We start from the raw sequence: 57,671 nt of genomic DNA, 5'->3' as shown, positions 1-57,671 counted from the left end.
TAGCCCTATCCCAATATTATCAACAAACTCAATTTTAAACGGAGGCGTCATTAGCCAGCCAACCGTTCCTTCGTAGTAATGAGGGGAGCCAAGCATACCGACTGTATCTCCGCCAATATCCACTCGCCTAAGACTTGTGTAGATAGTCTGAACTGAACGACCCCAATCAGTTACGTCATAAAACAATTTCGCTTCATTTGACCAATACCAACCTTCAGGCGTTCCGACATCCCCATCATTTGCTTTTCCCCAACCTACCCCTGAGAAATAGTTGAAGGTTGAATTAAACTTCACTTCCCCCCAAGGTTTGTATTTGTGGTAGTTGAAGCCGACTTTAGGTTGTAGACTCGCCGCCCACGCAGACGTATTGACCACTTTGCCATCTAGGAACGGTTGAAATAGTTTTGAATAAGATGATTGAAAATCATAGTCACTGTGCAGATATTGCAGGTGTGCACCTATACCTGTCTCAAATGTCCAGTGTTCAGAGAACTGTATTTCTTGTTCATAGCCCGTAAAAGCTCCCAAAACATATTTGGTATGATTGTCTGGTGCATCTAGGATTTGGTCTTCAATTCTGAGCGCTGAAAACCTAAGTGTTAACCTCTGTTGGAAACTATCATCATCATTTAACGCAAAGGTAAGTGGCAATGCTGAAACGGCAATATTCTTACGTCGATCAAGTGCTTCTTGAGATCCTATTTCGTCGTTATCAATATTGAGCACTGAGCTTGGATCAAAGTCTTTGAACCCTAATGTTAGAGCATCACTGTCTGTGAGAATGATAGCTGCTGCAAAATCTTCTTCAAACAAGTCACGAAATTCAGGCTCAGCCACACTTTGGGAAGATAAAGTTGTCAAACACATCAAAGAAACGAAACGAGCCTTGGACACAGATTTTTACCGAGTGAAGAAATATATTAATAATAGCCCCACAATGAATATTTGTGGGTAACAGTTTGTAATTTAGGAATTTATCTACAGAACTAAATAAAAAAACTCCTCAATAATTGAGGAGTTCAAGTTCATAACGTGCATATTACGCTAGACTCAAGACGTTGTACTAATGATATCGCCTTCAATTTGGGAAACATACCTGTTTCTACCGGTTCGTTTTGCTTGATAAAGCAATTTGTCAGCACTTTCATACAGCTCGTTAATTGTCTCTGTACCCGTAGGAACCAAACTAAACACTCCGAGTGACAACGTAACTCTGTCCGTTGTATTGGAAAACTGATGCGGTATGTTTAATTGAGAAATCCCTTCCCTAACCCTAGCCGCATTCTCTTTCGCTTCATGAATGTCACATTTGCTGAGTACAATAACAAATTCTTCACCGCCATATCGGCCGACATACTCGCCACTGCGAATAAACATCACATCGAGAAACTGAGCTATATTGATTAAACACTGGTCACCTTCGGTATGACCATAATTATCATTGAACGCCTTAAAGTGATCGACGTCCATCAAAATAACCGAGAGCGGTATTTGATGACGACCGTGCCATTGAATAAGCTCAGTGAGTTTTTCATCCATATAACGACGGTTAAATAGTTTAGTCAGTCCATCTTCATTTGCTTGGTGTTGCAGCGCCCTATTAGCCTCTTCTAGTTGCGCACTTGCTTGCTTCAGTTCGCGACGCATATCCGCTATACGTTGCATGGCGACTAGTTTAGATTGCAAGACTATCTTATTAACTGGTTTAACCAAGTAGTCATCACCACCCGCTCTTATAGCCTTTGCAATCATTTCAGGTTCATCATGACTGCTCAGAAAAATAATGGGAATCCAGTCTGCTTGATAGCGTTCTCTTATCTCCGCAGCCACCTGAAAGCCGTCCATTTCCGGCATTGAGATATCAAGGAGAACAAGTTCTGGATCAAATGATGGGTATAAGGCTAGCGCCTCTATTCCGCTCGCGGCAACTTCTACTACATGCCCAAGTTGTTTCAGTCGAATTTGAAGCTGCATCCGTTCTAGTTGCGCATCATCTACGAGAAGAATTCTCATTGAAGAATCCATGGGTGTCATAAGCCTTCCTGTAATTGCATGCCAACCCTAATGAGTCAGATATAACACATATTAGGACAATATTCATCCAGTCCCACTTTAATCGAGGTTTTAACGTATTGATAAGGTTGATTTGTCCAATATCGGGAGGATTTTTGCCGAGACTTCGATTATTATTGACTTTTACATTGCTTCTCCTAGGATAAGCGCAATTTTACACACTGAGATAGTAGTATGTCTGAGACACAAAATAACGAAGCAACCAAAGTTGACCTAGAATTGGTATCCCCAGAATTACGTCAAGTCATCGCGTTTGATGACGTGCCTGAAGAATTGCATAACATGGTGGTCTCTATTCACGAGGTGACTGAAGAAGCGGTGCGTGAAGCTTGGGACACATTACCTGCCAGTGCACAGAATATCCTTGATAACTTTGAGCAGTTCCATGCTTTGATCTCAGTTAGCCAAGCATTCGCGGGCGTAAGCACAATGGAAGAGTTCACAACTATGGACTTCCCTGCTGATATGACTGACGAAGAGAAAGAAGACTATCGAGCTCAACTGCTTGATAAAGTTTTAAGCAATTGTATTCGTGATATGGTTAAGCAGATTAAGAAAGCGCGTCGTGATGCTATTCTGAAGCGCGATTTCAAAGAAGTATTTGAGAAATAAAACACCATGTTCTCATTTAAAGGTCGCTTGTTAGCGACCTTTTCTATATTTGCGGCTCAATCGCCACGTCTTTCTGAGAAACACTGACGCCCTTTATTTGAGCATATACTTTCTGGCCTACTTCTAGTGCCAGATCATCAATCGCCCATTGAGTGACTGTTGCTATCAATTTTTGTTGATTCGTCAGTGAGAGAATGACTTCCACGCTCTGTCTTGACGTACCCTTACCTCCCAGGTGAATAGCTCCCACTGTACAAGATAAAATATTACGGATAGACGTTTTATTTGGCCGTTCTAGCGCGATGGATACATCACTAGCTCTAACTCTTAATCGAACATGTTCACCAATCACACCTTCTGTATGTTGAACCCATAAATAATGCTGTTCTGTTAACGCTACTTTCGTCAGCCCGTAATAATTATTTTGTTCAAGGATCTCTCCCTTAAACAAGGAGCTTCTATCTGAAAATGATTGCCACGACTGCATAATCGATGAACTCCAAACGTTTTCGATGGTATCACTCTCCACAACTTTGCCATCTTCGATGACTACTAGATGCTGAGCAAGACGAAGAATTTCATTCAAACTATGAGTGACATAAAGGATTGGAATATCAATAGAGTGCGATAGTTTCTCTAAAAACGGCATTAGTTCACGTTTGCGTGAAATATCCAATGACGCTAATGGCTCATCCATTAGTAAAATTTGTGGTTTACTTAGGAGTGCTCTTCCGATTGCAACACGCTGTTTCTCTCCCCCTGACAAGCTGCTTGGATAACGATTTAGCAAATCCCCAATAGCTAAAAGTCCAACAATTTCATTAAAATACTCCGAGCTGCCACCTGTGACGCTGTAACGCAAATTGCGATTAACAGTCATATGGGGAAACAATCTTGCATCTTGGAACACGTAACCCACTTGTCTCCTTTCAATCGGTACATCAAGCTTTAGGGTTGAGTCGAACAAAATGCGGTCTTCGACTTTAATCAAGCCAGAGTCCGGCCTTAAAAGCCCGCTGACCAAATTAATCAATGTCGTTTTACCAGCGCCGGAGCGTCCAAATATGGCAGTGATCCCCTTCGATGGTAATTGTGTTTTTAAGTGAAAGCTTCTATCAGAGAAGTTCTTTTTTACGTCGAGACTTATTCTATTCATTTCGCTACACCTAATCGCTTACTCATCCAACGATTTAGTCCTTCTGCAAAATAGAGGGATGCTAGAGAAATAACAATCGAGATAATACATAGCCTCATAGCTGCATCTTCCGCACCTGGGGTCTCTAAGAAGTTGTACATAGCGAGTGGAATGGTTTGTGTTTCCCCAGGGATATTTGACACAAAACTTATTGTTGCGCCGAACTCCCCCAAACTTCGAGCAAATGAGAGCATAGTCCCACTGATTACTCCTGGAATGACGAGAGGCAAAGTGATAGTAAAGAAAACCTTGATTTGCGAAGCACCAAGGGTACGTGCAGCTTGCTCAAGTTTTTGATCGACGCTGTCCATTGAGAGGCGAATAGAGCGAACCATAAGAGGAAGAGATACAATAATACAAGCCACGACGGCTCCTCTCCAACTAAAGCTGAAACTGATGCCTGTAAGATCATAAATGAATTTTCCAATGAACCCTTGTCTGCCCATAGAAATCAGTAATAAATAACCAATAACCACGGGAGGAAGTACCAGAGGAAGATGAATCAAGCTATCGAGAATGCTTTTGCCGTAAAACTCTTTCTTACTTAAGATCCACGCTAAAAAAACTCCTATCGGAATAAGCCAGACTATAGCTACGCCAGCCACTTTGAGGCTTAACTGTAATGCTTGGATTTCGTAGTCTGTTAACATACTTAGTGGTTACCACCCAATGGCGAAAATCCGTATTTGGCCAAGATTTTTTGGCCTGGCTGAGACTTAATAAACTCTACAAATTCTTGGGTCTCGTGGCGTGAATTCAATTTAACTAGTGGGTAAATAATAGGATCGTGGGTCGTATCAGGAAAAGCGCCAATTACCTCAACAGAATCGCTTGCCATCGCATCAGTTTTATAGACGATCCCTAATGGAGCCTCATTTCTCTCAACCAAAGCTAATACTTGTCTAACATTATTAACTGGTGCTAAATGAGAACGTACAGACGCCCAGACATTTAAAGATTCGAGCGATTGTTTGGCATAGATACCAGCCGGTACAGAGGATACTGTCCCTATAGCCAAGCGCTCACCATTTAACCATTCCTCCCAACTCTTCGCAGAATCGAACACAAACGCACTTTTATGTGTTACGGCGTTGTTTTTGATTAACACCAGTCGATTTTGTGCAATATTGGATACATTTTCTGTTTCGACTGTCCCTTTCTTTATTAAATAGTCCACCCATTTAACGTTAGCAGAAATGAACAGATCCGCTGGAGCGCCCTGGTAAATCTGACGTGCTATAGAAGAAGAACCACCATAAACCTTTACTACATCAACATTTGATTGCTGATTAAACTCATTGGCTAATTCATCAACGGCATTCGTCATAGAAGACGCAGCGTATATATTAAGCGTTGCCGCTAACGTCACTGGTGACAGTGTAACTAAAAATGAAATTAATAACTTTTTCATCAGTTTGTGAAACCCAAGTCTGGCCAGAGTTGTTGAAGGTCTAGGTGGTTTTCGAGAGCATCCGCTATCGTATCCAGCGCTTGTTCCTTTTCATCGTTAATCGAATAACTAGAAACAGACTCTCCGTTTACCCAGCGCACCAATAAAGATACAAATTCGGAAGAGTCCAGTATGCCATGAAGGTAGGTTCCAATTACTTGATTATCCTCACTAATTGCACCATCTTTCGTGCCAACACTGAGTTCAATTAGTGCCTGACTTAAAACTGTGCTTTGTCCCGCATGTATTTCATAACCAGAAACAGTAACCATTGTACCTTCAAGAGATAACACACCAGTGACATTGGTCAGCTGTTTCTCTGGGAGTAGTTCAGTGTCGACATCAAGTAAGGCTAAACCCTCACTAGTTCCGATTTTTCCTTCGATACCGAGTGAATCGGTAATGTGCTTGCCTAATATTTGAAATCCACCACAGATTCCCATCACCTTTCCGCCAAATCGTAGATGTCGATAGATATCCTTATCCCACCCCTGCTCTCTCAGATACTTAAGGTCATCTCTAACAGATTTCGTACCCGGCAGAATAATCAAATCAGCATTATCGATTCGCTCTCCCTTACCAACGTATCGAAAGTCTATATCAGGATGCAACCGGAGCGCGTCAAAATCGGTGTGATTACTAATACGAGTGAGTATGGGAACCACGACGCTTAATTTAGTTGTTTCGGCGGTCACATACTCCGCAGTGATGGCGTCTTCTGCTTCGATATTAAGTCCGTGTATAAAAGGGATTACGCCAATTACAGGCTTCCCTGTTTTTTGTTCTAACCATTCAAGCCCTGGCTCTAGCAATGTAATGTCGCCCCGAAAGCGATTAATAACAAAACCAACGACTCGATTCTGTTCGCTCTCAGATAGCAATGCTAATGTGCCGTACAAATGAGCGAATACTCCCCCCCGTTCGATGTCCGCAACAATAATTACAGGTACATCGGCCTCTTCAGCAAAACCCATATTGGCAATATCGTTTTGTCGAAGATTAATCTCTGCAGGGCTTCCAGCTCCTTCGATCATGATGACATCGAAGTGATCGGCTAGTTTAGAAAAAGAGTCTAGAACATAAGGCATGGCCACTTTTTTGTAGTCATGGAACCCTACTGCATCCATATTGGCAAATGCTTTGCCTTGAATAATGATTTGAGCACCAGTATCAGAGTTGGGTTTAATCAGAACCGGGTTCATATCCACCGTCGCATCAACTCCAGCAGCCTGCGCTTGAACAGCCTGCGCCCGACCTATTTCACCGCCATCCTTCGTAACGGCACTGTTCAACGCCATATTTTGTGGCTTGAATGGGGCAACATTGAACCCTTTCCGCGCGAGTACCCGGCATAATCCTGCCACCAAGACGCTTTTTCCTGCGTCTGAAGTTGTTCCTTGAACCATTAGAGCTTGTGAAGTGCGACGCATATATTCTCAAATTGCTATGAAGTCTTTGGTAAGTTTACCTTTTTTACTCCTTAGACCCAACCGACAGCCTAAAAAACCTCAGTGAATGGAATATGAATGCCGCACTCAGCAATGGTTAAGCTTAACTGCGCTTTAATAACAACCGACAACTAAAGAAGCACTCTAAAAGGAACCAAGTTATGAAAAAAACGGTATTGACTCTAGCAGCAGCATTAATTCTTACTCCAACTCTTGTGCTAGCAAAAGATGATGGACATCATGATTCTAAGGCGCCTAGCGTAGTATATACAGGGCCTGTTGAAACAATCTCGGTAACTGAGTTATTAACCGATACCAGTATGTTTACTGAGAAAAACGTTATTGTTGATGGCTATTTAGTTCGTCAAGTTCGAGACGATAAGTTTATCTTCAGTGATGGTGAAGCTGAAATTCAGGTAGATATGGACGATGCACGATTAACAACTCCGATTAATAATGAAACTCAAGTAAGAATTTTCGGAGAGTACGAAGGTGGAAATACGCCAGAAATTGAGGTTGACCACATTCAAATAATGTAAAGAAAAGTTCGACTTAGTCAAAAATGGTCTGTATTTTGCAGACCATTTTTCTATATACTGGACAAACTCATTTTTAGAGACTATGTCGACATCAATTTATCACGGAGTTCTCATGCTAGGTAAAGCAAGCCGTACTGCGCTATTAACATTAGCAGTCGCCGCCCCTTCGTTGGTTTACGCTAACAACTTTAACTACAATGCTTTTCAAATTCGTTTAGGCGCAGATCCTGGCACTATGGGAGCAGAATTTACGACGTACTTTACCGAAAATACACACTTTATAGTGCGAGGTGATAGTCGGTTTGATGGTGATTGGGATGTCGCTGGCGGTATTGGTTTTAACGGTCCAGCAGGACAATTTGCCGACGTATACGGCCAGTTACTAGTGCACAACATCAAACAAAAAAACCACGACACTTGGGATACAGACTTTGCATCTGAGTTCAATATTGGCTCACGTATCTGGTTCCTTCAAAATGTAGAGGGAGACGCACGAATTGGTATGCTTAACGGCAATGACGACACCAAGTTTATATGGAAAGTTGGCGCTAGATTTCACTCTACCGACGCTCTGTCAATAGGCGCAGCCTTATTTGACAACGGCACCTACGGAAACCAAGTAGAAATGTCTGTTGCATTTAACTTCTAAATAAAAAAAAGGCTTTCCGATTGGAAAGCCTTTTTTTATTACTCTTTACTTGGATTATTTACTGCTTGGCTTAGGTTGGACGTATTTACGGCTCACATCTACAAGAGCGACATCTCTAAAGAAACTGCGACCTAACAACACTGGGTATTTAAGATGCGTGCGGTCAGCCAAAGTAAACTCAGTCTTGCTAGTCATATCACCAATCTTAATGACGGATACAATAACTGGGCGTTTATCACTCTCTTCTGAGCTTGACTGTTTTACTTTTACCCAACGCTCAACTGGCATACTCATCTCTTTAGATTCTACACCACTATGTTTTACCTTGAACTTAACCCACTCTTTACCATCACGTTCAAATGGAACGATATCGACAGCACTCAGTGACGATGTAGTTGCTCCTGTGTCAATTCGTGCTTTAGTCGTAACTTTCATATCAACTAAACGAACATACTCTTGCTCACCTAGTATCAATTTACCTTCTTCATTTTTCACGGGTGCAGGTTTAGCAACTGGCTTTTCTGGCTTAGCTTCTGGTTTCTCTGCGGGTTTTGTCTCTTTCTCTGGTTGTGCTTTCTGAGTATCACTCTCTTTTTTTGTGCTCTCAGTTTCCGTTACACTCTTTTCTGTTTCTTTTTCTGATTTTGCAGCTTCAGTGTCTTGCTTAGGCTGTTCAACTTGTGGTGGAGTCACTGGCTCAGTTGGTGTAGTAGAGCAAGCTACCAAGCCACCACTTAACATCAGTGGTAAAATCACTTTCCACGGTTTCATTCATTCACCTTTATTCATTCTATTTCTGTGACGCGCATAAATGCTCATCGATTATTGACTGACAGCAATCAGCGCATTGGCTACATAAGGTAATTGCGACTCTGATAAGCCAGCGATGTTAATTCGCCCATCGTCTACACCGTAAATAGCAAAGTCGTTACGCAAACGCTGCATTTGCTCTGGTGTAAATCCTAGCACAGTAAACATGCCTTTGTGAGACATGATAAAGTCAAATTGATCAGATGAATGAGTATTTTTCAATTCTTTACAAAGGCCATCACGCAACGCAACCAATCGTTGTTGCATTTCAGTCAGTTCCGTTGACCACATGTTGGTTAAATACTCATCGGCCAAGATGGTTTTAACCAATGCTGCACCATGATCCGGTGGCATTGTGTACGTCGCTCGAGCTAATGTAAGTAGTTTACCTTTCGCGTTCGCAGCCTCAGTCGCATTTTTACCAATGACGATCGCCGCTCCAGTACGTTCACGATATAGCCCGAAGTTCTTAGAACATGACGTAGTAAGGAGCATTTCTTCAACATTTTCAGCCATATGTCGAAGACCATATGCATCTTGCTCTAACCCGTCACCGAAGCCTTGATAAGCGACGTCAACAAATGGTACAAAGCCATTTTTCACGCTTAGCTCTGTGATGGTTTTCCAATCTTCTAGCGACATATCCGCGCCAGTTGGATTGTGACAACATCCATGAAGCAATACGACATCGCCTTGCCCTGCTTGAGCAATATCAGATAGCATTAAATCACGGTCAACCTGTTTAGTTGCAGGGTCGAAGTAGCGATAATACTTAACCTGCAGGCCCGCTGCTTCCATTACTGGTTTATGATTTACATAGCTTGGGTTCGAAAGCCAAACCGTTGTCCCTGGCTGAGCGACATTGAGTAAATCTCCCAACATGCGCAAACCACCACTCGCGCCCGGAGTTTGAATGACGGACATGCGATCATAAATAGGTGTTTCACCAAACACAACTTTGGCAATACTTTGGTTAAACTCTTCACACCCAGCAAGACCAACATAAGCTTTAGTCTGTTGTTCAGTAGTGACAATGCGCTGAGCTTCAGCAATGGCTTTCATTATTGGAGTTTGCCCGTCACTGTTACGATAAACACCAATGCCTAAATCAACTTTGTCGGCACGCTCATCATTTCTAAAAGCAACGGATAAGGAAAGAATAGGATCGAGCACTGGCTCGGGTAATTGAGAGAACATGAAAGTCACAACCCTTTGAAATTCAAGTAGTGGCATCACGTTAGCATTAGATTAAAAATATTGAAATAGTTTTGTTATAAACAGGATTAATTCGGAGTGTACATAATAAGGGAGCATTGCGCTCCCTCTTTTATATTAAAACTGTTTGAATCGATGAATCACTTGATTCGAACTGCCCCGCCATTCTAACTCTGGGTCAGCTAACTCTTTTTCGAATTTACCATCGACAAGCACATCCACTAGGTCAATCACTTGTTGCTGCTCAGGTGACAGCTCCTGTAACAAATAACCGCTCCAAAGCCAGATATCTTTATCGGGACACTCACGCCTTACTCTTTCCACCAGCTGTAGTACTCGGCTTACATTAGACGGGTGTAACGGGTCCCCTCCAGATAACGATAAACCTCTCTTCTTAATACGAGTATCGTTTAGGTCCGCAATGATCCGATCTTCCAACTCATCGGTAAAGTTATGCCCTGAATGCAAAGACCATGTCGCTTGGTTATAGCAGCCTCGACATTGGTGAACACAGCCCGAAACAAAGAGAGTACAACGCGTACCAGGTCCATTGACTACGTCGATAGGATGATACTGATGATAATTCATATATTGACTCTCTTGGTTCTTAGTAAATTGATATTAAAGGTGCTTAACGCGACGTTTAACTTCTTCTTGTTTACCAAAGTTAAATGGACGCGCATCTGGACTACCTAAATAACCGCATACACGACGTGTTACTGAGACTCGGGTAGAGTCGTGGTTGCCACATTTAGGGCAAGTGAAGCCTTTGCTAGTACAGTCAAACTCTCCCATGTAGCCACATTCATAACACTCATCAATCGGTGTATTCGTACCATAGTAAGGAACGCGTGTGTAACTGTAGTCCCATACATTCTCTAAAGCTTCAATGTTACGCTGCATGTTTGGGAATTCGCCGTAACAAATGAAACCACCAGAGGAAATTTCTGGGTAAGGCATTTCAAAGTCAATCTTGTCGTATGGATTAACTTTCTTTTGCACGTCGAGGTGGAAGCTATTGGTGTAGTAGCCTTTGTCTGTCACCCCTTCGATGATCCCAAACTCTTTAGTATCAATTTGGCAGAAACGACTACATAAGTTTTCACTTGGTGTACCGTACAAGCTAAATGCGTAGCCGGTTTCTTCAGCCCATTGGTTTACCACTTGCTTCATATGTTTAATAACGTCAAGCGCCATGTCGCGCATAGTATTGTCATCGTACATATGAACGTCATTACCAAATAGAGCCGTAACCATCTCGTGAATACCAATGTAACCAAGAGAAATTGATGCACGACCATTCTTAAAAATCGGTGCGATAGAGTCGTCTGCTTTTAGACGTACACCACATGCGCCTTCCATATAAAGGATTGGGGCAACACGAGCCTTAACTTTCTCTAGACGACTAATACGAGTTTCAAGAGCTTTACGCGCCAGCACTAAACGGTCGTTTAATAACTCATAAAACTTCTCAACACTACCATTGGCTTTGATAGCAATGCGAGGAAGGTTCAAGCTCACAACACCTAGGTTATTGCGTCCTTCATGTTGGAGTTCACCGTTTTCTTCGTAAGTACCAAGGAAACTACGGCAGCCCATCGGAGTTTTAAATGACCCCGTTACTTCAACCACTTTATCGTAGTTTAAAATATCTGGGTACATACGCTTAGACGCACACTCTAACGCTAGCTGCTTAACATCGTAGTTTGGATCCTCAGACTTATGATTTAAGCCATCTTTGATCGCAAACACCAATTTAGGGAAGACTGCTGTCTTGCTGTTTTTACCAAGACCCGCAATTCGATTCTTCAGAATCGACTGTTGGATTAGTTTTGACTCCCAACTCGTACCAAGTCCAAAACCGAAAGTAACAAAGGGTGTTTGACCGTTGGCAGTGTGCAAGGTGTTGACTTCGTACTCTAATGATTGAAATGCGTCATAACATTCTTTCTCCGTACGAGCTTGAGCAAATGCTTCAGGCTGGTGAATGTCCCACTCTTGAGCAATTTGAAGGTGTTTGTCATAGCTTGCTTTTACGTAAGGCGCTAACACTTCATCAATACGGTTAATCGTCGTGCCACCATAAATATGGCTTGCCACTTGAGCGATAATCTGCGCAGTTACAGCTGTAGCAGTTGAAATTGATTTCGGAGTATCAATCTCAGCATTACCCATCTTAAAACCATGCGTTAACATGCCTTTTAAATCAATCAGCATACAGTTAAACATCGGGAAGAAAGGCGCGTAGTCAAGATCGTGATAATGGATGTCGCCCTCGTCGTGCGCTTGCACAACGTCTCTAGGAAGAATTCGAGTCTTCGCATAGTGTTTAGCGACGATACCCGCCAACAAATCACGTTGCGTCGGGATAACCTTGCCATCTTTATTAGCGTTCTCATTAAGAAGATCGGCGTTGCTTTCTTCAATTAGACCTTCGATCTCTTTAGTCAGAGCGCTTTTCTTTTCACGAGCAATATCACGGTCATGGCGATATTCAATGTACGAACGAGCAAGTCCTTTATATGGACCTTGCATTAGTTCATTCTCTACCGCTGTTTGAATTTCTTGAATGTCTACATGTTCGCAATCCTGCAGTTTGAGCTCTACCGCTAAAGCCACATTTTTAGCGTAGATTTCGAGCTCTTTATCTGCATGTTCCGCCGCACTTACCACAGCAGCTTCAATACGATCCTTTGTAAACGGAGCACGAGAGCCGTCTCTCTTGATTACGATTGTTTTCACCCTTTCTCCTTACCCAAAGTATACTCACAGAGTTATCCACAAACACACTATATAGGGTTGTTACTTTTTATTCTGACACAATATATTGTGGTGTATTTAACGAAAAGCACCAAATCAAAGTATTGATTCAGATCAATAAAAATTGGCTACTGAGCAAGAAGAATTCGATCTAGATGAAGTAGATCTCATATGAAAGAAAAACAAAATTTTTCACGAAATTTAACGCATTTTCGGTTGCAATTTTAGTAACGCTTGCGGCACATTGGCTGTGAGGGAATTTTAAAATGGCAAGCACGATGAAAAGAACATTAAGTTATTATAAGTGGTTATTTTCTTTAGTAATGGGAATATCACTTTTTCCTACATTTGTCTCTGCGACAACGCTGACCACATGGAATATTGAATGGTTAACGCTTAATCCCTCATCAAAATTCGAGGCCAGCCAAAGAGATAAGAACGACTTCCTAGCATTAGCACGACAATTTGAAGCACTTTCCCCTTCTGTGTTAGCGTTTCAAGAAGTAGATAGCCAGGAAGCCATCCGTAAAATAGTTGGCAACGATTACGACATTTATTTGTCGGATCGTGCACTGCCATCTAATAAACAACATCAATTCTCCGCGATTAACCAATACACTGGCTTCGCTGTGAAAAAGGGATTGTCCATTAAAGACGCAGCGGACTTCCCTCTTAGTACAGGTAGTAAATTAAGATTTGCTTCTGCAATCAAACTTAACGTGGACAACAAAACAATAAACCTGTTGTCAGTGCACTTAAAAGCCGGTTGCTCGGGAAAATTCGTCAATCAAAACTCATGTCATACTTTAAAAAAGCAAGGAAAAGTCATAAATAGTTGGCTAAAGCATGTCGAACAACAAAATGAGCTATACATTGTGTTAGGTGATTTCAATCACAACCTAGCCTATAACGGCGATTGGTTATGGAAGATAATTACCAATGATCTGGATACTGCGCCGCGCTTAACCTCTCAGCAAACTAAAGCTGCATGTAAAGTCAAATCTCGCAAAAATAACAGCAAAACACACCAATTTCGCTCTCTAATCGATCACATCATCGTCAGTCCAGAGTTAAGAACAACTCCTGCTGTTCAAAGTCTCATGCCAATCGAGGACGTGCTAAAGTACCAAATGAGTGATCACTGCCCTTTATCGATAGAGTTGTATGATTAACTAGAGATGACATTTCCAATTTTGATGTTTACAGTATTTTGGTTATTACTTTAACCCAACCTTCAAGAGTGCTCTTCTTGGTGGGCATAGCGCTGTAATGTCACTTTAGTTGAGGAGTAATCCAATAAATACGGTAAGCCACTACGCTGCTTGTTTTCCGTTTTCTTTCCTCGAGATATTATCGCCAATGAACATACCAACCAACATAGTGACAACAAAACCCAAGACGCTATAACTGCCGTTTGCCATCGATGCAATTGCGGGTCCCGGGCAGATACCTGCAATCCCCCAACCTAAGCCAAACAGAGCGGCACCGCTTAGTAGCTGACCATCAATTTTCTTGTTGTCAGACAAGCCGAATGAATCTGCACATACTGGCTCATTTCTCTTGCGGATGATTAGCCAATAGCTTGGTGCAAATACCAATAATGCTCCACCCATTACAAACGCCAAATCTGGTGACCAATGGCCAGTAACGTCCAGAAAAGCAATGACATTCTTTGGATCACTCATGCCTGAGATGATCATACCTGCGCCAAATAGCAAACCTGCAACAATGGATATCAACCTTTGCATATTCAGAACTCCTAAAGCACGTGTGTCATAACAAATGTGGTTATCATGGCCACCACCATAAAGGTTACAGTCGCCATTACTGATCGAACAGACAATCGACCCATTCCACAAATACCATGACCACTTGTACAGCCATTACCTAATTTAGTACCTATACCCACGAGTAAACCTGAGATAAGAACTAATGGCGTTGACACCACCATAGAAACAGGGCCTAACCCAAACCACTTTGCGGTGGCTACTCCGCCGACAACCATCCCCAATACGAACAATACACGCCAGCTTGTATCGCCAGCTCTTCCTTTATAGATCTTGCTCACTATGCCGCTAATACCTGCTACTTTGCCGTTGAACAATAACAAAATTGTCGCGGAAAGCCCTAGCATCATGCCGCCTAATAACGATGCCCACGGAATTGAAAACTCCATTGTTACCTCACTAAGAGTTAAATCTAAAAATAATGTAAGTGGCGAAACTTAACGAAAATTTCGCAAATTAAACCCACTCCAGAAAAGCCCTATCCATGGCAATATAAACTATGTAATTGGCTTATAAGCCCTGCAACTCTCTGATCTTTTAAAGAGTAATAGACATGTTGAGCTTCTTTTCTTATCTCTACTAACCCTGCTTTCTTTAATACAGACAGATGTTGAGAGAAAGCCGATTGGCTTAGGTTTGAGTTGGACTGAAGCTGGCCTGCGCCTTGTTCGCCATCAACAAGCTGGCATAAAACAAATAGTCTGTCAGGGTGTGATAATGTTTTGAGTACATCCGCTACATCGATGACTCGGTTTTTCATTTCCATTAAGTCCACAACGGTAGTCTCCACGATTCTATCATTTTGCATAGCGCGCATTATCTATCCAACTCATTACTTTAGTCAATACTTAATTAGCATTTTAATATTTAGTTAATTTTACATTAGACATTTCTAATTTTATTGATATAGTAACGACAAATGAACATTGAATGCGCGTTTAGGACATCGCACCTAAACGACACTGACAGAGGTAAAGTATGACTAAGATTTTAATCGTAGGCGGAGTTGCAGGTGGCGCATCTACAGCAGCAAGAGCGCGACGTTTGAGTGAAGAAGCCGAAATTATTATGTTTGAGCGCGGACCTTTCGTTTCATTCGCAAATTGTGGTCTTCCCTATCACATAGGTGGAGATATCACCGACCGTTCAAAGTTATTACTTCAAACTCCAGAGAGTTTCCTCGCTCGTTTTAATGTTGACGTTCGTGTTATGAACGAAGTCATTTCCATCGATAAACAGAACAAATTTGTTACTGTTCGCAATCTCGTTGATGGTAATGAATATTCTGAAAGTTATGACTTTCTATTGCTAAGTCCTGGCGCTGCTCCATTTGTACCGACCATACCTGGCATTGATAACCCATTGACTCATACCCTTCGCAATATCCCTGATATGGATCGAATCATAAAGACGATTCAAATGAATAAGCCTGAGCATGCGACAGTCGTTGGCGGTGGCTTTATCGGGCTAGAAATGATGGAGGCGTTCCAACAGCTAGGAATCAGTACCACCCTAATTGAAATGGCTGATCAGGTGATGACTCCCGTTGATAAAGAAATGGCAGGTTTTGCACATGCAGAGATTAAACAGAGAGGCGTTGATCTCAGGTTGAGTGCAGCACTTGAATCTGTTGAGTATATTCCAAATGAACATATTGCCGATCAAAATGCAGGAGAGTTAAACGAACATCAACATTTGCAAGGCAAGTTACGTTTAGCATTAAACAATGGCGATGCCTTAAACACTGATATGCTTATCATGTCTATTGGTGTCAGACCTGAAAATACCCTAGCCCAAAACGCAGGTCTCGAACTTGGTGCGTTTGGTGGTATCTCGGTCAACGAAAACCTACAAACCAGCGACCCATATATTTATGCAGTAGGCGATGCGGTAGAAGATCCTGATTTCGTTACAGGAAAACCTAGCTTCGTTCCGTTAGCTGGGCCTGCTAATCGTCAAGGTCGGATGGCTGCTGACAACATGCTAGGCCGTAAAGAGAGTTATCAAGGCACACAAGGTACTGCGATTGTTAAGATCTTCGATCTTGCTGTAGCGTCCGTGGGTAAAAACGAAAAGTTGCTGAAACGTGATAATGTTGCGTACGAGAAAGTATACGTACATACCGCTAGTCATGCAGGTTATTACCCAGGTTCGGAAATAGTTTCGTTAAAGCTATTGTTTAGCCCCGAAACTGGCAAAATCCTTGGTGCGCAAGCAGCAGGAAAAGACGGCATTGATAAACGAATCGATGTTTTGGCTGTGGCTCAACGTGCAGGAATGACCGTAGAGCAGCTACAACATCTTGAACTAACTTACGCTCCCCCTTATGGCAGCGCCAAAGATGTCATCAACCAAGCGGCCTTCGTTGCCAATAATATTTTGAAAGGTGATGCAACACCAATACATTTCGATGAAATAGATAATTTGAGCGACAACCAGTTGTTGCTGGATGTACGTAATCCGGGTGAGTTGGAAAACGTTGGTTTCATTGAAGGCGCAATCAATATACCGGTAGATCAGCTGCGCCAACGTATGGATGAGCTTCCAAAAGATAAAGAGATCATCATTTACTGCCAGGTCGGGTTACGTGGTAACGTTGCATATCGTCAATTAGTGAATAACGGCTATAAAGCGAAGAACTTGATTGGTGGTTATCGGACCTTTAAGTTTGCACAAGCATAGGGTTACTGAATTAAACTAAATCAAAAGGAGCACTCAAAGAGTGCTCATTTTTAATGTCCGAATTCGATATCAGTTAACCAAACAGACGCTTCCAAATGCTTGGATTACGCTTGTCATGGTACTCCAATCTCAAGCTGTCCACTTCACGTAATGATTGCTTGGCCGCTTCAAGGTCACCCTGATCCAGTTCCGCATTGACTTCACTTACCGCGCCTGACAGCTTTTTGAAACCTTCCAAATACAATTCTGTTTTCTCTGGTGGATAATCACCTTGCTTTGAGTCGGCAATTAGATTTTCCAAATCAAGTACTGGTTTGCGCATTTCGTCAATGGACTGAGCTTCTGCTGCTTGTTTAAATGCTAACTTCATGGCTTGCATGTTCTTCTTGAGATCCACCTCCTCTGCTAGAGCACTAGTAGAAAATAAAAGAACTGATGTAAGCAGGCTAGCCGTAGTTATTTTTATCATTATTATTCCTTTTGAAGATCAATTAGACCCCAGTTTCCTGAGGTCTGAATACCGAGTTTACTAAATCTCGTTACTACAACGTTAATGAAATTGTTTCTAAACGTTATTTACGCAAATCTTAGAGTTCGGCAAACTCTTCTATCGGTGCGCGTCCTCTCAGCTCTAGGAAATCCAAGAATTGACGAGCGTTGTAAGTAATAATCTTATCCGTCGGCATTTCAACCGTAGTCAGCAATTCACTGGTCAGTTCGAATAAACCAATGGTATCGCAAAAATGTGAGTCACTGCCTGTAGTGATGTACCCACCCGCGCGCTTTACTGCTCGAGCGATGTCATAGCAGCGATCCACACTTCCGACTCGGCTGTGCCCTCTCAGCGTTGAGTTATTGATCTCTATTGCGACATGATTGGCTGCCGCACAGTCCGCTACGCTTTGAAAATCAAAGTCAAAGTTCGGATTTCCCAAATGTCCAAGCGCATCCACATTGCCACTTTCAATTGTATTGATGAGCGCTCGAGTGTGGTCCTCCTTAGTAGAAGGTCTAAACACAGGCTCATGAAAGCTGCCAATAATCCAATCAAGTGCTTTGTATGACGTAGGATGTACATCAATGTCCCCATTCACATTAAGAATATTTGCCTCTACACCGCGAATAATAGCAACGTCAGATAGAAACCTTGGAATCACACGTTGGTTGGAGAAAAACCAAAAGTGAGGGGCACCTGGCATTGAATCAGCATGATCTGTAGTACACAGGACTTTTAATCCATGTTCTTTTGCCGCTTTAGCATTTTCAATAATGGTGCTGTAGGCATGCCCACTTGCATAAGTATGAGTATGCGTATCTACCTCAAATTTCATTGTTATCTCCTCTATTGCTATTAAGCCTCTATTATCAGCGGAAACTGTGGCACTTTAACGACAGCGAATATCGATTGCTCGCATAACGTAAATCGTCTTAGAAAAAATCGATACCGCCACGTCCGCTATTAGGGTCTTTTGATTTAGAGCGCGCTTTATTCGGCTCAGTAGATTTCTTTTTCTGTTTAGCCGATTGCTCTTTCGTCTTTTTTTGCTGCTTGTTCTGCTTTTTTTGTTTTGACGAAGGCGCTGCTACCTCTGGCTGTTTAGATTGCAGTTGTTTTCTTTCCTCAGTTTCAACAGGCGGTTTGTCACATACAACGACATAATATTCTTGGTTAAACTCAAAGAAGTCACCATCATACATTTTGCGTCGTTTTCGCGTTTCTAGCTCGCCATTCACCGCTACATAGCCTTCCGCTATAAAGTGCTTAGCTTCACCGCCGCCTCCAACAAGGTTTGCTACCTTAAATAGTTTGTATAGCTCGATTGGATGGCTTGAAACTTCGATACCAATAGCTTCAATCTCAATGGCATCATCGTCATAGTGTTCGTCGTTGTATTCTTGGCTCATAATGTGATTTGAATCTAATATTTTCTCGCATTGTACTGTGTTGTTGACTAGCAAGCCATTAAAAAGCCCCGTAAAACGGGGCAATTCTTATTTTCCTCTTTTTGTTACCAAGCGAGGTTGCTACTACTCGCTGACACCAGTTTCTGAGCAGGTGGGTTGCCATCATACGTCCAGATTTCTACCAAGAACGCATCGACATGTTCTGCCGCTGAAAAATCGATTTGTGCACTCCCATTATCCAGTGACGTAGAAGCGATTTTACTGTCGTACACTGGAGTGAGTACACCAGAGCCGTCGTCCTCATATTCTGTATATACCGAGGCAAATGCTCTACCAGTTACATCATTACTCGCGTCAATGTCCAATGAATAATCTTCGATCGGCTTATAGTCTAATGTGTCTGGTATAGACAGGTCATCCATTGTTCTTGTTACAGAAACTGTAACCGGAGGTGGTGCGGGAGCAGGCTCAGGGGCTGCCTCGGTAGTATTCCCCGTAGAGCCTCCACCTGAAGAGTCACCGCCACCACCACCGCCTCCACAGGCAGTGAGTGTTCCGAAGGCAATAAGTAAAGCTATATATTTGGTATTCATAATCTTCTCCTAAGGAACGTAACATTTACCGGGGGTAGCATATTGCGATTCAAACCAGTTTTGAGCACTCTCTCCGGATGACTCTGCGTAGGTCGCAAATTGAGGATACGCAACAACTAAATCGATATACTCCAGTGGCCACTCCCACTCATCATTGATTAACAGCGCCCAAGGTAGATTCTCTGCTGTCTTAAAGTACACACCAGTGTTTGAATTGCTAACATCAACGCCTAACCCAGCGAACATATCTGCATCAAATTGTTCAGTTGGTTCGTAGTTAGGTAGGTGAACCTCCCATTTACGTCCTGGTTCAGTATACCCATCTCCATGATACGTATTGTCTGTTGCGAAGATGAAAGGGTCATACGGCATAGCCATTAGCCCCGTTGTAGTGCCGCTATTGTAGTTAACGTGAACAGTAAAGTTGAGTTGTACATCTTCTTGCTCAGCACATGAAGACAAGGTCCTATGGAAATCACAACCATCAACTTTAAATGTTGACGTATCGTTTGTGATGACAATAATCGCTTCATTAGAAATCAGCTCTAATCCACTTGAAGCTAATGTCTCTCCGTTTTGAATTTGACGAGTGGTCGCGCTATCAATATCGTCACGGTTGACACCTTTAAGTCGGATAGCAAAGCCATTATGGTAAGATGCACCCACTGCCCCTAAGTAACCATCGATTTTGGATTTAACTACTTGGTCATTTTTAAGAATCTCCGTGACGCGGTAACGAACAACAACATCGTTCATGTCATAATCGGCGGTATAAGGCCAGTTATCTTCAAAGGCAACGGTGGCATAACCGGTAGCATTTGGATAATAGCGAACTGTGATGCCATCTCCGGTAACCGTGAGAGCATGATCCTCTATTTCACCACTCGTTGAACCACCAAAGTAATTTAGCCCTGTTTGTTGGCTAAAGCGGAAACGACTCCAAGTCGTACCCACCGTTGCATTAATATCAGCAGTAAAGACTAGATCGTTGTTTCCCGCAGACAGCGATTCATCGGTGAAAACCTGCTCCCCAGCATCCGCAAAGTCACCATCTTGGTTCCAATCTATCCATGCAGACAGATATCCAGAGGTGGAAGCATTAACCCTAACAATACTGTCGAGTCCTGGTTCAACCGCAGTGACAAATCCCACACCGTTTTCATCATCAGTGCCTATTTCATCATCCGCTAAATTGTTGTAACGTCCATCTTGTTCACCATCTGGTTCCCCACTTCCTAACCATGTACTACCGTCGAGCTCATGTCGTGGGCCATTGTCAGCAAGCTTTGTTGAGTAACTTTCCGGAGCATCACCAAAATCAATGTTAGAGTCTTCATCTATCACTGGTGCGTTCGCACATCGAGCGCCATCGTTTTGGTTCGAATTTGGACCATCGGCAAATTTGACAGCCGGAACTATGCCCGCAGCTATGTTTGCGGCATTACCTGGTGAAAGGTCAATGCGATAGATCTGACCATCTTGATTTCTCGACACATAATAATAGCCATCTACATCGAAGTACCCTGCACCAAACGTACCCGTTTCGCCAGTATCACCAATATAAGTTTCCTGACCTGTGCTAGCGTTAAACGAATATAAAGCACCCGAGCCGTTATCTACGCCATATAGCTTACCGTCGCTTGGATGGAAGGCGAAGTCAGTGAGACTTACTACCGCACGCGTCGTCACTCGATTAACCGGTAAAACCGCACTACTATCACTCGCAAGCGGTGAAATATCGATAGTAAAAAGTCCTTTTCCTTTTCTATATAGGTAATAAACACTTTCATAGACATCACCAACATAAAAAGTATGGTCAGTTGGTAAACCCGATGTATTTACTACTTCTGCCTGGAAGTCGCTCCCTAAACGAACGATCCGCTTATTGCTAGTGTCATAGCCATAGATATAACGGTTATCAAAGTCAAAGCCCACACCATTAATGTTCACATTCATACCAGTATCGCTTTGCAATAGACTAGTCGAACCCGTGACAAGGTTTACACCATAGACTTGAACTGGATTTGATTGAAAAAGATAGGCTTTGCTTGGACACGTATCAAACGGCGCAGCATTGCTGGTCGCACTGAATAAAGCTCCACTTAGAGCCAAGGATGCCATCAGTCGTTTTGAGCCTTGTGGTAACATCTGTTTTTTCATCTGCTGTTCCCTGCTTATGAATGACTAATCAGATTTCTACAAAACTCATGCCATATATTTAATACCAATATTTCAGGTAGTTAAGGTTACTATTGAATCTATTTTCAATCTGCAATTCAATTTGGCTAACCTGCGAAGGAAGACTTTTCTTTATGAGAAATAATGACCTTTTGGGGCGGAAGCACCGTTGTTATAACACTGGTCATAACAATGAGCATTAAACCTAGTAACTGCGTGTAACTGAAATCAACATCAAACGCAAGGAATTGCCATAAGGCTGTGAAAGCCAGGTTGCTATAGATTAAAGGTGCTAATTGGGAATTGCTATCAGCCGTTGAATAGGCTTTGTGTCGCGAAACCTGCGTGTTGATAATCAGTAGTGCCATAATCGCCAAAGCCAAAAGTACCCCAGTATTTACAGCATTGTCGTTGAAAATACTTTGAGGAGAAGGCCAATGAGAAAACATCACCATCGGTAGTAGAATTAAACTAGCAATACCAAATGTCCACGCATTGGTCTCCAAACCTGACATTTCCGTTTTTGACGCTTTATAAAGGCTCAACTGAGAACCAGCATTAAAGAAACCCGCCAAAAGACCGACCAAGAGTTCAGGCTTGATAACAAACCCACTACCATTATTGGCCAACATTACCACTCCGATAAACGTCATCAACAGCGCTACGATTGTTGAACGATGAAGTTTAATATTGAAGATTACCTTTTCCAAAACTGCGATAAAAATAGGGCCAGTTCCAAATAGAACCACACTTTCTACCAAAGAGAGCTTGTTCAATGCATAGATAAAGCACAATTGGCACGCCCCAATACACAGTGCTCTTACAACGAGTAATTTGGCCATGGCAACATTAGGCCTCCTTATCTTAGTGAAAATCAGTATCGAAAATATGAGAAATGCCGGAAGCGCAAATCGTAAGAACGCCAATGTGGTCACATCGAAACTTTCAGACAGATACTTAGTTAGTAATCCAGTGACAGATAAGCTAAGTGTCGACGATAGCATATAGAAAATGGGAGTATGGGTTAGTGTAGTTTTTGCCATGTATTATGCTCACGAAATGTGTCTTTGGGGCTAGATTATAGTGATCGCGATCACTGAAAAATACTGAGTAATTATTAATGATTATGTAAGTTTTACTTACATAGAGTGATAAATGAATAAATACGTTGCACTGAAGTCCATTTATACATTCGTAGCCGTAGCAGAAACAGGTAGCATGTCCGAAGCGGCACAAAAGCTATTCGTAAGCCACTCAGCTGTGAGTCAGTCAATTAAATCCCTAGAAGCGCAACTCGATACTAAGCTGTTTCATCGAATAGGTCGGCGCATAGAGTTAAATCAACAAGGCCGCCTTTACTACAAAAAAGTTGCGCCTGCTCTAGAGAAAATTGTTGAAGCTAATGAAGTATTGCTTAACAAAACAGTGACAAATAGGCTTACTGTTAATATGGTTAATTCATTAGCTCTTCACTGGTGGATCCCTAGAGTAACCAATCTCCAACATTATGCTCCAAATCTGGATATCCGTATTTCGAATTTAATTGGCAGTTTTAACCTTGAGCGAGAAGGCGTCGATGTCGCCTTGATTCACGGAAAAACAGACGAATGGCAAGATTACTATTGTGAAAAGCTGGGTGACGATGAACTGGTGTTGGTGTGCAGCCCTAACCTACTCGATCAACATACAGTTATATCACTCGACGCTGTGCTGGTGGATTATCCTAGTATTTTGGTCACCAACGATAGAAGGAAACACGATTGGGATACATGGTGTAAAACCAATGCTTTAACACTCCCTAGATACCATAATCACCTGATTTTTAATGCTTCTGTACAGGCTATTCATGCCGCAATCAGAGGCTTAGGCATACTTGTCACTCACCGTTTGTTTATTAAAGATGAAGTGGAACAAGGACTGCTGGTAGAGCTTGGTTCCCCCACGCCAAATCCGTATCAAGCGTTCTATTTTGCGTGTTCTCCAAAGAGCTTGAAATACGAAAGTGTTATTACCCTCAGGCGATGGCTACGTACCGAGTTCGGCAAAAAAGAGTAGACAATAAAGGCGTTTTCTCCACCTACTATTCAAGAACATCACGACAAAAACTTCGCTCACCACTTGAATGCAGGGCTTTACTATCTCGTTGAACCTCCTACAATGTGCACAAATTTCAAAATATAGGTTTTCACTCATGTCTATCCAATGGTTTCCAGGCCACATACATTGAATTCCAACAACATCTAAAACCATCCACTTAATCAATACAATTCAAAGGCTTAACTAAAAACCACAGTCTTAGCACGTCCTATTAAAGCTCACCACTTCTTACTTTTTTTGTACCCCACAATGTACCCCATCACTTTAAACTACTGTATACTCCCCCAAAATTTTTTGAGGGTTTCACATGCCGAAACAGACCGTCAGACTGTCTGACAAAGAAATCAAGAATGCTGAGGTTAGAGGTAAGGAGTATATTCTTGCTGATGGGAATGGGCTCAATATTCGCATCCGTCCAAATGGCACAAAATCATGGCAGTTTAGGTACAGTGACCCTGTAACCAAGACAGTTAAGAAGCTATCTCTTGGTTCTTATCCATCTCTAAAACTAACAGATGCCAGAAAAATCTCTCAAGAACACCGTAATCTCATCGCCAATGGAATCGACCCCAAAGGACATATTGAGAAACTCAAACTAGAGGCCATTCGTCAAGAAACCAATACCTTTTTCGCAGTAGCTGAAGAGTGGTTTCGAAGAAAGAAAAAAACCGTCAGCACTAATCATGCAGAACGTATCTGGAGGACATTAGAGCTATACGCCTTTCCCCACTTTGGTAGAACTCCAATTGCTTCCATCACTCGCTTGAGCGCAGTACAAGCTTTACGCCCACTTGAGGACGACCAAAAGCTATCGACTATTAAGCGAATTTGCCAATCCCTTAACCAAATTATGGAGTACGGCGTTGATAGCGGCATTATCATCGCTAACCCACTGACTCGCATGATTAACGCATTTGAAAAGCATGAAGTAGAGCACATGCCGACGATAAGACCTGAGTTACTGAATAGATTATTAAAGCAACTACAAGATAACGCCAACATTCGCCACAAAACTAAACTGTTGATTCTTTGGCAGCTTCACACAATGACCCGACCAAAAGAAGCCGCTCGGGCACGTTGGAGTGACATAGATCTGAACCAAAAGTGCTGGACTATCCCACCAGCAGAAATGAAGCGTAGAAAAGAACATAGAGTGCCACTAACAGAGGCAGCAATTGAGATTTTATCGCAGATGCGATTGCAGAGTGAAGAGCATGAATACGTGTTCCCAAGTGAGCGTAACCCTACAAGCCACGTAAGCGTTTATACAGCTAATGCTGCTCTAAAGCGAAGCCTTGGCTTCAAAGATGAACTTGTTGCTCACGGTTTACGATCTATTGCCTCTACGGCTTTACACGAACAAGGCTTCGACACTTTGCATATCGAAGCCTGTTTGTCCCACTCAGATCAAAACGAAACCAGAGCAAGCTACAACCGTTCTGATTTCTTTGAACAAAGGAAAGAGATTATGAATTGGTGGAGTGATTTTATCTTAGCAGCAAACTAACATTATTTAGTAAGCAATGGTTCAGGTGGCGTCTGCCAATCAACTATTCCAGCTTCCATCATACCTTTCAACGCCTGATCCAACCACAGGCGTTACTTTACTGAGACAACTGTAATCGACTTTTATCATTTGTTATTCAATACAGTAATCAATCTTCTATAGAAAGGATCACTTGCCGGATTATAGGAGTCTGAACCACCCCAGTAGTAGTTACCAAGCACCGTTTTCACATTGTCATAATGACGGCGCAAATTAATCGAGCGTCTCTTAGGGGTTGTGCCTAGTGAAACCTGAATTTGTGCTTTCCAAGGATGGTTACTACCCATTATGTTCTCATTTCGTGCAATTAGCTTAGTAATGAAATGCTCGCCAACAAGGCGGTCTGATTTCAACAGATTACAATCACCGTGCGCTAACACCAAGTTCCAGATCTCGTCATGATTTAGTACTTGTCTAGGAAGCACATGATCAACATGAATATCCCCGTCCATTTTTTCACCACAGTAAAAACAAGTATTACCCTGATAACCCGATAAAAATGGGATGTTGTTTGTCAACGCTTTACGTTCGTAACCGTCTTTAAGGTAGATTTCTCGAATATCATTCGCTAATTCGAAATCTGTCTGATTGATGCTGAACGCTCCTTCTAATAGACCCCACCTAGCATCAATTTCTTCACCTAAGGTATCCAATTGACTATTGTTCAATCCCAACAACGAATCTTTGAGAATCAACTTCTTCCCCATTTCAATTTCATAGAAGTGATTGGCAACAATACTTTTATCCGTTCCAATAGTTTGAAAACGTGGGACGACATCATCAAATGCAGTATCCCCTACTTTTTGTATTGCCTCAGAACGTTTAAGGACACCCAATTGATGATCCTTAACAATGCGCTCCATCTTGGTCATACGATTAGGGTTCCCTTGCTGGGGCATTGGATTGTTCGTTAGACGCAACATATAAAAGTCAAAGTACAGTTCTGACAACTGCCCCCACTCGATCTCACTTTGCTGATGTCTTGAAGCAGTAAGAAGAGTCTGAGCAAGACCCATTTTATAAGTAGCAGCATTTAGACCAAATAATACGATGCCTTTAAAAAAATCTTCGTCGGTAAAGTTCACTATACGTCCTTGATCAAAATTGCATTGAGCCATTTCTCATCTTCACGTCCCTCGCGCAAATCATATGTCTGCCACGTTTTATGTGTACGTAAAGTAGTACTCGATAGCACGTTATCCAAAAGGGACTCATTCAAGTTAGTAAATAGTCGTCCCTTACGTTCAACCTCAGTTTCGCCATATTTGAAAGAGCAATAAAACACGCCTCCTAAGGCAAGATGTTTTGACAGATTAACAAAAACATCCTCCAGCTCGTTATACGGGACATGAAGAAGAGAAGCGCACGCCCAAATAGCATCAAACTGTTTGTCAGATTTAAAATTCTGAAAAGTAGTGACCTCTACGGGTTGACGAATTGTGGCTTCAGCCAACTTTGCTAGTTCTTCACTGGCATCAATAGGATGGACATTAAAGCCTAATTCCTTAAAAGCTCTAGAATCACGCCCAGAGCCACAACCTGCATCTAAAATAGCGCTTCCGGATTGCAGTAAGGTAATAAACTCCCGATAGAGAGTTTCCATGTCAACATTAATCGTTGCGTTAAAAAACTCTTCGGCATTTTGGTTGTAGTAACTCATACAAGATAATGACCTTTCGATAAATCTTCGTTATAGACGCTAGTTAACAACTGGTTTATTAACAGACGAACCCTATTTAGAATCGGTGTTGTCGCCTAATGAAAGCCCCTAATAAAGGTTTCAGTAAACGCCTTTAGTCGCTCAGATATCCTTGGCAAGATTGTGCGGCGTGTTCTAAAAGTCATCTTCTCAGTTGTGAGCTGGGCGATATCATCCGACTTCAAGCTGTCTACACTCATACCGTTCTCGATGTTCGTCACCATTTCGCTGAACCTATCGGTGTCTAGCTTCTCTTCTTCTGCTATCTGGCTTAGTTCTTTTTGCTTTTGCTCTTCTATGTACTCATCAAATTCAGCACCTTGTACCAAGCCTTGCATACTCTTCTCGATAAAATCTTCAATGAGAGAACGCTTGCTATACAAAGTCGGTTCTGTCGCCAGCAAGTTAGCAATAACTTGGCGTTTTTTCTCTTTCGCTTCATCACAAGACTCTTCGAACATTGTCATTAGCAGATGACGAATGTAGCCAACATTAACTTCATCTCTTTGAAGTAACTCTAGCTCAAAATCAATGTCTGCTATGATAGACTCTTTATCAGCAGGCCCTTTCTTGAATTCACGGGCTAAGTCGCTGTATTTAGAGGCGTAGTCAACGAATTCTTGCTCAGATATGCCAAGGGCTTCAATGTCGAAGTCACTAAAAGTCTCTAGCTGGTTCTTTAAACGCATCAAGATGCGGAACTGCTTAATAAAACCTGCTTGCATGTCCTCGTCAGGCAAGTCATCGACACTTTGCACATCGGGAGCAATCGATTTTAACGCTTCAAGCGCTTTAGCAAAGTCTTCAGTCAGCCCATTAAGATCTGGTACTTCAATAAACTCGATTGGCTGCTTGTTTGAGAACAGCGTAAACGCCTCATCCGCTTGTGGTTTGAGGTTGCGGTAACACATGACATTACCATGTGACTTCACCGTGCCATTTAGGCGGTTAGTACGGGAGAAGGCTTGCACCAAGCCGTGGTACCTAAGGTTTTTATCGACATAGATGGTGTTCAAACCGGGAGCGTCAAACCCCGTGAGGAACATATTAACTACGAGCAAGATATCCACTTCACCGTTCTTGGTGCGGTTCGATAGATCCTTGTAGTAGCTGTAGAAACTGTCTGTATCTTGGGTTGAGTAGCTTGTACCAAACTGTTGGTTGTAGTCTTCGATGTAAGCATCTAGCTTGTCTCGGCTATGCACTTTGGCATTGGCTTCCGCTAAGCCTTTAACGTTGACTTCGCCTTCGAACTCTTCTTCCTCATTTACACCGTAACTGAAAATGGTGCCGATATTGAGCTTATGCTTACCCTCTTCTTTAAGGGCTTTGAAGGTGTCGTAGTAGGTGATGAGGTCAGGCACACTTGCCACACACAGCATGGCGTTAAACTTACGTTTGGTCTTATGACTGTGGATACCAATGATGTGCTCACATACTTGTTTAATACGTTTTGGAGAGCTAAAGAACTCGGCGACATCGATACTACTCACGTCGACATCCATGCCATCGTTTTTATGTTTCAGCTTGCCGTAATACTCAATAGCAAATGGAAGCACGTTGTCATCTTTGATTGCATCAACAATCACATAGCTATGAAGACGTTCACCAAATAGATCCTTTGTGGTTCGCTTCTGAGTCCCTTTACCTTCCACTTTTTTAGTGGTCGCATTGTCAGCAAATATAGGCGTTCCTGTAAAACCAAACAGTTGTGCTTTCTCGAAGAAGTCGACGATGTTTTGGTGCGTTTCGCCAAATTGGCTGCGATGGCATTCATCAAAGATAAAGACAACACGTTCTTGGCGTAAGTGTTCAACCTGCCCCTTGAAACGAGGTTTAGTGATCAGGTTATTAAGTTTTTGGATCGTCGTAATGGTCAGCTTGTTGATGCGATTAACTTTATTACTGTAGATAGGCGCATACTCAGCAACTTGTGGCAGTTCTTCACCATCGTTGGCACTACTATCTTTGGTGTTTAGCGCTTTCTTTGGTATAGGTCGTGAACCGAGGAACTGATTCAGAAGGCTTTTAGTGTCACCTGTGCTGTCGACACTGCCTCTTAAAAACGCATCAAACTCTTTTGCGGTTTGGTAATCGAGATCTTTGCGGTCGACCACAAATACCACTCTATCCACATCTTCAAGCGTAGAGAGGATCTGGGCGGTTTTGAAGCTAGTCAGCGTCTTACCACTGCCTGTGGTGTGCCAAATGTAACCGTGGTTATTGTTGGTCTTAACCTGATTAACGATCGCTTCTACCGCATAGAATTGGTAGGGGCGTAGCACCATCAAAAACTTACCTGACTCGTTCTGTACGATGTAGCGGCTCAACATCTTAGTCAGGTGAGATTGATTTAAGAAAGCATCGGCAAACTGAGGCAGTGCATTAATCTTGTTGTTTTCAACATCCGTCCAATGGAAAGTCTGCTTGAATGAAAGATCACGGTTATTAGAGAAGTATTTGGTGTTAACGCCATTAGAGATAACAAACAACTGTACGTAGTTGAACAGCCCGCCTTGCGCACCATAGGTATGTTTGTCGTAACGCTTAATCTGGTTGAATGCTTCCGCCAGCTCAATGCCTCGGCGTTTGAGTTCAATTTGAATCAGCGGTAAGCCATTCACCAAGATGGTGACGTCGTAGCGGTTCTCGTACGTGCCTTGAATGGTGATTTGGTTGGTCACTTGGAAGTGGTTCTTGCTGGCATCATCAAATAACAGAGTCAGGTAATCGGTGGTGCCGTCTTCACGAGTGACATCCACCTTGCCTTTCAAGCGCTTGGATTTATCGAAGATGCTGCCTTTTTCAAGCTTGATGAGCACACTTTCAAACTCACGCTCGGTTAGCGTTACGCCGTTAACTTTCTCAAGCTGAACTTTGAGGTTCGCCTTTAACGCCTCAGCATTACCAATATCGGCAGGTTTGAAATCGGCAGCGACAAGCTGATCGATTAGCTCTTTTTCAAGTTGTGCTTCTGATTGTGTGCTCATAATTCTTCTATTTATAAATCCAACTGACGATTCCAACTACACGAACATTTGTTGCAATAACCCTTTCTTCCACTCTTTGGCTTTTTCAAGCTCTGAGTTGGCTAGATCGATCTTCTGGTCGATGGCTGAGAGGAAGTTGGCTATCTTGGTTTGTTCATCAATATTAGGCAAATTTACAGCCAGCTTTTTGATGATTTGCCCCGATAAGTTACCTTGCCCACCTTGTAGGTACTTCCTTATAATTTGTCCTTTAAAGTGCTGAAGGACAAAACACAAATATTGTTTGTTTTGGCTAGTCCGAATGCATAGTACTGCTTGGTTTATAGCTCCTTCTAATTTTGAAATTGCCACTTGACCAGATGTTGCTCCATACAAGGCATATAGTAAATCACCTACTTCCACCATTTTTGCAGAAGAAGAGTCAAACCCACTCTGTGTAATCGACTGCGATACCTTAGAATCATTTAGATTTCCTGAACCAATGAAGGGTATAGGTCCACCGTAAAATGCTTTGTTAGTGCTTGATGGGGTTCCTCCAGAAAACATCTTACAAACATCACCCAACTTCTTCTCTTCCCAATCTGGAAACTCGCTACCGTCATCCGCTTTAAAGCGCAGTGTCGGTGGGATAAAGGCTAGCTGTCCATCTTTCTCTTGCCACTTACCACTGAACAACTGCTGCATCACACCTTTTTTGTATGCGGTGAGCGTGCCTTTCTTCTCTGTTAGTAGAGCGATCTTCTCATCGACCTTTGATAAAAAAGAGGCGATTTTTTGTTGTTCTGGGAGTAACGGATACACCGCCGAATACTTATTCAGCTCTCCGATTGATATTTCTTTTAGCGCTGAGCCATTCTTTAGCTGATCAAAGCGCTGTGCAGACTTAGGTGTGTTAAGAACTTGTTCAACAAACTGGGAGCTAAATTTTTGTTGATTAGGCGATATTCGAGCAATGCCTCTAGTTAGGTTGCAGCCTACTAGCTCCTCTGGTACAGCTCGCGTTAAGCCAATAACCCCTCTTAATGCGACCATCAGCTCACCACTTTCAAGGATGGTCTTTTTGTACGACAGACTAATTGACTCAGAGGTTTTTATGAATGTCTCTCTGTCTAAAGAACCAGAGGTGAGATCAACAACCCTTACACATGGAACAGTAAGGTCTTTATCTCCTGTTTGAACAACGCCATAAGAAATGTTCTTAGTGGATACTTGTTTAAGAGTGAACTTCTGCCATTCACCATCAAACTCACCAAACCTCAGCTTAGGCACATTAATTTCTTCTGTCATAACATACTGCCTTAGAACGGTGCCTTGATATTTAGTTGTGAACAAAAATCAGCGATATTGGTATCAACAGCATTCATCTTGATTTCAATCTCGTTGATCTCGGTGGCGATGGTATCCAAGTTCACCTGTTCTTCTTCCTCAAATGTATCCACATAGCGAGGGATGTTGAGGTTGTAGTCGTTCTCTTCAACCTCAGTAATCTTGGCGACGTGGGCAAATTTTTCGACGGATTCACGTTTACTGTAAGCATCAACAATGCGCTCAACGTCTTCATTACGCATAAAGTTTTGCGCTTTGCCTTTCTCGAAGTAATTAGATGCATCGATAAACAGCACATTGTCATCGTTTTTGCGATTCTTTTTGAAGACCAAGATACAAGTCGGGATACTTGTGCCGAAGAAGATACCCGCCGGTAAGCCAATCACTGCATCTAGGTAGTTCTTTTTCTCGATAAGATGTTTACGGATGTGACCTTCTGCCGCACCACGGAATAGGATACCGTGAGGCACAACTACCGCTAGCGTACCCGTTTCATTTAATTGGTGGATCATGTGAAGCACAAAAGCGAAATCAGCTTTCGATTTAGGGGCAAGTTTGCCGTAATCGGCGAAGCGTTCACTGTTTAGGTGAAGCTCGCTAGCACTCCAGTTCGCTGAAAACGGAGGGTTAGCGACTACCGCATCAAAACGTTGCTCTAGGTGCATTGGGTGCTCTAGGGTGTCATCGTTTTTAATGTCGAATTTATCGTAACGCACGCCATGCATCAGCATGTTCATACGAGCTAGGTTATAAGTGCTTGGGTTTTGCTCCTGACCACAAAACTCAAGGTTGTGGCTACCTACTTCACGAGCAACACGCAGTAGTAATGAACCTGAACCACAAGTAGGGTCATATACCGATTTCACATTCCCATCTAGGCTAACGAGCTTAGCGAGGATCTTGCTGACCTGTTGCGGGGTGTAGAACTCTCCCGCCTTTTTACCCGCACCAGAGGCAAATTGACCGATAAGGTATTCATAAGCATCACCAAGTAGATCGATTTCAGAGTTCTCTAGCTGGAAGTCGATGTTATCTAGGTGAACCAACACCTGACTGATTAGCTTATTACGTGCGTCTGGACTTTTACCTAATTTGCTTGAGTTAAGGTCTAACTCTTCAAACAAACCATTGAAGTCATCGGCAGAGTCCGCCGCTGTGGTGGATTGTTCAATATCAGCAAGAGTGCGATCAAGCTCGTCAATAATGAACTCTTGCTGCTTACCACGCCCCGCTAGGCTTGAGAAAAGCTGTTTAGGTGCAATAAAGTAACCAAGGTTCTCGACACACTCTTCACGTAAGTCATTGAGTAGCTCTTTATCATCAACAGCACCAACAAAGGTAATGCCATCTTCGGCAAGTAGCTCGTCACAGTAGCGGTTTAGCTTGTCTGAGAGATACTTGTAGAAGATAAGCCCCAGAATGTAATCACGAAAGTCGTCTGCCGACATATTGCCACGTAGTGTGTTGGCGATGTTCCAGAGCTGTTTTTGAAGTTCTTGTTGGTGTTCACGAACCATTGAAAACCTTACTAATTAATACACAGAAAAAGAGTTGCGCGTATTGTACCAGAAGATTCCAAAATGTGGTTTAACGTATTAATTTGACATAACTAAAATTTTACCTAGCTAGCCTTATTCCAGTGCCTTTTAACTGTAGCGATACCTAGGTTTAACGCTGACGCAACTTTTGACTGAGACAAACCTTCGGCCTTTTTGTCTTGTACCATTCTAGTTGTCAGATGAGCAGCAGGGCGACCTAGCTTTTTTCCTTCAGCTTTTGCTCGCTCAATTCCTTCTTTGGTTCGCTCCCTGATACGATTTCTCTCAAACTCAGCAAAAGCAGAGAACATTTGTAGCATTAGCTTTCCTTCGGCACTTGAAAGATCTGCTACTGGTAGATCTAAACAAACCACCTTAATCCCTTTTTCTGTTAGAAGGTTAATTGTGTTTTGAACGTCAATATTATCTCTACCCAAACGATCTAGCTTTAACACCACCAGCTTGTCACCCTCCTCCATTTGATGAGTGACCAGCGTCTTAAATCGCTGTCGCTTCATAGCCTCTACTGAGCCCGAGACAGTTTCACTAATGATTCTTGAATTGGTAACTTCATACCCTTTCTGTCGAATAGCTAGTATTTGGTTTTCGGTAGTTTGTTCGGATGTCGACACACGACAATAGGCGAATACGCGCATTACTCTTCACTGTCTCAAGATGGTATCAATTATAGGGGTATCATAAATAAATAGTATCATTAAGTAAACCCGGTATTTTTATGATACCACTACTTCGTTGAATCAACTGGTATCAATATACGAATATTTGTTGATACCAGTCTCTCCAGTTTGCAGAAATAAAGGACTATTGGTTAGACATCATTTTTTGAAACGCCATAAATTGTTCAAACTGCTCCTTCATGTCCGACGGTGTATCTGTGCTCGATTTGGCTAACTTCTTTAGCAACTCTGCTTGTCGATAGTCGGCAACCTCGCCATAGCTATAGAAAGTGGTTAAAACCCCCTCATGTCCTAGGTTTTGACTCCACGCTTTAAACTCTTCAGCGTTACTACACAATTTTTCACCTAGTCTCACTAGTGTGTTGCGAAAACTATGCGGGTTGTAATACGGTAGCTCAGCAGCTTTGAATGCCTGTTTAAATATTCGACGAATAGGACCAGCTGTTGTCCAGTGTTCATTTGTTAACCCCATCGTCTCAAACTTGTGACTAGGGCTATTTTTTACCTTTGTTTTAGGAAACAAGGGATCATCAGCCCCAAATGATAGTTCATGTTCCAAATAGCTAACCCATTCCGTCAAAATTTGCAGAGGAAGCTCACCTACTGGAAAAAAGTAGGTTGTAAATGTTTTACTGAACTTCGTTTTCACCTCTCTCGCATCCTGATATAAGCTTTGCTCTGCAATACAGATATGCTTTAGCTTTAACGAAGCTAGCGCTCTATCTCGTGCCCCAGTCAGAAGTGTACAAGCTACAAGAGCTCGATCTCTCTTTTCAATGTGAGTCATACACGGCATAGCAGTAAGAACCTGAGTAATCTGCTCAACCGTTGGCACTGGCTTTTTCCTGCGGGCATTGGCGATGCGAGCATCCTTTTCAGATAAATTGAAATACTCCGTATCACTGTATGTTAATCGAGAACGATAGCCGCTCCGTAGTGCTAACCACTGAAAGAACGCCTTTAGGTGTCTCAACGTTGTGTGTATCGTAGCCTTGCTCAAAGGCTTGTCAGTCACTGCGTTTTTTTGCTCCGTTAAGTACTTCTTAAATCCAACCGCTTGCTGGCGATGAAACTGCTTAAAATCTTTGTATTTGGTGTACTCCTCAAAGCGATTTATCGCCTTCGTTACACCGTCTACAGAGGAATCACTCTGACGTTTCGCTTCTTTCAAAAATTCACAGTAGTAGCGAATTGCTCGAACATTGTTTGAGTTATTTTTCTTCATGTTATTGAGTTCTCATAGTTAGGTACAATTTAGGAGAGGACTAACTCTCATACTTATGTGTTTTTGTGCTTTCGGTACTTTCCAGCAGCAACTCATTGCGAACGGACTCCAATCGCCTCCAACTAAAGAATTTATTCACCTTCGAACCGCACTTGGTGCATGTTCCAAATACTCTCCCTATACCACTAGGTAACTGCACAAACTTCACTGAATCAGGGCTAGGCAATCGTGGTGCTCTGCACCTCAAACAATACAACTCGGAACCATTACATTGCCGTCTGTTTCCCTGACGGTTCTGACGAATAAATAGCCTTAAGTCGGTACCCAATATCAGTAGTGGACGTAGCTCGTTGTATACTGGCAAACCGCTTTTGACCCAGTTTCTCACCGTTCTTTTATGAACATTGAACAACTCGGCGACCTCCTCCACCGTATAGCTACGGTGGATCTTGGCTAAATTTGGATTCAATCGTTTCTTCACTCACTAGCACCCTAAATTCTTACTTTTTGAAATGCACTCTTGCACCCACTGTTCAATGTCCTCTTCCACCCATCCTACTGCACGTTCTCCTAATGAAATGGAGCGAGGAAAATCGCCTTTTGACATGCGTAAGTAGATAGTGCTGCGTGATAAACCAGTCTTTCGGATAACAACTGGTAAACGAATAATCTTATTAGACATAAAAAAACCTCGTGGTTGTTTATAAGACAGCCAAGAGGTTATTGGATTTGTAGGTAGGAAAATCCTAATTAGGAAAAGGAAAATCCTAATTAGGTTTTTACATCCGCTTTCTTTCCATTGCTTCAGCAACTTGACTGGTGATCTTTCTAATCGTGTCGTCGGACATGGAAAGACCTCGAATTTCCATCATTGCTTGTATAGATGTACTGATACCACGCCTGGAAAGGTCTATACCCGCCTCTTCAGCAAACACGCCCATTAAAGCAAGGTAAGAGTTTCTCTCTCTCGGATGCATAGGACTCTCGTCATGATCTGTTTCCGAGTCAACTTCTGATGACTGGAAGAAACGGGTTAGCTCACTTGTCCGAATAACGAACTGATAGCTGATATCTTCCAGCGTTAGGCAATCGTGAGGTTGTGTATCCGAAGTGTTTACCTTAGTTTCATGAGAAAGAGCAAATGCTAGACTAATGGCCGAAAAATCGTCAAACTCACGATCGCTTAAAACATCTAGTGCATAACTGTTGTTTTCTACGTCTTTGAGAGTAAGTCCTCTAGACGCAAGAAGACTTTCCATCTTTGTTTGCAAAGCGGCTTTGTTGTGGTCATTTATCAGAAGCGGTATATGTGATTTAACCTTGAATACCTGTTGACCACGCTTTAAAAAGAAATCGTTGGGTACGGAGAGCTTTGGTTCTTCACTATTAATTTCATTATTGTACAGAACCTGAACCTTATGACGTTCCAAGCCAATCATTGCCAGATCCCAAACTCCATCGATCGCTAAAATTTCTTTATCAAAAATAAGCCACTTGTCTTTCTCGATACTCAGCTCATCGTCTAGACAAATCGAATATGGGCTGTCTAAACGGCCACCTGTTAGCAGGTTTTCATCCACTTGATACTGATTTGATTCTTTGTCAGGTTTTTCTATGCACCGCCCCCCAACAACAAACGCTTGGTTGTTGAGAAGAACAGACAATGTTAGCTTTCCGTTCAGCACGAGATCATAGATATCAGCAACCGTCACTGGCTCTTCCATAAACTTAGAAATGTATCTGGTCGCATCTTCGATAGTCAGGTGTTTCTTTAGCTTTAATAACTTACTCATCTATTCCGTCTTTCCTTATGTCCACCAGCATAAATTACAAGACGAAACGTAACGCAATGAACACTATAGGACTACGTTTTTCATAGAAAGCGTGATTAGTTGAGTAGTAAGTAATCGAAAACTAGGTTTCCATTGTTAAGCCCAGTTCATAACAAGTTTTTTCAGTGTTGATTGTTGCTCTGCTAATTACAGCGCACTAAATAAAGTGTTAAGATCATCACAATAGAGATATTGTTGTTTGCTGGCTTGGCAGAACAATGGACTCAAAGTCCTATTAGGTACCAATTAAAATTTATGTACCCCACACTGTACCCCAAACAACACAAATAAAGACTTTAATCCAAGGTATTCAAATGGTTAACAATACAATTCAATGGTTTCCAGGCCACATGCACAAGGCTCGCAAAGAAATCGAAGAAGTCATCCCACAAATAGATGTCATTATTGAAGTGCTTGACGCACGTATTCCATTTAGTAGTGAAAACCCTATGATTTCTCAACTCCGTGGCGACAAACCTGTCGTCAAAGTGTTGAATAAACGTGATCTGGCGGATCCAGAAAAAACGGAACTTTGGATCGAGCACCTAGAGAAAGAGCAAGGTGTTAAGGCAATGGCCATCACCACATCTAATACTCAAGAAGTGCACAAAATTCTTGAGCTTTGTCGAAAGCTCGCGCCACACCGCGAAGAGATTGGTAAAAACATTCGCACGATGATCATGGGAATCCCAAATGTTGGTAAGTCAACTATCATCAACACTCTTGCAGGTAGAACCATCGCTGTGACCGGCAACCAACCAGCGGTTACTCGTCGTCAACAAAGAATCAACTTGCAAAACGGTATCGTTCTTTCTGATACTCCGGGGATTTTATGGCCAAAAGTAGAAAACCCTCATAGTGGTTTTAGATTAGCGGCTACTGGCGCAGTAAAAGATACCGCTATCGAATACGATGAAGTTGCTTTCTACACCGTGGAGTATATGGCGGCTCAGTATCCAGAACGTCTAAAAGAACGTTATCAGATCGACGAAGAGCTTCCAGAATCTGATTTAGAACTTATGGAGCTAATTGGTCGTAAACGCGGTGCTTTACAATCTGGTGGCCGTGTGAATCTTCACAAAGCCTCTGAAATTCTACTTCACGAATTGCGGAACGGTACTCTAGGTCAGGTCACCCTTGAATTGCCTGAAATGATTACTGAAGAGCTCGTACAAGTTGAAATAGAAGCTACACGAAAAGCGGAAGAGAAAGCAAAACGTAAAGAAGAGCGCCGTAAACGTTATCTAAAGAACAAACGTTAATCCCGCACCTCTTGCGATTAGGGAGAACGAATGTCGCTCGTTCTTCCTAGAAAACAGTCATTTATAAGACACAGTAGTTTCTGCTAGAATAACGGTTTTATCAGATACAGCATTCTATTGTGAGCATTCTTGGTCAACTTCGCCTTCAATGGGCCAATAAAACCTTTAACTACAGTGTGTTAATGCTCATAGCGCTATTAGGCGTTGTGATTCCAGCTTGGTACTTCGAGCAACACACATGGGTTACACCATTAATTCTCGGCGTCATCGCCGCTGCGCTAGCCGAAACTGACGACAATTTCTTCGGGCGCATTAAAGCCATCACCCTTACCCTCATTTGCTTTGCAATTGCCGCATTTTCTATTGAGATTCTATTTAACATACCTTGGTTGTTTGCGATTGGACTTTTTTGTTCAACGTTCCTGTTCATTATTCTCGGTGCCATCGGTCCTCGCTATTCTAGTATCGCATTCGGCTCATTGTTAATCGCCATCTACACCATGCTCGGAGCTCATGAAAGTACGAACATCTGGTTCCAGCCGTTGTTACTACTAGGTGGTGCGAGTTGGTACTACTTAGTCTCTATTATCTGGAATAGTTTCTGGCCAATGCAGCCTGTTCAACAAAGTCTCTCTAACGTGTTCAACGAGTTGAGTTTATACCTAGATGCCAAAAGAAACTTATTCCACCCTACTTTAAACCTTATTCCGCAGCCGCATCGCTTAAAAGAAGCCAGCCTTAATGCATGTACCGTCTTTGCGCTCAACGCTTGCAAGTCAACGTTATTAAACCGCTCTCGACGTGGTCACGTCGATGGGCCAAGTGATCGCTTTTTGCAGGTTTACTTTATCGCGCAAGACATTCATGAGCGCGTAAGTTCAAGTCACTATCGTTATCAAGAACTAGCAACACAATTTTCGCATTCTGATGTCCTGTTTCGTTTTAAGCATGTCTTAGAAATGCAGGCAAAAGCCTGTAAAGAGATCGCCTTTGCACTTAAGCTGGGGAAAAGTACTCTCACAGCAATGACTCCATTAAAGCGTTAGTCGAATTACAAGATTCAATTGAGTATCTAGAACAACAAAACAACCCCGAATGGTCACCTTTGTTAGTTCAGCTCAACTATCTGTTTAATAACTTGGCAACTGTAGAAAAGCTGCTTAGTAACGTCAGCAATCCAGATAGTAACTTTTTGGAAGACGGAATACTGGACGACACCAACCCACACACGTTCACAGCGATGTGGAATCGAATCAAAGCAAGTATGTCGAAGGAGTCGATTCTTTTTCGACATGCCGTTCGCCTATCAATAGCGTTGACCATTGGCTACGGCATCATTCAGGGTTTCGATCTCGATCGAGGGTATTGGATCTTACTAACGACACTATTTGTATGCCAACCAAACTATAGCGCAACACGTCAAAAGCTCTCCGCGCGAATTGCAGGTACCCTTGTAGGGTTATTTGTTGGCGTCCCTTTACTTACTCTGTTCCCTTCTCCAGAGAGCCAATTATTCCTGATTGTTCTTTCTGGTGTCATGTTCTTTGCATTTAGAATCAACAATTACGGATACGCTACTGGCTTTATCACCGTACTTGTACTGCTGTGTTTTCACCAGCTTGGTGAAGGTTATGCCGTAGTATTGCCACGGCTGATGGACACACTTATCGGCTGTGCTCTAGCAGTAAGTGCCGTCTACTTTATTCTCCCGGATTGGGAGTCGAAACGCATGCATAAGATCATGGCGAATTCGCTGAGGACAAATCGAAAGTATCTAATGCAGATCATCGGCCAGTATCGCCTGGGTAAAAAAGACGATTTGAATTATCGCATCGCAAGGCGCGATGCTCATAATGCCGATGCTAATCTTTCTACCGCGATTTCAAATATGTTGGCGGAGCCAGGGCGTTATCAAGTGGATACCGATAAGAGCTTCAGATTCCTAACATTAAGTCATGCGCTTCTCAGTTATGTGTCTGCTTTGGGGGCTCATAGGCAACGACTAGAGGATGAATCAATTCACCTTCTCGTACTAGAGGCACATAGAACCATAAACCATCATATTGAGTTATTGGAAAATCAACTTGAAGGAACGGGGGATGAAAATAACGTTACTACTGTTGATCAGTTTGATATACACCGCAGGTTAATAGAATGGCGCGATGAAGATGATCGTTCGGCTCGCATGGTGTTGCAACAATTGCACTTAATCTATCGAATGTTGCCCGAATTTCATGCGTTGACTGACACTCTAACCCAACCACACAGTGAGAGTTCCAAACAAGTTTAGGTCTCACCGCTCCCCACCATTCAGGTTGCTTCAAATAATTGTAAGCGAAAGCAACCTGACTATTCTAACAGTTCAATTAACTGTTCCTTACAATACTCGGACAAATTCTCATCAGTTCAACGATAGATTAAACATCAACGCCATATTACGATGTGAAGATGAACGGAACTCAGACTGCTTTACTCAACAATTTAAATAAAGGTCATAAAATGTCGACGCAACAGTTTGAACAGCTAAGAGAACAACTAAAATTGCTCTCTCCCCAGCAATTGAAAGCGCTACAAGGTGAGATTTCCAACCAGCTTTCCCCGAGTGCTGCAAGCCTACTTAGTGAAGAAGAAATGAGCGCTCTAACGCAACTATTCCAGTAAATACCAATCGTTGTATTGTTTCAAAGTATTGCATTTTCTCTCAGTAACCCATTGGATTCACGTAGCAAAGTAATAAGATGTCACATAACCGCACTGGAACTCCTTGTATCTGAGTGTTAGGTGGGTAGAATCCCCTTCCAAACTGTTTTACTAAGATCCGCATGCCAAAAGTTAACCTTCACAAACGTGATTACCTCACTAGTATTGATAAAGACCTCACTTTGACTGAGTTCGATGCCAAGTTATCGCCTAAGCAACATACACCTTCTCGAAAAGTGAATCGCAGCCCTTATCTAACTGCTCGTAATGTTGATTACCGTTGGGGAATTCTTGATAACTCAGAAGCTAAATCACAATTACTCGACGTCCATACCGAATCCCAAATGGATAGCTATGCTAAAAATATCGAGTTTTTCATAGGCACTCTAAAAATGCCTATTGGTACAGCGGGTCCTCTACGGGTCAATGGGTTATTTGCACAGGGCGACTACCAAATCCCATTAGCAACAACAGAAGCCGCTCTCGTCGCTTCTTACAACCGAGGTGCCAATCTTATTACTGCTTGCGGTGGTGCTAGCGCTATGTTGCTTAATGAGGGCGTAACGCGCACCCCTGGTTTCGCCTTCAAGTCGTTAATTGAAGCCGGAAAGTTTGTGGCTTGGTTAGTAACACAGTTCGACCACTTTAAACAATTAGCTGAATCTACAACATCACACGGAAAGTTAAGCGATATCAACGTCAATATCGAAGGTAATCATGTTTATCTGGTATTTGAGTATTTGACAGGAGACGCTTCAGGTCAGAATATGGTGACCATAGCAACCAACGTTGTATTTGATTACATCCTGACGCATACCCCTATCAAGCCTGAATATGCGTTTCTCGACGGTAACTTATCCGGTGATAAAAAAGCTAACTCTCAAACTTTACGTAGCGTTAGAGGCAAGAAAGTCACTGCTGAAGTTCTAATTCCAGCAAGGTTAGTCGAGAAATACCTTCACACCTCCCCAAAGAAAATGGCTCAGTTTGGTCAGATGACCACAGTTGGCGGAGCGCTCAGTGGTACGATAGGTATCAACGCACATTATGCTAATGCGTTAGCAGCACTCTATATCGCTTGTGGGCAAGATGCTGCTTGCGTTGCAGAATCGGCTATTGGTATGACGCGCATGGAGGTCACTGATGCAGGTGAGTTGTATGCAAGCGTCACCCTCCCAAACTTAATGGTAGGTACTGTTGGAGGCGGCACAAGCTTACCGAGTCAAAAAGCCTGCTTAGACTTGCTAGGTTTACATGGAACCGGTAACTCCCAAGCCTTGGCAGAAGTAGCAGCGAGCCTTTGTTTGGCGGGTGAGCTTTCAATTGTTGGCGCATTTTGTGCTGGCCACTTCTCAAATGCTCATCACAAGCTAGCTCGTTAGTTCAATCAAACGATTAAAAGCAGGGAAGCGAATTTCGCTTCCCTTTTTGTTACTTCTCTGCAGCCTGTTGTGGCCCTAGCTGATAGTGATATTTCTTGAAATGTCTGAGTGCTTCGTACAGCGATTTCTCTTTGATCGGTTTCACAATGACAAAATCTGCCCCAGCAGCGAAGAAGGCTTGTCGGGTTGAATCTAAGTTATCCGCGGTACAAGCATAGATAGGTACTTTTTGATTTATCGTCTTTCGAATTCGCTTAGTCACTTCAATACCTGATACAGAAGGCAACTGGTTGTCCATTAAGATCAACTCAAATGACATCGTATTTAGAATCTCTAGCGCTTCCTGTCCATCTTTAGCCCAAATCACATTCATGCCGTACTTTTCACAGAAGGCTTTGGCAATAAAGGCATTGGTATGATTGTCTTCTACCAGTAACACGTTCACTATTTCAGAAAACAAATTAAAATCGATAACGGTTTCTTCAACACTTTGCTCTGCTTGTCCTATTGCCGTTTCTACCGGTAGCCTAACTTCGAATCTAGTCCCGCGACCTACCTCACTACTGACATTGATTTGGCCATCAAAAATAGTTACTAGGTTTTTAACAATCGCTAACCCAAGACCACTACCGCCATACTCACGTGTCAACGTTGCTTCCGATTGAACAAATGGGTCAAAGATCTGCTGAATTTGATCGCTTAGGATACCAATACCAGTGTCTTCAACATGGATGGTTAACCAATTTGTTTTGCTCGATTCGGCTGTTTTAAGCGCAAAGCTCACCTTGACGAAACCTTTGTGGGTAAACTTGATCGCGTTACTAACCAGATTAAACAAAATCTGATTCAATCGGACTTGGTCTGTGTTTAACGCTGTATTTGCACTCAAACTATTTTGGATAACGAGCTCAATATTCTTATGATCGCAAAGCGGCTTATAAATCCCCTCAATCGCAGTAATCACTTCTTTGAACTTGAAGTTATGCTTTTCAAGTTTAAAGCTACCATTTTCAATTTTAGAGAAATCTAAAATATCGTTCAGTACTGCCAGTAGGTGTTCGCCACTGTTACAAAGCACTTCAATCTGCTCTTGATATTGTCCATCATCACCCCCTTGCTTAAGGAGCTGCGAAATACCTAAGATTCCATTCAATGGTGTACGAATTTCGTGACTCATTTTCGCCAAAAAGTCAGTTCTGGCCTTAGCAGACCACTCAGCCTCTTTACGGGCTTTGATACTTTGTTTTTCCGCCTCTACCAATTTGGTAATGTCTTGTCCTTGTGAAAGTACCAGTGTACTGTCATCTCTAGTCTGAATCGCTGATAGACTCCATCGATATACTTTTTCTCCGATAGGGACATCAATACCTGTTAATGTTGCCCCCATACTCGCCTTCATGACAAGTGGGGTCATCTCGTTTACAAATGAAACAAAGCTCTCGCTATTTGACTGATTCAATTCTTCAAACAGCTCTAGTGATTTTTTTGCTGCTGGGTTAATTTGTAGAATCGTAGCTTTCTCAGTCCAAACAATAATTGGAGATAAAGAAAAATTGAATAGATCTTGGAACAGTTTTTCCTGTTCTGACAAGCGTTCAAATGTGTTGCTTAGTGTATTACCAATATGATTGAACTCATGGATACTTGAACCAGCGAACCTCTGAACACGCTCTTTGTTTACAGCAATCTTGGTGTAAACCATCAGCTCAGACAACTCTTGAGTCACCTTTCTATTTAGCCAACGCCTGGTTAAAAAAGATATGGTGGTTATGACGATAAGTGAAAGAAAAATCCAGAACAAATAGCTATTACGCAGTGCCAGAACACTAGGGTTTCGTTGTACTGAAAAGATACTCAAGACGTCTTGTTTCGTCCCTATCGTTAAGTTTGTTTCAGTGATCAATAATCGGTTTAAATCTGTTTCTCCGCTATAAATCAAATCAGAAATTGATTTAAGCGTATAATTGTCATCAGGTGAAATAGTCGACGCAATAAATTTATTACCAAAACGCAGAATAACATCATCGCTATTGCTGCCACGTAACAAGCTCGCTAACAAACCGGCATTGTCATCAAGAACAACCCCAACAAATAGGAACCCAAGGACTTCCCCAGACTCACTCTGGATGATTGGCGTACGTCGAATCAAAGTATGCTTAAGTCCTAACTGGGAATCAGTGACCAATGCGTTCCAATTGCTGTGAATGTCCACTTTATGAAACAACTCAGTTAGACTTGAGGACTCTAAACCATAGAAAAGCGCGTTACCGTCATCCCAAATTACATCACTTAAATGACTGATAAAACGAAAGTCTGGTGAATGGATTGGTTCAAGATTGTCTTCCCGCAGAAAAAAATAGTCTAGCGAGCGAGAATCGTGATTGTTAAAAAAGCTCTCAACCGTATCACTTTTAGCATTGCTGTCTTGCAAAATTTGTAACGAAGCGAGGCGATACTCGAAGAAGTTATGTATTAAGCTACTCGTTTGGCGAAAGGTTCGTTGCACTTCTTCTTGCACAATATCCCGGCTTAAATGCCAACTTTGAATCAACACGCCAACAGTAAAGATCGTCACTACCCATACAACAGTACGGGTAATAAGAGTGGCGAGTGTTTTATGTTTATTGAAGTTCGTTAGTGGCATCAGCTTTTATCAGAATATCTAAATGCTTTCTTTTTTAATTCATCGATCCTTGATTGCGAATCTTCACTGGTAACCAGTTCAAAATCACCGGAATAAACCGTTGGTACTGGTTTTCCTTCAAGATCCCACTTAATGGCTTCCGCCATGGCAACACCGGTATCGTCATTCATTCTCATAACGGTTACATCAAGTTTATTATTAGCGATTGCATCCAGTTCGGCAGATCCCCCTCCCCAGCCATTAATAACGATATCATTTCGTTTAAGTTGCTCTAGGGCATCAACAGCACCTAAAGCTACATCCGTTGAGCAGGCGTAAATAAAGCTAATGTCTGGGTTCTGTTGCAAACTACTTAATGCCGCCTTGTAGCCACTCTCTTTATTCGCTTTAGTGTAATAGGACGAAGCGAGTTGATAGTCCCCTGACTCTTCCATGTCTTGGATAAACGTACCACCGCGTGCATCGCTAACGTAACCTTCTGAAAAATACAAAACAGAATAAGAGTGGCTATTCTGAAATCGCTGTTTAAAGTAACCCGAGAGTAGATGACTGCCGATCACATGGTCAAAGCCAACATAAAGAAATGGAGGGGTTTCATCCCATGCTCTCACTGGTGTAGTGATATTCTGCAGGATGAGTTTTGTATCAGTAGAATGAATAACGTGCTCAATAAACTTACGATGACGTGTCGTATCTAGTGTAAAAATCAAATAACCGGATTTATTTTTCACCGCTTCCATCAACGAAACACTTTGCTGTCGCAAATCTATATTGGGTCGAGTAAAAACTTGGTTTAGCTCATAGTTGATACCAAGTTCTTCCATACGTGTCTCGAACGCTTTAATGTTTCTTACCCAATAATCAGAAACCTGTTGACCGGGATAAACTACTGATATTGTGACAGGTTTATTTTGCTCGACAGAGAGTGGTGTTGGCTGTTGCCTAACCACCTCGGAAAGTTCATTGGTAAGCTGTTCTTGAACAGGATGGGCACGGAGATATTCTTGGTAATCCCAATAGCCCGGCAATATTTCACTCGCTGCCGACTGAGTGGCGAATGGAATGATTATGGAAGCTAGCAAAGTTGAATAGATTCTGTTCATGTGTTGCTTATCATTATTCTGTTATAGAACAAGTGTATACAACATCGATGTGTTCAGCCAGTCATCTTGCTACTGTTATTTTCGCTCGAAACGGACAGCCTGCTTTACTAGACGTTCTTTCTGCGTTTTCTTGAGCTTCTTAATAGCTATTTCTGTTTTTAGAGCTTCACTTTTGTTTATTTCGGATTGACTCCACACCAGCTGTAAAGGTCCTTTACCGCGTAGCGCTTTTGCTCCCTTACCCTCTTGATGTTGTTTAAAGCGCCGCTGCAAATCATTAGTAATCCCGCAATACAGTGCCGATTGAGAAGTTCTAATAAGGTAAACAAACCAGGATGGCTCTTCGTGTTCAACTTCCATAACTTAATTTCTAAATACGCTAAAAAAACAAGGGTAGCGATAATTGCTACCCTTTCTCGCATTACATAAGTGAATTGACCAGCGCCTTTAGCTCACTAAGCTCAGATTTTAAAGATTCAACTTCTTGCTCTAGAGCTTCGATACGTTCGGTCGTCGGAGTGGAGACGGAAACTGGCCCGGCAGATTGCTGCGCAAACTCCTCAATATCGATTTCGCCACTGAATAGGTGCATATATCTCGACTCGCGTTTACCGGCTTCTCTTGGGAGCTTAACGACAAGAGCCCCACCTTCGCGACTGCTCATTGCATCTAAAACAGCTTCTACCTCTTTAACATCCGTGAACTCACATAAACGGTTAGTTCTCGTACGCAATTCACCCGGAGTTTGAGCGCCTCTCAACAGCAAACAACATACGATACCTTTTTCCTGAGCGCTGAGTTTTAGGTCACCAAATTCGGTGTTACAGAACCTGTGTTGAAATTTCGATACACGGCTATTAAAGCCACTTTCATCGCTCACTAAACGGCGAGAAATCAATGCTTGAGCTGCATCTTGAACTTCGGCTTCTGACAAAGATAACACTGGGTCACGATTGCTTTTTTGATTACATGCTGTTGTTAGACTATTCAACGTAAGGGGATAGTGATCGGGCGTTGTCACTTCTTTTTCGATAAGGCATCCGATAACACGAGCCTCGACCAAGGAAAGTTCTATATTCATTGTTATATCCTTTTATTCGCTTTAAACCTTACAGAAGTAAGCATACGTACCTAGTGTTCAGAAAGAAACGGAACCCTAATGAAATTGCCATCTTGGTCGACCATCACAACCTTACTGCGGTTAAGCTCAACTTCCGTCACTTCCAGTCGAGAACGCTCATTGATATAAGCTCCCTTCAGTTTCCTTGACGGCGAAACTTGAGGTTCCTCTTGATTGATCACTATGTCACTTTTGAATTCAGGAAGTGTTTTTGAGTGAGGTAACATGGTTTTCTTTAAATTGACAAACATTGGGTTCGGAAATCATAGCGCTAAGTGAGCTATTAACTCAATTGTTTCTTTCTTGAGTGATGACATTATGAGCAATAGACCGTCAGTATTGATCTAAGGGCTGTTATAACGAGTTTTGTTATGCTTTAATCAAGCTAGATTTTGACAATAATTTAGGAAAGGACTTATGAGTAGCGTATTCGAGATCGTTGCACAAGCACGTCGTAAGAACAAACTAAAACGCGAGCTTCTAGATAACGAGAAAAAAGTTCGTGATAACCGTAAACGTGTAGACTTGCTAGAAAACTTGATGGATTACATCAAGCCTGAAATGACTCACGATGAAATCGTCACCATCATCAAAAATATGAAAGCAGACTACGAAGATCGTGTTGATGACCACATCATCAAGAGCGCCGAGATTTCAAAAGCTCGTCGTGATATCAGCCGTCGCATTCGCGAACTGACTGAAGAAGACAAGCAAATGGTTCAAGGTAAGAAGTAATCGCCTAACCGGATTTATAAGCCCGCTTTTAAAGCGGGCTTTTTTTTAACATTTTACTCAACAAAAACCGTTCTTCGTAACTAAGGTCAGCCAAAAAAACGTTTGCGTAATCGCTAACCCTCTCCGAACACAAAAGTGAGGCTTCCATCACAGAACTCTGGCTGATATAGTGCACCCGAATTAGCAACACCGTTCGAGGCAAGGAGCTTCCTCGTAAATCTCATGATGAGAAGAATAGGTACCAGACTCACTGGCAAGATTTAGAGGAGCACATTATGGACATTAATATGGTTGAGTTATTGGGTTATGCAGCATCAATTATGGTGGCTATCTCATTAACGATGAAGGATATCGTAAAGCTACGAGTGTTGAACTTTATCGGCTGTGCATTATTTACAGCTTATGGGCTGGCTATTGATTCTATGCCAGTTGTTATCACCAACGGCTTTATAGCTTGCGTCAACGTTTACTTTCTAATCAAGATGCAACAAGAAAAGCGTGTTGTAAGCTCTAACGCTTAGTACAAACAGAATTCGAAAAAAGCCTCACTAGATGAGGCTTTTTTTATACGTAATGGTTTCTTGCTTAAAGTCCAAACCAACGGCTGAACCACGTTATTTCACCGTAAGCAACCAGATCAAAAATCGTCAAAAACACAGCAGTAATAATCGCTAATTTCACCAGTTTATAAGCGATGAGCATCATACCAAGTTTACCCTTTGTATTTGAAAGTCTGAAAGATTTTACTTCCTTCTCGATGAATCACAAGTGATGTTGTTTTCACTTAGCTTTTTATGCGGGCCGGCAAGTCCAAGCATTACGTATTAATCCACTTTTCAACAAAGCCTCCGCTTCGAGAGCATTGCAATTAAGCCAATCTGAAACCGATTCAGCCGCAAGCAGCGCTGGCATACGGTGATGATAGCGTAGATACTCCTGTGTCGGTGCAGTGGTGAGTGTGATAACCCGCGTCGACTCAGGATAACCAATAGCTGCCATATACAAAGGCGACTTATCTGCTGCATAAAATAAATACTTGGTTTTGTTTTCAGTGGACGAGGTTCCTTGACTCCATTCATACCAACCAAAGCATGGTACAACGACCCTATGTAAAGCAAAAGCTTGTTGAAAAGTCGGTTTAATAGATACCGTTTCAGCTTGAGCATTAATAATCAACTTACTACTCCAGCTTGTTCGGAGCCCCCAACCAAGTGGAAACTGAAATAATTCTTGTTCGGGAGACGCAACAATGCATTGAAGCCCTTCGCTCGGCCGAATGTCTAGATTGGGAGCGGCATAAAAAGCAATGCCAAGTTGACGTGATACAAATTGGCTAAATGGATCATCGATAATGTTAAGTCGACCGCACATAGTAAAACTAAACCAGTTTTTTTTGATAATTATAGAGGATCACGTGCGATTTCTCTTGACGACGCAAGCCTTGGCTCTTAGTTTTGTTTACGGAACGCCTTTGCTTGCGCGTCTGGAACGGCCGAGATTAAGCAGTTCTCGGCCAACCCCTTTCTTATCAGCATCTAAGATAAAAAATATCAAAAAAAAAGAAGCCAGCTCGTTTGAGCTGGCTAAAGTGCAGTGTGGGCTAAATTGCCCCTCCTGGTATAAAGTAGACTAGTAGCGACCATGCGCCTATCCAACTCAGTACCACAAGCGTATCAATCCAATCTCTGTTCCACATGGTTCCTCCAGTGAATGTGGCGCAATCTGTTTCGATAGACTGCAACCGTCAAGATCAGTTCAATAAAAGCAATTTACGTTCCATTATTTTGGAACCGAGTCTTTGTTTTCTCGGTTTACTCTATTCACAACATACGGTCTATCCGATAAAAGCTTTATAAAACAATCAGCCATAGACCAATTTGTAACGGTACCTGTCCCTTCCATATTTAATATGGCGTCGTAGCCCTCTTTTCCTTTCATGGTGTAAGCGCTTGAACTGCCAGTATATATTTTGTTCAACTCGATGGGCTGGTTAGCAATCTTAATATCTGTAACTCGAGCCCCTTTAGGTTTGTCTTTGTCATAATGAAATTCAAGTTGCGACGTATACGGATAACTGCCTGATCCCGTTCCAACAACACCATTACCTATTGCGTTGTCTATTGCACCTTCGATAATACGTGGAATGAACTTCCCTTTTATCTTGTAGATGCCTATCGGCACGGCAAAAGGCAATAATTTTCCGGCAATGTCTGCAACCGAAATAGCGCCGCGATTAAGTGAATTGCGCACGCCACCGGCATTATGAATAGCAAAGTCAACCTGATGACCAAGCGCTTTCATGGTGTGTAAAAATGACGCAGCGACGAGAGGAGCTATCTCACTACCGCCCTGTTCGTCTGGAAGCCTAATGTGTCGAAGAGTATGATTCAGAGTCGTCACTTTTTGCTCTTGTAATGCCTTTACTCTAGGACGGTACTTATCATTCATTATCTGTTTGATTGACGGATGTTTGCGACAAACTTGGACGTTCGGATGCGATTGAACTCTATCTCGAATCGCTTCATAAGGAATGGATGATACCTCACCGTCTACATCCATAAACACTCGGCGTCCGACTAACAGTTCGTTTTTGCCGTAAAAGCTCACCACTGAACCATCACTATCAAACTCAATTTCACAATGGCCCATCATCATCGCATGGTAACCCGCTTGAACCACATATGTGCCATTCACATTAACGCCATAGTGATCTTTGGAAGCCAATCCTAGCTGAGAAAAGTCACCCTGTAACACATGGCTATGTCCGCCGATAATAAGCCCAACACCTTCCAATTGGCCCGCTATTTCAAGGTCGGTCTCATAGCCCATATGGCTTAAGATAATGATTTTATTGATACCACTTTGTTTAATGGCGGCGATAGTCGCTCGCGCAACCTCTAACGAAGACTCAAAGCTTGTATCACAGTCCGGGTTCGCGATGTCAGCCATTTTGTCGATAGACAAACCAAAGATGGCCACTTGTTCGTTCCCAACACTCTTCACTATCCATTGTGCAGTTTTTTGCTCCACATCATATTGGTATAGATTCGGATGCCCATTTAGCGGAAACTCTTTGTCCCCCTCTCTAGAGAGGTTCCAGTTACCCGCCAATAACGGAAACTCTATTTCTCTAATGAACTTCCCTACAGGTTCATTACCCATATCGAGTTCATGATTACCCAGTGCCATCGCATCTGGTCTAAGTTCATTGAGTAATTCAGCGTTTGCTTCGCCCTTAAATAAAGAGAAGTACAGCGTCCCTTGAAAACAATCACCGGCATGTAGCAGCAAGAATGCTTCATCATCCACCTGTGCTCGTAACTGTTCAACTCGAGTTGCGATACGTGCAAAGCCGCCAGCGCTAACAAATGGTTGATATACAGTTTCGTTATGGACGATGGTTAATGGAAGCGACGTTGGTTCAAAGTAAGAGTGAGTATCATTGATATGAGCAATCGTTAGTTTGAGAGGTTTATTGTTTTTCTTCATAGCGTTTCTCTGTTATCTCCCCTCTGATGTTAGACCGCTTTATGTGACATTCCAATGAAGTTCTTGAAATGCAGAGCACATTATACAGGTCTGTGTTTGATATACATCACATAAATTCTCTAGGGATATTTGAAATTAATATGAGCTTGATTACAGCTCAATCTCGAAAACCCTCTTATAATTGATTGAGATAGTTAGTATTTTCGATTCTACGTACTAACTACAACTTAAGGAGAATTGGATGAAGTTAGAACGCATTGATATATCCGGTTTTCGCGGCATTAAGCGCCTCTCTCTCGCGCTCAATGACCTAACCACGTTGATTGGTGAAAATACTTGGGGTAAGTCTTCTTTACTTGATGCCTTGTGTGTTGTGCTTCCTGCTGACGGGGAACTGTATCAGTTCGAAATGAAAGATTTCCACGTAGATTACGCCGCTTCACATCCCCAAACGAGGCACCTACAGATTATTCTCTCCTTTGTAGCCACTGAAAGAAACGAAACTCACTCAGGCCGCTATCGCAAGCTCAAACCTATTTGGCAGCAAGACAGTAATGGAGTAGAACGTTTCTATTATCGAATCAGTGCTACATTAGAAGGCTATGATGTCACTCAGCATTATGCCTTTCTTGATTTAAATGGCTCTCCTCTACGGTTACACCATTCAGAGAAATTAGCGCAAGAGTTGATGACACTTCACCCTGTCATACGGCTTCGAGACTCTCGTAGATTCTACCATCATGAGATCGCTACTAATGGTCATAACTCACGCTCTGAAAAGCGAATCAACAACACAGTGCGTCGATTAATGGCGATACCTGGCCATGTGAATAAAGGAGAAATGAAAAGTAGTCTCAACTCGATGAAGGTGTTGGTAGAGCACTATTTCTCATTTAAAAGCCATTCACGCGGGCTTTCCAAAAATGGCAATCGCGATGGCGTATTCTTCTCGCGACCTTCGAATGAGCAAAATCTCTCCCAAGTGATCGATGAAACGAAGAACCATCAAACGCGGTTACTTCTATTAGGATTGCTCAATGCTTATTTACAGGCAAAAGGTCCAACTGAACTCAGACGTTGCGCACGTCCAATACTTATCATTGAAGATCCTGAAGGTCGTTTACACCCAACTCACCTCTCCCGCGCGTGGAGCTTATTGCAAATGCTTCCGATGCAAAAGATCCTCACAACGAACAGTAGTGACTTACTCGGCGCAGTCCCACTGGAATCTATCCGTCGACTAGTCAGGCAGTCTGATAAGACTGTTACGACAAGTATTTCTCCTAATAACCTAACTAAAGATGACTTGCGGCGCGTTGGTTTTCATATCCGATTTCATCGCTCCCGCGCACTATTTGCCCGTTGTTGGTTACTGGTTGAAGGCGAGACTGAGGTGTGGCTTTTTAATGAACTCGCTAATCTTTCGGGCTATAACCTATCCGCTGAAGGGGTTCAAATCATTGAATTTGCACAATCAGGTCTTAAGTCTTTGATCAAAGTTGCCCAAGCATTTGGTATAGATTGGCATGTTGTAACGGACGGAGATACTGCTGGAAAGAAATATGCAACAACTGTTATCCATCAATTACACGGCGACCATCCGCGCCACCATTTAACTGAACTACCCGATAGAGATATTGAGCACTATCTGTATACACACGGCTTTGAAGATTTCTTTAGGGATCTCATCAAGATTCCTCATGATCATCCAATCCCTCCAAAAAAGGTAGTTACGCGCGTACTCAAAAAGTTTGCGAAACCCGACCTTGCACTGGCGATTGTCTCTGAATGTGAGGAGAGAGGACCGGACAGTATCCCTTTATTGATAAGATGGATCTTGAAACGAGTTGTGACTATGGCGAACGGTAATACTTGACGAAAAGCCTGATATCAATTGTTTTGATATCAGGCTTTAACTATGAAATTCAGTCTTTTGCTAACTCTTGAGTCGTTTTAACGGAAAGCTGCTGATGTAACCAAAGTCCACTGGCTTTCATTGAATAGCCAAACAATCCACCAAGCACTAAAGACGGTACAACGATTTGCCAGTCACCATTAGCCGCGAAAGTTGCGCAAGCACCGATAAACGTACCTGGAATGTAACCTAACCAATCGCGTTTTGCTTGAAAACACATAAAGAAGGAAACTAAAGCCGTCATTAAATAGCCAACGATCTCTAGATTGACCAGTGAAGAGCCATGAATAATCACTAAAGCCCAAACAACACCAGACATATTAGTTAGTAAGCTTTGTGCTAAACCTTTTATGCCATCTTTCGGTGATGCAAAGTAACTTGTACACCCTAAGAACCCAGCCCACGATAACAAACCTAACGACATCGCTGTCCATCCCCAGATGCCAGAGAGAATACCTGTGGTAATTGAAATAGCGATTAGTGGGCTCATAAAGGGTTAACCTAGCAAAATGATTGATTATGCTAGGTTAACAAATACACTGGATATTGGCGTGACAAATATCACGTTAACATCATTTAAGTTACATAGCGTACATTTATTATGTGACACCGATCACTACAATACCGAAGGGCGACCTTTCATCATTCTTAGCCCCTCTCTCTTTGCACATTCAGCTAAAGGGTTCTCGGCCATATCAGCACGCCAGATGAATGACAGCGTGCGTTCCATTTCTAGTTCGGGCACGTTCAACGCAACCAATTGACCAGCTTCAATAAAGCGCTCTACATCAAGATATGGTAAACAAGTTAGGTACTGGCTATTTGCGACCATGCTACGAAGTACGGGTACGTGCTCGTATTCGCGCCAGACATCTAAGTCTGCAATGAGATGGTGGATGGAGCTATCAAAGATTTTACGGGTACCGGAACCATGTTCGCGCAATACCCAGCGCGCTTGCTCTAGTTGTGCGAGACTCACTCTATCTCTTTTTGCAAAAGGATGATGGGCAGATGCCACGACAGTCAGGTGGTCTCGACACCAAACTTCTTGGTGAACTCGATTATCGTCGCAGCGACCTTCTATAATGCCAAGGTCGTATTTGTAATCCAAAACACCTTCGATAACTGAGTCCGTACTCTGCACTCCCAACGTAATTCTCATCTCAGGGAAATCGTTGTCGATGGCACTAATAAGATCAGGGACTAAGTGTTCTGCTGGTGTTTGACTAGCGCCAAGCTTTAATTCGCCACTCAATAGATGCTGTTCGTAAAATCCCATCTCAATTTGCTGGGCGTCTTGTAACAAGCGTTTCGCTTTTGGACGCAGCCAGACTCCCCAATGGGACAACGCCATCTGCTTACCCTGACGTTCAAATAAAGGGCGGCCAAGCATTTTCTCTAATTGCGCTAACGACATGCTAGTGGCTGATTGGGTTAAAGACAGCTTTTCAGCAGCTTGACTGACACTTCCTGTATCGGCTACTGCATCAAATACTGCTAACTGCTTTAATGAATATCGCATCTGCTTTCCTTCCACTACTAAATCCAAATTGAATGCCGCAATCAATTCTCAGGCGTCGACCGGACATCATCAGTTTCCCTTATGCTGCCCGTCAGGTGGATTTTTGTGATTATTATTTCACCACCAAGAATCTTATTAACCTGCCAATCTCTCACTTAAAAACAGTACGTTATGGACAACAGCCCTTATTCTACCTTGTGCAGATAAGTTATCAATATTTCTGATTTAGATTTTAAAAATTATCAATTTTACCACTAGGTACTCTACCCCTTAATCTAGATTCGAACACGGCAAGGGGCCTTGTTCTCGCACTTTGATTAAGGAGTTATGAAATGCGCGAAACATCCAATATGACAAGAGTAAGGAGTCATTAATGGCATCAGCTAGCTCCGACAATCATCTGCTCTTTTCGCCACTTGAAATGATGGCAGAAGCTGAAAAATTTGCCTTAAGTAAAGCGAAGAAAACCAGTGGGATGACGATGAGTCTGGCCATCATGGCCGGGGCCTTCATTGGGCTTGCATTCCTTTTCTACATCACAGTTACGACTGGAAGTGCAGATGCAGGATGGGGACTAAGCCGATTAGCGGGTGGACTCGCATTCAGCATGGGTCTGATTTTAATTGTTATTTGCGGCGGAGAGCTATTCACCAGCTCCGTTCTCTCGAGCATCTCGTGGGCAAATAAGCAAATCAGTTTCAGAAAAATGCTGTCAATTTGGGGAAAGGTATATGTCGGCAACTTTATTGGCGCAATGTTCTTGCTGTTGATTGTGTCAGCAGCCGGCCTTTACCAAATGGACAACGGTCAATGGGGTCTTAACGCACTGAATATCGCCCAACATAAGCTTCATCATACGTGGATACAAGCTTTTGCATTAGGTGTGCTTTGTAACCTACTTGTTTGCTTGGCGATATGGCTAACCTTTAGTTCAGCGAATGCTATGACGAAAGCCGCAATGACCGTCTTACCTGTCGCTATGTTCGTTAGCAGCGGTTTTGAACACTGCGTAGCAAACATGTTTATGGTGCCACTTGGAATCGTTATTCAAAACTTTGCAGGCAGCGAGTTTTGGGCGGCGACAGGTACAACCGCTGCACAGTTTAGCGACCTAACCCCAATGCACTTTCTCACTAACAACCTAATACCAGTCACGCTAGGTAACATCATCGGTGGCGCGGTTTTGGTAGGACTTGCCAATTGGAGCATCTACCGAAGACCACAACTAAAAGCAGCAAATGTCACTGCAATCACAACAACTACTGCGCTAACGTCAGTAAAGGAGACGCAAATGAACAACAACATCATCGTAAAAGACATCATGAACACTCAACCGGTAACGCTTAGTGTTGAAATGCCTACTGCTGTTGCACTTGATACGCTTTTAGACCACAACTTAACAAGCGCACCAGTCACCGATATTGAAGGACGTTTGGTTGGTTTCTTCTCTGTTCACGACGTAATGGTCGACCTTTGGTGCCAAGACTACATTCCTGAGCAAGGTCAGAAAGTAGTGGACTTAATGAGCCGTGATGTCGTCGCCATCAATGCTACCGAAAAGTTGGTTGATGTGGCTGAGTTTCTTTGCATCGACAAAGAGCAGCTATATCCGGTGAGCTCTATGGGCATCGCTACGAGTTTCTCTACTCTATCACTAGAAGAACGTGCTAAAGCGATGAAGGTCAGTAAGCCACATGTACTACCGGTTCTTGAAAATGGTGTCTTAGTAGGAGTGCTGTCTAGAGCAGAAGTTATGAAAGCAGTTCGCCCAATCTATGGTGAGCGCCTGAATATTGTTGAACGTGAGCTTGAAACTGCATAGTTCGACACAAAAGTTTTTGGCTAGGAAATAAGTCGTTTGGCCGAAAAAAGCCCCGGTGTAAAAACCGGGGCAATCTTATTCGTAAAGACTTGGTTATTATTATTTAAAACGGTACTGAACACCTGCGCCAGCAGATACTTGAGAATTAGAACGCTTACCTGCTGTTTCGTAGTTCACAGTCATTGATGACGACCAGTTTGCGTTAAATTGATATGCACCACCAAGAGCAAGAGCTTGTTTAGAACCCGCTGCACCAATACCTACACCCATTGCAAACTCACCAGCATCTTGAACCATTGGGCGAGCGTTAGTCACTGCGTGAGATGTTGCAACAACACCATCCATGCGGTCTTCTAGGTCGAGCATTTTGTTGCCCATTGCTTTCATATCTTGTTCTAGGTTGTCGATGCGAGCTGAGTTGTTAGCAATACTTGCTTGGTTTCTTGCTATATCAGTTTGGTTATTGACAGTTGCATTGCGGTTTGCATCTCGTTCCGCTTTCTCGACATCAGGCATTGGAATGATATCATTCTCTGGTTGCGGCGGTAACGGTGTAGGCTTCATATCATTGTCGACCACTTTAGCTGATGTATGGTGACCATTTCCATCGGTATAAACTATCTCATCAATGCGACGGTTAATATTGTCACCTTCTCCACCATTTACGATAGTGATCTCCTCGCCTGTGGTTTCGTTGTGAAATACGATGTTGCCATCTACTTCAGACACACTACCGATTTTCTCGATTCTTCCAGTCGCTGTGGAAACATTACCCTTGTCATCGATAGTATAGTTGTCACTAAAATACTTTGCAGCATGTTCTACATCACTCTTACTAACGCTAACTTGGTCAAAGTTTGGTTCTGCAGCAAATGAACCTGCAGAAATTAAAGTAACTAGCGTAAGTGCAATTCTTGTTTTTTTCATTTTTAACTCTTCGTATCAATAAGGAAAATAGGATTTATTATTTGGCGACTATCCCTTCGCCCTATCGAAACATCAGCCACTCACCGTAGACCAATCATTTCGCCAATTACCGAGCCGTTCCGTTGGTAACTGGTGTGCTCATTGCTGAGAACGAGGCGAATGTTAGATACAAAGATTTTTCTAATGTAGTTGAAGAAAATTGG

53 protein-coding genes and 1 pseudogene (1 of these 54 only partly in view) are annotated in these 57,671 nt (G+C 42.5%); 15 read left to right on the top strand and 39 right to left on the bottom strand.

Translation table 11 applies throughout. The features are described 5' to 3' along the window. Together HW45_RS10335 and HW45_RS10330 are read right to left on the bottom strand one after the other, a co-directional pair. Positions 1–894, bottom strand: partial view of a Solitary outer membrane autotransporter beta-barrel domain gene (locus HW45_RS10335; RefSeq protein WP_038226849.1) — the 5' portion only. Its footprint begins 63 nt before the window's first position; the window shows 894 of its 957 coding nt (coding positions 1–894); the start codon lies at positions 892–894; its stop codon lies off the left edge, out of view. A 156-nt stretch (positions 895–1,050) separates the two neighbouring features. Further along, positions 1,051–2,013, bottom strand: a complete 963-nt coding sequence (locus tag HW45_RS10330; RefSeq protein ID WP_152559660.1) for a GGDEF domain-containing protein — start codon at positions 2,011–2,013, stop codon at positions 1,051–1,053. Positions 2,014–2,247: 234 nt separating this feature from the next. Between HW45_RS10330 and HW45_RS10325 the strand changes: the two genes are divergently transcribed. Then, on the top strand, positions 2,248–2,685 hold the full coding sequence (locus tag HW45_RS10325; protein ID WP_038226845.1) for a DUF3069 domain-containing protein: 438 nt from the start codon (positions 2,248–2,250) through the stop codon (positions 2,683–2,685). A 43-nt stretch (positions 2,686–2,728) separates the two neighbouring features. Here the strand turns inward: HW45_RS10325 and modC are convergent, their stop codons facing one another. Genes modC through HW45_RS10305 form a run of 4 tightly spaced genes read right to left on the bottom strand, consistent with a single transcriptional unit; the run spans position 2,729 to position 6,760 of the window. Then, entirely contained in the window at positions 2,729–3,841 is a 1,113-nt protein-coding gene (gene modC / locus HW45_RS10320; RefSeq protein ID WP_038226843.1) for a molybdenum ABC transporter ATP-binding protein ModC, read from the bottom strand. Then, complete coding sequence (modB, locus tag HW45_RS10315) at positions 3,838–4,530, bottom strand: molybdate ABC transporter permease subunit (protein ID WP_038226841.1); 693 nt, start codon at positions 4,528–4,530, stop codon at positions 3,838–3,840. The genes modC and modB overlap by 4 nt, the downstream gene beginning before the upstream one ends. 2 nt (positions 4,531–4,532) lie before the next feature. Then, the gene (gene modA, locus HW45_RS10310) at positions 4,533–5,291 is read right to left on the bottom strand and encodes a molybdate ABC transporter substrate-binding protein (protein WP_038226838.1); all 759 of its coding nucleotides are present in this window, start codon (positions 5,289–5,291) and stop codon (positions 4,533–4,535) included. After that, on the bottom strand, positions 5,291–6,760 hold the full coding sequence (locus HW45_RS10305) for a cobyric acid synthase (RefSeq protein ID WP_038226835.1): 1,470 nt from the start codon (positions 6,758–6,760) through the stop codon (positions 5,291–5,293). The genes modA and HW45_RS10305 overlap by 1 nt, the downstream gene beginning before the upstream one ends. A gap of 179 nt (positions 6,761–6,939) precedes the next feature. Here HW45_RS10305 and HW45_RS10300 point away from each other — a divergent pair, with 179 nt between their 5' ends. Both HW45_RS10300 and HW45_RS10295 read left to right on the top strand, forming a co-directional pair. Further along, complete coding sequence (locus tag HW45_RS10300) at positions 6,940–7,317, top strand: YgiW/YdeI family stress tolerance OB fold protein (RefSeq protein ID WP_038226832.1); 378 nt, start codon at positions 6,940–6,942, stop codon at positions 7,315–7,317. A gap of 112 nt (positions 7,318–7,429) precedes the next feature. Further along, positions 7,430–7,966 (top strand): hypothetical protein, encoded by a 537-nt coding sequence (locus HW45_RS10295; protein ID WP_038226829.1) that lies wholly within the window; start codon positions 7,430–7,432, stop codon positions 7,964–7,966. A gap of 54 nt (positions 7,967–8,020) precedes the next feature. On the opposite strand, the gene HW45_RS10290 is transcribed toward HW45_RS10295, so the two are convergent. The 4 genes from HW45_RS10290 to nrdD form a co-directional block, all read right to left on the bottom strand. Beyond that, complete coding sequence (locus tag HW45_RS10290) at positions 8,021–8,737, bottom strand: ATP-dependent zinc protease family protein (RefSeq protein WP_038226827.1); 717 nt, start codon at positions 8,735–8,737, stop codon at positions 8,021–8,023. A 51-nt stretch (positions 8,738–8,788) separates the two neighbouring features. Further along, entirely contained in the window at positions 8,789–9,973 is a 1,185-nt protein-coding gene (locus tag HW45_RS10285) for an amino acid aminotransferase (RefSeq protein ID WP_038227733.1), read from the bottom strand. A gap of 135 nt (positions 9,974–10,108) precedes the next feature. Beyond that, the gene (gene nrdG, locus HW45_RS10280; RefSeq protein ID WP_038226826.1) at positions 10,109–10,579 is read right to left on the bottom strand and encodes an anaerobic ribonucleoside-triphosphate reductase-activating protein; all 471 of its coding nucleotides are present in this window, start codon (positions 10,577–10,579) and stop codon (positions 10,109–10,111) included. Positions 10,580–10,612: 33 nt separating this feature from the next. Continuing rightward, the gene (gene nrdD / locus HW45_RS10275; RefSeq protein WP_038226824.1) at positions 10,613–12,733 is read right to left on the bottom strand and encodes an anaerobic ribonucleoside-triphosphate reductase; all 2,121 of its coding nucleotides are present in this window, start codon (positions 12,731–12,733) and stop codon (positions 10,613–10,615) included. Between the two features lie 284 nt (positions 12,734–13,017). Here nrdD and HW45_RS10270 point away from each other — a divergent pair, with 284 nt between their 5' ends. Beyond that, positions 13,018–13,923 carry an endonuclease/exonuclease/phosphatase family protein gene (locus HW45_RS10270; RefSeq protein ID WP_051867992.1) on the top strand — a complete coding sequence of 302 codons (906 nt, stop codon included), beginning with the start codon at positions 13,018–13,020 and terminating at the stop codon, positions 13,921–13,923. 141 nt (positions 13,924–14,064) lie between these two features. On the opposite strand, the gene HW45_RS10265 is transcribed toward HW45_RS10270, so the two are convergent. From HW45_RS10265 to HW45_RS10255, 3 genes are all read right to left on the bottom strand, one after another. Further along, positions 14,065–14,499: a YeeE/YedE family protein gene (locus HW45_RS10265; RefSeq protein ID WP_038226823.1), complete on the bottom strand. Its 435-nt coding sequence runs from the start codon at positions 14,497–14,499 to the stop codon at positions 14,065–14,067. Positions 14,500–14,510: 11 nt separating this feature from the next. Beyond that, the gene (locus tag HW45_RS10260) at positions 14,511–14,927 is read right to left on the bottom strand and encodes a YeeE/YedE family protein (RefSeq protein WP_038226821.1); all 417 of its coding nucleotides are present in this window, start codon (positions 14,925–14,927) and stop codon (positions 14,511–14,513) included. An 89-nt stretch (positions 14,928–15,016) separates the two neighbouring features. Continuing rightward, a complete protein-coding gene (locus tag HW45_RS10255; protein WP_081875793.1) occupies positions 15,017–15,355 on the bottom strand; it encodes an ArsR/SmtB family transcription factor in 339 nt (112 codons plus the stop codon). A 161-nt stretch (positions 15,356–15,516) separates the two neighbouring features. Between HW45_RS10255 and HW45_RS10250 the strand changes: the two genes are divergently transcribed. After that, entirely contained in the window at positions 15,517–17,220 is a 1,704-nt protein-coding gene (locus tag HW45_RS10250; RefSeq protein ID WP_038226820.1) for an FAD-dependent oxidoreductase, read from the top strand. A gap of 73 nt (positions 17,221–17,293) precedes the next feature. Here HW45_RS10250 and HW45_RS10245 read toward each other — a convergent pair whose 3' ends face one another. From HW45_RS10245 to HW45_RS10220, 6 genes are all read right to left on the bottom strand, one after another. After that, the gene (locus HW45_RS10245; protein ID WP_006072776.1) at positions 17,294–17,689 is read right to left on the bottom strand and encodes a cytochrome b562; all 396 of its coding nucleotides are present in this window, start codon (positions 17,687–17,689) and stop codon (positions 17,294–17,296) included. Positions 17,690–17,807: 118 nt separating this feature from the next. After that, the gene (locus HW45_RS10240; protein WP_038226819.1) at positions 17,808–18,551 is read right to left on the bottom strand and encodes a phosphatase; all 744 of its coding nucleotides are present in this window, start codon (positions 18,549–18,551) and stop codon (positions 17,808–17,810) included. A 97-nt stretch (positions 18,552–18,648) separates the two neighbouring features. Further along, a complete protein-coding gene (locus HW45_RS10235; protein WP_038226816.1) occupies positions 18,649–19,125 on the bottom strand; it encodes an RNA-binding S4 domain-containing protein in 477 nt (158 codons plus the stop codon). Positions 19,126–19,229: 104 nt separating this feature from the next. Beyond that, positions 19,230–19,718: a hypothetical protein gene (locus HW45_RS10230; RefSeq protein WP_051867989.1), complete on the bottom strand. Its 489-nt coding sequence runs from the start codon at positions 19,716–19,718 to the stop codon at positions 19,230–19,232. Positions 19,719–19,727: 9 nt separating this feature from the next. Next, entirely contained in the window at positions 19,728–21,878 is a 2,151-nt protein-coding gene (locus HW45_RS10225; RefSeq protein WP_081875792.1) for an LruC domain-containing protein, read from the bottom strand. A 125-nt stretch (positions 21,879–22,003) separates the two neighbouring features. Then, complete coding sequence (locus tag HW45_RS10220; RefSeq protein WP_051867986.1) at positions 22,004–22,939, bottom strand: DMT family transporter; 936 nt, start codon at positions 22,937–22,939, stop codon at positions 22,004–22,006. 112 nt (positions 22,940–23,051) lie between these two features. Between HW45_RS10220 and HW45_RS10215 the strand changes: the two genes are divergently transcribed. Beyond that, the gene (locus HW45_RS10215; RefSeq protein ID WP_038226814.1) at positions 23,052–23,951 is read left to right on the top strand and encodes a LysR substrate-binding domain-containing protein; all 900 of its coding nucleotides are present in this window, start codon (positions 23,052–23,054) and stop codon (positions 23,949–23,951) included. A gap of 349 nt (positions 23,952–24,300) precedes the next feature. Next, positions 24,301–25,500: a tyrosine-type recombinase/integrase gene (locus tag HW45_RS10210; RefSeq protein WP_038226813.1), complete on the top strand. Its 1,200-nt coding sequence runs from the start codon at positions 24,301–24,303 to the stop codon at positions 25,498–25,500. A gap of 125 nt (positions 25,501–25,625) precedes the next feature. Here the strand turns inward: HW45_RS10210 and HW45_RS10205 are convergent, their stop codons facing one another. The 10 genes from HW45_RS10205 to HW45_RS10160 form a co-directional block, all read right to left on the bottom strand. Then, the gene (locus HW45_RS10205; RefSeq protein WP_051867984.1) at positions 25,626–26,624 is read right to left on the bottom strand and encodes an HNH endonuclease; all 999 of its coding nucleotides are present in this window, start codon (positions 26,622–26,624) and stop codon (positions 25,626–25,628) included. Then, complete coding sequence (locus HW45_RS10200) at positions 26,624–27,199, bottom strand: class I SAM-dependent methyltransferase (RefSeq protein ID WP_038227726.1); 576 nt, start codon at positions 27,197–27,199, stop codon at positions 26,624–26,626. Before HW45_RS10200 ends, HW45_RS10205 begins: the two co-directional genes overlap by 1 nt. 95 nt (positions 27,200–27,294) lie before the next feature. Further along, a complete protein-coding gene (locus HW45_RS10195) occupies positions 27,295–30,228 on the bottom strand; it encodes a type I restriction endonuclease subunit R (protein ID WP_038226811.1) in 2,934 nt (977 codons plus the stop codon). A 36-nt stretch (positions 30,229–30,264) separates the two neighbouring features. Next, positions 30,265–31,515, bottom strand: coding sequence for a restriction endonuclease subunit S (locus HW45_RS10190; protein WP_038226810.1), 1,251 nt, complete (start codon positions 31,513–31,515; stop codon positions 30,265–30,267). An 11-nt stretch (positions 31,516–31,526) separates the two neighbouring features. Then, complete coding sequence (locus HW45_RS10185) at positions 31,527–33,071, bottom strand: type I restriction-modification system subunit M (RefSeq protein ID WP_038226809.1); 1,545 nt, start codon at positions 33,069–33,071, stop codon at positions 31,527–31,529. 104 nt (positions 33,072–33,175) lie between these two features. After that, positions 33,176–33,748, bottom strand: coding sequence for a recombinase family protein (locus HW45_RS10180; protein WP_038226808.1), 573 nt, complete (start codon positions 33,746–33,748; stop codon positions 33,176–33,178). A 166-nt stretch (positions 33,749–33,914) separates the two neighbouring features. Then, entirely contained in the window at positions 33,915–35,015 is a 1,101-nt protein-coding gene (locus HW45_RS10175; protein WP_038226806.1) for a tyrosine-type recombinase/integrase, read from the bottom strand. A gap of 40 nt (positions 35,016–35,055) precedes the next feature. Continuing rightward, positions 35,056–35,445 carry a helix-turn-helix domain-containing protein gene (locus HW45_RS28780; RefSeq protein WP_268745556.1) on the bottom strand — a complete coding sequence of 130 codons (390 nt, stop codon included), beginning with the start codon at positions 35,443–35,445 and terminating at the stop codon, positions 35,056–35,058. 54 nt (positions 35,446–35,499) lie between these two features. Then, the gene (locus HW45_RS10165) at positions 35,500–35,697 is read right to left on the bottom strand and encodes a helix-turn-helix transcriptional regulator (protein WP_038226802.1); all 198 of its coding nucleotides are present in this window, start codon (positions 35,695–35,697) and stop codon (positions 35,500–35,502) included. 97 nt (positions 35,698–35,794) lie between these two features. Continuing rightward, entirely contained in the window at positions 35,795–36,808 is a 1,014-nt protein-coding gene (locus HW45_RS10160) for a hypothetical protein (RefSeq protein ID WP_038226801.1), read from the bottom strand. A 353-nt stretch (positions 36,809–37,161) separates the two neighbouring features. Here HW45_RS10160 and ylqF point away from each other — a divergent pair, with 353 nt between their 5' ends. From ylqF to HW45_RS10140, 4 genes and pseudogenes are all read left to right on the top strand, one after another. Next, positions 37,162–38,109, top strand: a complete 948-nt coding sequence (gene ylqF, locus HW45_RS10155) for a ribosome biogenesis GTPase YlqF (protein WP_038226799.1) — start codon at positions 37,162–37,164, stop codon at positions 38,107–38,109. A gap of 119 nt (positions 38,110–38,228) precedes the next feature. Further along, positions 38,229–40,399, top strand: a pseudogene (gene yccS / locus HW45_RS10150) (YccS family putative transporter). A gap of 209 nt (positions 40,400–40,608) precedes the next feature. Beyond that, positions 40,609–40,770, top strand: a complete 162-nt coding sequence (locus HW45_RS29730; protein WP_088879041.1) for a hypothetical protein — start codon at positions 40,609–40,611, stop codon at positions 40,768–40,770. A 161-nt stretch (positions 40,771–40,931) separates the two neighbouring features. Next, positions 40,932–42,191, top strand: a complete 1,260-nt coding sequence (locus tag HW45_RS10140; RefSeq protein WP_038226794.1) for a hydroxymethylglutaryl-CoA reductase — start codon at positions 40,932–40,934, stop codon at positions 42,189–42,191. Between the two features lie 49 nt (positions 42,192–42,240). Here HW45_RS10140 and luxQ read toward each other — a convergent pair whose 3' ends face one another. The 5 genes from luxQ to HW45_RS10115 form a co-directional block, all read right to left on the bottom strand. Next, positions 42,241–44,835, bottom strand: a complete 2,595-nt coding sequence (luxQ, locus tag HW45_RS10135; RefSeq protein ID WP_038226791.1) for a quorum-sensing autoinducer 2 sensor kinase/phosphatase LuxQ — start codon at positions 44,833–44,835, stop codon at positions 42,241–42,243. Further along, the gene (locus HW45_RS10130) at positions 44,835–45,938 is read right to left on the bottom strand and encodes an autoinducer 2-binding periplasmic protein LuxP (RefSeq protein ID WP_038226789.1); all 1,104 of its coding nucleotides are present in this window, start codon (positions 45,936–45,938) and stop codon (positions 44,835–44,837) included. The genes luxQ and HW45_RS10130 overlap by 1 nt, the downstream gene beginning before the upstream one ends. Positions 45,939–46,013: 75 nt before the next feature. Next, positions 46,014–46,298 (bottom strand): GIY-YIG nuclease family protein, encoded by a 285-nt coding sequence (locus tag HW45_RS10125; protein WP_038226787.1) that lies wholly within the window; start codon positions 46,296–46,298, stop codon positions 46,014–46,016. 61 nt (positions 46,299–46,359) lie between these two features. Then, a complete protein-coding gene (locus tag HW45_RS10120; protein WP_038226785.1) occupies positions 46,360–47,019 on the bottom strand; it encodes a YceH family protein in 660 nt (219 codons plus the stop codon). 50 nt (positions 47,020–47,069) lie between these two features. Beyond that, complete coding sequence (locus HW45_RS10115) at positions 47,070–47,285, bottom strand: hypothetical protein (protein WP_038226781.1); 216 nt, start codon at positions 47,283–47,285, stop codon at positions 47,070–47,072. Between the two features lie 190 nt (positions 47,286–47,475). On the opposite strand from HW45_RS10115, the gene HW45_RS10110 reads away from it, so the two are divergent. Both HW45_RS10110 and HW45_RS10105 read left to right on the top strand, forming a co-directional pair. Beyond that, complete coding sequence (locus tag HW45_RS10110) at positions 47,476–47,793, top strand: DUF496 family protein (RefSeq protein WP_006072802.1); 318 nt, start codon at positions 47,476–47,478, stop codon at positions 47,791–47,793. Positions 47,794–48,068: 275 nt separating this feature from the next. Further along, the gene (locus HW45_RS10105) at positions 48,069–48,314 is read left to right on the top strand and encodes a YgjV family protein (RefSeq protein ID WP_006072803.1); all 246 of its coding nucleotides are present in this window, start codon (positions 48,069–48,071) and stop codon (positions 48,312–48,314) included. A 271-nt stretch (positions 48,315–48,585) separates the two neighbouring features. Here the strand turns inward: HW45_RS10105 and HW45_RS10095 are convergent, their stop codons facing one another. Further along, the gene (locus HW45_RS10095) at positions 48,586–49,164 is read right to left on the bottom strand and encodes an SOS response-associated peptidase (RefSeq protein ID WP_038226779.1); all 579 of its coding nucleotides are present in this window, start codon (positions 49,162–49,164) and stop codon (positions 48,586–48,588) included. Between the two features lie 408 nt (positions 49,165–49,572). Further along, positions 49,573–51,282 carry a bifunctional metallophosphatase/5'-nucleotidase gene (locus HW45_RS10090; RefSeq protein WP_038226777.1) on the bottom strand — a complete coding sequence of 570 codons (1,710 nt, stop codon included), beginning with the start codon at positions 51,280–51,282 and terminating at the stop codon, positions 49,573–49,575. 241 nt (positions 51,283–51,523) lie between these two features. On the opposite strand from HW45_RS10090, the gene HW45_RS10085 reads away from it, so the two are divergent. Next, positions 51,524–53,158 carry an ATP-dependent endonuclease gene (locus tag HW45_RS10085; protein ID WP_038226776.1) on the top strand — a complete coding sequence of 545 codons (1,635 nt, stop codon included), beginning with the start codon at positions 51,524–51,526 and terminating at the stop codon, positions 53,156–53,158. A gap of 49 nt (positions 53,159–53,207) precedes the next feature. Here the strand turns inward: HW45_RS10085 and HW45_RS10080 are convergent, their stop codons facing one another. Further along, complete coding sequence (locus tag HW45_RS10080) at positions 53,208–53,687, bottom strand: DUF1097 domain-containing protein (RefSeq protein ID WP_038226773.1); 480 nt, start codon at positions 53,685–53,687, stop codon at positions 53,208–53,210. A gap of 126 nt (positions 53,688–53,813) precedes the next feature. After that, on the bottom strand, positions 53,814–54,719 hold the full coding sequence (locus HW45_RS10075) for a LysR substrate-binding domain-containing protein (RefSeq protein ID WP_006072809.1): 906 nt from the start codon (positions 54,717–54,719) through the stop codon (positions 53,814–53,816). A gap of 373 nt (positions 54,720–55,092) precedes the next feature. On the opposite strand from HW45_RS10075, the gene focA reads away from it, so the two are divergent. Next, positions 55,093–56,541: a formate transporter FocA gene (gene focA, locus HW45_RS10070; RefSeq protein ID WP_038226770.1), complete on the top strand. Its 1,449-nt coding sequence runs from the start codon at positions 55,093–55,095 to the stop codon at positions 56,539–56,541. A 99-nt stretch (positions 56,542–56,640) separates the two neighbouring features. On the opposite strand, the gene HW45_RS28360 is transcribed toward focA, so the two are convergent. After that, complete coding sequence (locus tag HW45_RS28360) at positions 56,641–57,468, bottom strand: YadA C-terminal domain-containing protein (protein WP_051867981.1); 828 nt, start codon at positions 57,466–57,468, stop codon at positions 56,641–56,643. Positions 57,469–57,671 lie beyond the last annotated feature (203 nt).

This window comes from Vibrio sp. ER1A (assembly GCF_000733315.1).
GTDB lineage: Bacteria > Pseudomonadota > Gammaproteobacteria > Enterobacterales > Vibrionaceae > Vibrio > Vibrio mediterranei.
The sequence above is the reverse complement of the archived record's forward strand: the minus strand, read 5'-3'. Positions and strand labels throughout refer to the sequence as shown.

What these genes read in the sequence shown, in the direction of transcription:
- HW45_RS10330 (WP_152559660.1), bottom strand. Translation starts at nt 2,013, where the DNA reads ATGAGAATTCTTCTCGTAGATGATGCGCAACTAGAACGGATGCAGCTT.
- HW45_RS10325 (WP_038226845.1), top strand. Translation starts at nt 2,248, where the DNA reads ATGTCTGAGACACAAAATAACGAAGCAACCAAAGTTGACCTAGAATTG.
- modC (WP_038226843.1), bottom strand. Translation starts at nt 3,841, where the DNA reads ATGAATAGAATAAGTCTCGACGTAAAAAAGAACTTCTCTGATAGAAGC.
- modB (WP_038226841.1), bottom strand. Translation starts at nt 4,530, where the DNA reads ATGTTAACAGACTACGAAATCCAAGCATTACAGTTAAGCCTCAAAGTG.
- modA (WP_038226838.1), bottom strand. Translation starts at nt 5,291, where the DNA reads ATGAAAAAGTTATTAATTTCATTTTTAGTTACACTGTCACCAGTGACG.
- HW45_RS10305 (WP_038226835.1), bottom strand. Translation starts at nt 6,760, where the DNA reads ATGCGTCGCACTTCACAAGCTCTAATGGTTCAAGGAACAACTTCAGAC.
- HW45_RS10300 (WP_038226832.1), top strand. Translation starts at nt 6,940, where the DNA reads ATGAAAAAAACGGTATTGACTCTAGCAGCAGCATTAATTCTTACTCCA.
- HW45_RS10295 (WP_038226829.1), top strand. Translation starts at nt 7,430, where the DNA reads ATGCTAGGTAAAGCAAGCCGTACTGCGCTATTAACATTAGCAGTCGCC.
- HW45_RS10290 (WP_038226827.1), bottom strand. Translation starts at nt 8,737, where the DNA reads ATGAAACCGTGGAAAGTGATTTTACCACTGATGTTAAGTGGTGGCTTG.
- HW45_RS10285 (WP_038227733.1), bottom strand. Translation starts at nt 9,973, where the DNA reads ATGTTCTCTCAATTACCCGAGCCAGTGCTCGATCCTATTCTTTCCTTA.
- nrdG (WP_038226826.1), bottom strand. Translation starts at nt 10,579, where the DNA reads ATGAATTATCATCAGTATCATCCTATCGACGTAGTCAATGGACCTGGT.
- HW45_RS10270 (WP_051867992.1), top strand. Translation starts at nt 13,018, where the DNA reads ATGGCAAGCACGATGAAAAGAACATTAAGTTATTATAAGTGGTTATTT.
- HW45_RS10265 (WP_038226823.1), bottom strand. Translation starts at nt 14,499, where the DNA reads ATGCAAAGGTTGATATCCATTGTTGCAGGTTTGCTATTTGGCGCAGGT.
- HW45_RS10260 (WP_038226821.1), bottom strand. Translation starts at nt 14,927, where the DNA reads ATGGAGTTTTCAATTCCGTGGGCATCGTTATTAGGCGGCATGATGCTA.
- HW45_RS10255 (WP_081875793.1), bottom strand. Translation starts at nt 15,355, where the DNA reads ATGCGCGCTATGCAAAATGATAGAATCGTGGAGACTACCGTTGTGGAC.
- HW45_RS10250 (WP_038226820.1), top strand. Translation starts at nt 15,517, where the DNA reads ATGACTAAGATTTTAATCGTAGGCGGAGTTGCAGGTGGCGCATCTACA.
- HW45_RS10245 (WP_006072776.1), bottom strand. Translation starts at nt 17,689, where the DNA reads ATGATAAAAATAACTACGGCTAGCCTGCTTACATCAGTTCTTTTATTT.
- HW45_RS10240 (WP_038226819.1), bottom strand. Translation starts at nt 18,551, where the DNA reads ATGAAATTTGAGGTAGATACGCATACTCATACTTATGCAAGTGGGCAT.
- HW45_RS10235 (WP_038226816.1), bottom strand. Translation starts at nt 19,125, where the DNA reads ATGAGCCAAGAATACAACGACGAACACTATGACGATGATGCCATTGAG.
- HW45_RS10230 (WP_051867989.1), bottom strand. Translation starts at nt 19,718, where the DNA reads ATGAATACCAAATATATAGCTTTACTTATTGCCTTCGGAACACTCACT.
- HW45_RS10225 (WP_081875792.1), bottom strand. Translation starts at nt 21,878, where the DNA reads ATGAAAAAACAGATGTTACCACAAGGCTCAAAACGACTGATGGCATCC.
- HW45_RS10220 (WP_051867986.1), bottom strand. Translation starts at nt 22,939, where the DNA reads ATGGCAAAAACTACACTAACCCATACTCCCATTTTCTATATGCTATCG.
- HW45_RS10215 (WP_038226814.1), top strand. Translation starts at nt 23,052, where the DNA reads ATGAATAAATACGTTGCACTGAAGTCCATTTATACATTCGTAGCCGTA.
- HW45_RS10210 (WP_038226813.1), top strand. Translation starts at nt 24,301, where the DNA reads ATGCCGAAACAGACCGTCAGACTGTCTGACAAAGAAATCAAGAATGCT.
- HW45_RS10200 (WP_038227726.1), bottom strand. Translation starts at nt 27,199, where the DNA reads ATGAGTTACTACAACCAAAATGCCGAAGAGTTTTTTAACGCAACGATT.
- HW45_RS10195 (WP_038226811.1), bottom strand. Translation starts at nt 30,228, where the DNA reads ATGAGCACACAATCAGAAGCACAACTTGAAAAAGAGCTAATCGATCAG.
- HW45_RS10190 (WP_038226810.1), bottom strand. Translation starts at nt 31,515, where the DNA reads ATGACAGAAGAAATTAATGTGCCTAAGCTGAGGTTTGGTGAGTTTGAT.
- HW45_RS10185 (WP_038226809.1), bottom strand. Translation starts at nt 33,071, where the DNA reads ATGGTTCGTGAACACCAACAAGAACTTCAAAAACAGCTCTGGAACATC.
- HW45_RS10180 (WP_038226808.1), bottom strand. Translation starts at nt 33,748, where the DNA reads ATGCGCGTATTCGCCTATTGTCGTGTGTCGACATCCGAACAAACTACC.
- HW45_RS10175 (WP_038226806.1), bottom strand. Translation starts at nt 35,015, where the DNA reads ATGAAGAAAAATAACTCAAACAATGTTCGAGCAATTCGCTACTACTGT.
- HW45_RS10165 (WP_038226802.1), bottom strand. Translation starts at nt 35,697, where the DNA reads ATGTCTAATAAGATTATTCGTTTACCAGTTGTTATCCGAAAGACTGGT.
- HW45_RS10160 (WP_038226801.1), bottom strand. Translation starts at nt 36,808, where the DNA reads ATGAGTAAGTTATTAAAGCTAAAGAAACACCTGACTATCGAAGATGCG.
- ylqF (WP_038226799.1), top strand. Translation starts at nt 37,162, where the DNA reads ATGGTTAACAATACAATTCAATGGTTTCCAGGCCACATGCACAAGGCT.
- HW45_RS29730 (WP_088879041.1), top strand. Translation starts at nt 40,609, where the DNA reads ATGTCGACGCAACAGTTTGAACAGCTAAGAGAACAACTAAAATTGCTC.
- HW45_RS10140 (WP_038226794.1), top strand. Translation starts at nt 40,932, where the DNA reads ATGCCAAAAGTTAACCTTCACAAACGTGATTACCTCACTAGTATTGAT.
- luxQ (WP_038226791.1), bottom strand. Translation starts at nt 44,835, where the DNA reads ATGCCACTAACGAACTTCAATAAACATAAAACACTCGCCACTCTTATT.
- HW45_RS10130 (WP_038226789.1), bottom strand. Translation starts at nt 45,938, where the DNA reads ATGAACAGAATCTATTCAACTTTGCTAGCTTCCATAATCATTCCATTC.
- HW45_RS10125 (WP_038226787.1), bottom strand. Translation starts at nt 46,298, where the DNA reads ATGGAAGTTGAACACGAAGAGCCATCCTGGTTTGTTTACCTTATTAGA.
- HW45_RS10120 (WP_038226785.1), bottom strand. Translation starts at nt 47,019, where the DNA reads ATGAATATAGAACTTTCCTTGGTCGAGGCTCGTGTTATCGGATGCCTT.
- HW45_RS10115 (WP_038226781.1), bottom strand. Translation starts at nt 47,285, where the DNA reads ATGTTACCTCACTCAAAAACACTTCCTGAATTCAAAAGTGACATAGTG.
- HW45_RS10110 (WP_006072802.1), top strand. Translation starts at nt 47,476, where the DNA reads ATGAGTAGCGTATTCGAGATCGTTGCACAAGCACGTCGTAAGAACAAA.
- HW45_RS10105 (WP_006072803.1), top strand. Translation starts at nt 48,069, where the DNA reads ATGGACATTAATATGGTTGAGTTATTGGGTTATGCAGCATCAATTATG.
- HW45_RS10095 (WP_038226779.1), bottom strand. Translation starts at nt 49,164, where the DNA reads ATGTGCGGTCGACTTAACATTATCGATGATCCATTTAGCCAATTTGTA.
- HW45_RS10090 (WP_038226777.1), bottom strand. Translation starts at nt 51,282, where the DNA reads ATGAAGAAAAACAATAAACCTCTCAAACTAACGATTGCTCATATCAAT.
- HW45_RS10085 (WP_038226776.1), top strand. Translation starts at nt 51,524, where the DNA reads ATGAAGTTAGAACGCATTGATATATCCGGTTTTCGCGGCATTAAGCGC.
- HW45_RS10080 (WP_038226773.1), bottom strand. Translation starts at nt 53,687, where the DNA reads ATGAGCCCACTAATCGCTATTTCAATTACCACAGGTATTCTCTCTGGC.
- HW45_RS10075 (WP_006072809.1), bottom strand. Translation starts at nt 54,719, where the DNA reads ATGCGATATTCATTAAAGCAGTTAGCAGTATTTGATGCAGTAGCCGAT.
- focA (WP_038226770.1), top strand. Translation starts at nt 55,093, where the DNA reads ATGGCATCAGCTAGCTCCGACAATCATCTGCTCTTTTCGCCACTTGAA.
- HW45_RS28360 (WP_051867981.1), bottom strand. Translation starts at nt 57,468, where the DNA reads ATGAAAAAAACAAGAATTGCACTTACGCTAGTTACTTTAATTTCTGCA.